Source organism: Neorhizobium petrolearium, assembly GCF_017873175.1.
Lineage (GTDB): Bacteria > Pseudomonadota > Alphaproteobacteria > Rhizobiales > Rhizobiaceae > Neorhizobium > Neorhizobium petrolearium.
In genome coordinates this window covers 563,983-621,653 of sequence record NZ_JAGGJW010000001.1, presented here as the reverse complement: position 1 = coordinate 621,653, position 57,671 = coordinate 563,983, and the positions used below count along the sequence as shown (strand labels likewise).

51 protein-coding genes and 1 riboswitch (2 of these 52 only partly in view) are annotated in these 57,671 nt (G+C 61.2%); of the genes, 26 read left to right on the top strand and 25 right to left on the bottom strand.

Features of this window, described 5'->3' with window-relative positions; translation table 11 throughout:
• The 3 genes in view from J2046_RS03130 to glgB are tightly spaced (at most 13 nt apart) and all read left to right on the top strand, a layout consistent with a single transcriptional unit that may run on beyond the window.
• Positions 1–184 carry the 3' portion of a maltotransferase domain-containing protein gene (locus tag J2046_RS03130; RefSeq protein ID WP_210049420.1) on the top strand. The gene continues 3,068 nt to the left of window position 1, outside the view, so 184 of the gene's 3,252 nt are visible here — the last part of the coding sequence; its start codon lies off the left edge, out of view; its stop codon occupies positions 182–184.
• Between the two features lie 13 nt (positions 185–197).
• A complete protein-coding gene (gene treS / locus J2046_RS03125; RefSeq protein WP_210049418.1) occupies positions 198–3,497 on the top strand; it encodes a maltose alpha-D-glucosyltransferase in 3,300 nt (1,099 codons plus the stop codon).
• The gene (gene glgB, locus J2046_RS03120) at positions 3,497–5,704 is read left to right on the top strand and encodes a 1,4-alpha-glucan branching protein GlgB (protein WP_210049416.1); all 2,208 of its coding nucleotides are present in this window, start codon (positions 3,497–3,499) and stop codon (positions 5,702–5,704) included. The genes treS and glgB overlap by 1 nt, the downstream gene beginning before the upstream one ends.
• 85 nt (positions 5,705–5,789) lie before the next feature.
• On the opposite strand, the gene J2046_RS03115 is transcribed toward glgB, so the two are convergent.
• A complete protein-coding gene (locus J2046_RS03115) occupies positions 5,790–6,983 on the bottom strand; it encodes a winged helix-turn-helix domain-containing protein (protein WP_210049415.1) in 1,194 nt (397 codons plus the stop codon).
• Positions 6,984–7,091: 108 nt separating this feature from the next.
• Between J2046_RS03115 and J2046_RS03110 the strand changes: the two genes are divergently transcribed.
• The 3 genes from J2046_RS03110 to J2046_RS03100 are packed head-to-tail and all read left to right on the top strand — an operon-like array spanning position 7,092 to position 8,962.
• Positions 7,092–7,769, top strand: a complete 678-nt coding sequence (locus tag J2046_RS03110) for an energy-coupling factor ABC transporter ATP-binding protein (RefSeq protein ID WP_210049413.1) — start codon at positions 7,092–7,094, stop codon at positions 7,767–7,769.
• Positions 7,766–8,371, top strand: a complete 606-nt coding sequence (locus J2046_RS03105; RefSeq protein ID WP_210049412.1) for a CbiQ family ECF transporter T component — start codon at positions 7,766–7,768, stop codon at positions 8,369–8,371. The genes J2046_RS03110 and J2046_RS03105 overlap by 4 nt, the downstream gene beginning before the upstream one ends.
• Positions 8,372–8,398: 27 nt before the next feature.
• Entirely contained in the window at positions 8,399–8,962 is a 564-nt protein-coding gene (locus J2046_RS03100; protein WP_210049410.1) for a biotin transporter BioY, read from the top strand.
• Here J2046_RS03100 and J2046_RS03095 read toward each other — a convergent pair whose 3' ends face one another.
• Positions 8,963–9,361 (bottom strand): acyl-CoA thioesterase, encoded by a 399-nt coding sequence (locus tag J2046_RS03095; protein ID WP_210049407.1) that lies wholly within the window; start codon positions 9,359–9,361, stop codon positions 8,963–8,965.
• 148 nt (positions 9,362–9,509) lie between these two features.
• Here J2046_RS03095 and J2046_RS03090 point away from each other — a divergent pair, with 148 nt between their 5' ends.
• From J2046_RS03090 to dxs, 7 genes are all read left to right on the top strand, one after another.
• Positions 9,510–10,442 (top strand): histone deacetylase family protein, encoded by a 933-nt coding sequence (locus tag J2046_RS03090; protein ID WP_210049405.1) that lies wholly within the window; start codon positions 9,510–9,512, stop codon positions 10,440–10,442.
• Between the two features lie 2 nt (positions 10,443–10,444).
• On the top strand, positions 10,445–10,699 hold the full coding sequence (locus J2046_RS03085; protein WP_210049403.1) for an exodeoxyribonuclease VII small subunit: 255 nt from the start codon (positions 10,445–10,447) through the stop codon (positions 10,697–10,699).
• Positions 10,700–10,824: 125 nt separating this feature from the next.
• The gene (locus J2046_RS03080) at positions 10,825–11,793 is read left to right on the top strand and encodes a TAXI family TRAP transporter solute-binding subunit (protein WP_210049401.1); all 969 of its coding nucleotides are present in this window, start codon (positions 10,825–10,827) and stop codon (positions 11,791–11,793) included.
• A 169-nt stretch (positions 11,794–11,962) separates the two neighbouring features.
• Positions 11,963–14,074 carry a TRAP transporter permease gene (locus J2046_RS03075; protein WP_210049398.1) on the top strand — a complete coding sequence of 704 codons (2,112 nt, stop codon included), beginning with the start codon at positions 11,963–11,965 and terminating at the stop codon, positions 14,072–14,074.
• Positions 14,071–14,433 carry a DUF1850 domain-containing protein gene (locus J2046_RS03070; RefSeq protein ID WP_210049396.1) on the top strand — a complete coding sequence of 121 codons (363 nt, stop codon included), beginning with the start codon at positions 14,071–14,073 and terminating at the stop codon, positions 14,431–14,433. The genes J2046_RS03075 and J2046_RS03070 overlap by 4 nt, the downstream gene beginning before the upstream one ends.
• Before the next feature lie 80 nt (positions 14,434–14,513).
• Positions 14,514–15,437 (top strand): pirin family protein, encoded by a 924-nt coding sequence (locus J2046_RS03065; protein ID WP_210049394.1) that lies wholly within the window; start codon positions 14,514–14,516, stop codon positions 15,435–15,437.
• A gap of 102 nt (positions 15,438–15,539) precedes the next feature.
• Complete coding sequence (gene dxs, locus J2046_RS03060) at positions 15,540–17,459, top strand: 1-deoxy-D-xylulose-5-phosphate synthase (protein WP_210049392.1); 1,920 nt, start codon at positions 15,540–15,542, stop codon at positions 17,457–17,459.
• 12 nt (positions 17,460–17,471) lie between these two features.
• Here the strand turns inward: dxs and J2046_RS03055 are convergent, their stop codons facing one another.
• The 4 genes from J2046_RS03055 to J2046_RS03040 all read right to left on the bottom strand — a co-directional run bounded on the left by J2046_RS03055 (position 17,472) and on the right by J2046_RS03040 (position 21,781).
• Positions 17,472–18,059: a YceI family protein gene (locus tag J2046_RS03055; RefSeq protein ID WP_210049390.1), complete on the bottom strand. Its 588-nt coding sequence runs from the start codon at positions 18,057–18,059 to the stop codon at positions 17,472–17,474.
• Positions 18,056–18,646, bottom strand: a complete 591-nt coding sequence (locus J2046_RS03050) for a cytochrome b (RefSeq protein ID WP_210049738.1) — start codon at positions 18,644–18,646, stop codon at positions 18,056–18,058. The genes J2046_RS03055 and J2046_RS03050 overlap by 4 nt, the downstream gene beginning before the upstream one ends.
• A gap of 95 nt (positions 18,647–18,741) precedes the next feature.
• Positions 18,742–19,737, bottom strand: a complete 996-nt coding sequence (locus tag J2046_RS03045) for a DUF4424 domain-containing protein (RefSeq protein ID WP_210049388.1) — start codon at positions 19,735–19,737, stop codon at positions 18,742–18,744.
• A 106-nt stretch (positions 19,738–19,843) separates the two neighbouring features.
• Entirely contained in the window at positions 19,844–21,781 is a 1,938-nt protein-coding gene (locus J2046_RS03040; protein ID WP_210049386.1) for a methyl-accepting chemotaxis protein, read from the bottom strand.
• Between the two features lie 154 nt (positions 21,782–21,935).
• Between J2046_RS03040 and J2046_RS03035 the strand changes: the two genes are divergently transcribed.
• From J2046_RS03035 to J2046_RS03025, 3 genes are read left to right on the top strand one after another with little or no spacing between them, the layout of a single operon-like run.
• Positions 21,936–22,688 (top strand): TlyA family RNA methyltransferase, encoded by a 753-nt coding sequence (locus J2046_RS03035; protein ID WP_210049384.1) that lies wholly within the window; start codon positions 21,936–21,938, stop codon positions 22,686–22,688.
• Positions 22,688–23,932, top strand: coding sequence for a class I SAM-dependent RNA methyltransferase (locus J2046_RS03030; RefSeq protein ID WP_210049382.1), 1,245 nt, complete (start codon positions 22,688–22,690; stop codon positions 23,930–23,932). The genes J2046_RS03035 and J2046_RS03030 overlap by 1 nt, the downstream gene beginning before the upstream one ends.
• Before the next feature lie 21 nt (positions 23,933–23,953).
• Positions 23,954–24,250 carry a hypothetical protein gene (locus J2046_RS03025; protein ID WP_210049380.1) on the top strand — a complete coding sequence of 99 codons (297 nt, stop codon included), beginning with the start codon at positions 23,954–23,956 and terminating at the stop codon, positions 24,248–24,250.
• A gap of 8 nt (positions 24,251–24,258) precedes the next feature.
• Here J2046_RS03025 and J2046_RS03020 read toward each other — a convergent pair whose 3' ends face one another.
• The 3 genes from J2046_RS03020 to J2046_RS03010 all read right to left on the bottom strand — a co-directional run bounded on the left by J2046_RS03020 (position 24,259) and on the right by J2046_RS03010 (position 27,220).
• Positions 24,259–24,558: a hypothetical protein gene (locus tag J2046_RS03020; RefSeq protein ID WP_210049378.1), complete on the bottom strand. Its 300-nt coding sequence runs from the start codon at positions 24,556–24,558 to the stop codon at positions 24,259–24,261.
• An 83-nt stretch (positions 24,559–24,641) separates the two neighbouring features.
• Positions 24,642–25,400 (bottom strand): crotonase/enoyl-CoA hydratase family protein, encoded by a 759-nt coding sequence (locus tag J2046_RS03015; protein ID WP_210049376.1) that lies wholly within the window; start codon positions 25,398–25,400, stop codon positions 24,642–24,644.
• 14 nt (positions 25,401–25,414) lie between these two features.
• Positions 25,415–27,220: an acyl-CoA dehydrogenase gene (locus tag J2046_RS03010; RefSeq protein WP_210049374.1), complete on the bottom strand. Its 1,806-nt coding sequence runs from the start codon at positions 27,218–27,220 to the stop codon at positions 25,415–25,417.
• Positions 27,221–27,438: 218 nt separating this feature from the next.
• Between J2046_RS03010 and J2046_RS03005 the strand changes: the two genes are divergently transcribed.
• Positions 27,439–28,434 carry a transporter gene (locus J2046_RS03005; RefSeq protein ID WP_210049736.1) on the top strand — a complete coding sequence of 332 codons (996 nt, stop codon included), beginning with the start codon at positions 27,439–27,441 and terminating at the stop codon, positions 28,432–28,434.
• 70 nt (positions 28,435–28,504) lie between these two features.
• Here the strand turns inward: J2046_RS03005 and J2046_RS03000 are convergent, their stop codons facing one another.
• The 3 genes from J2046_RS03000 to J2046_RS02990 all read right to left on the bottom strand — a co-directional run bounded on the left by J2046_RS03000 (position 28,505) and on the right by J2046_RS02990 (position 30,982).
• A complete protein-coding gene (locus tag J2046_RS03000; RefSeq protein WP_210049372.1) occupies positions 28,505–28,996 on the bottom strand; it encodes a BA14K family protein in 492 nt (163 codons plus the stop codon).
• A gap of 188 nt (positions 28,997–29,184) precedes the next feature.
• A complete protein-coding gene (locus tag J2046_RS02995) occupies positions 29,185–29,616 on the bottom strand; it encodes a BA14K family protein (RefSeq protein WP_210049370.1) in 432 nt (143 codons plus the stop codon).
• A gap of 118 nt (positions 29,617–29,734) precedes the next feature.
• Positions 29,735–30,982: an aromatic ring-hydroxylating oxygenase subunit alpha gene (locus J2046_RS02990; protein WP_210049368.1), complete on the bottom strand. Its 1,248-nt coding sequence runs from the start codon at positions 30,980–30,982 to the stop codon at positions 29,735–29,737.
• Between the two features lie 111 nt (positions 30,983–31,093).
• Positions 31,094–31,308, bottom strand: a riboswitch (cobalamin riboswitch).
• A 145-nt stretch (positions 31,309–31,453) separates the two neighbouring features.
• On the opposite strand from J2046_RS02990, the gene J2046_RS02985 reads away from it, so the two are divergent.
• The 4 genes from J2046_RS02985 to J2046_RS02970 are packed head-to-tail and all read left to right on the top strand — an operon-like array spanning position 31,454 to position 34,913.
• On the top strand, positions 31,454–32,071 hold the full coding sequence (locus tag J2046_RS02985) for a DUF6656 family protein (protein ID WP_210049366.1): 618 nt from the start codon (positions 31,454–31,456) through the stop codon (positions 32,069–32,071).
• A gap of 32 nt (positions 32,072–32,103) precedes the next feature.
• On the top strand, positions 32,104–33,081 hold the full coding sequence (locus tag J2046_RS02980; RefSeq protein ID WP_210049363.1) for an L-threonylcarbamoyladenylate synthase: 978 nt from the start codon (positions 32,104–32,106) through the stop codon (positions 33,079–33,081).
• A 12-nt stretch (positions 33,082–33,093) separates the two neighbouring features.
• The gene (locus tag J2046_RS02975; protein WP_210049361.1) at positions 33,094–34,536 is read left to right on the top strand and encodes an FAD-binding oxidoreductase; all 1,443 of its coding nucleotides are present in this window, start codon (positions 33,094–33,096) and stop codon (positions 34,534–34,536) included.
• On the top strand, positions 34,533–34,913 hold the full coding sequence (locus J2046_RS02970; RefSeq protein WP_210049359.1) for a winged helix-turn-helix domain-containing protein: 381 nt from the start codon (positions 34,533–34,535) through the stop codon (positions 34,911–34,913). The genes J2046_RS02975 and J2046_RS02970 overlap by 4 nt, the downstream gene beginning before the upstream one ends.
• 25 nt (positions 34,914–34,938) lie before the next feature.
• On the opposite strand, the gene J2046_RS02965 is transcribed toward J2046_RS02970, so the two are convergent.
• Positions 34,939–37,515: a DUF1217 domain-containing protein gene (locus J2046_RS02965; protein WP_210049357.1), complete on the bottom strand. Its 2,577-nt coding sequence runs from the start codon at positions 37,513–37,515 to the stop codon at positions 34,939–34,941.
• 298 nt (positions 37,516–37,813) lie between these two features.
• Between J2046_RS02965 and J2046_RS02960 the strand changes: the two genes are divergently transcribed.
• A complete protein-coding gene (locus tag J2046_RS02960) occupies positions 37,814–38,380 on the top strand; it encodes a DUF6101 family protein (protein ID WP_210049355.1) in 567 nt (188 codons plus the stop codon).
• An 86-nt stretch (positions 38,381–38,466) separates the two neighbouring features.
• On the opposite strand, the gene ubiA is transcribed toward J2046_RS02960, so the two are convergent.
• The 4 genes from ubiA to J2046_RS02940 all read right to left on the bottom strand — a co-directional run bounded on the left by ubiA (position 38,467) and on the right by J2046_RS02940 (position 44,369).
• Positions 38,467–39,417: a 4-hydroxybenzoate octaprenyltransferase gene (gene ubiA, locus J2046_RS02955; protein ID WP_210049353.1), complete on the bottom strand. Its 951-nt coding sequence runs from the start codon at positions 39,415–39,417 to the stop codon at positions 38,467–38,469.
• 239 nt (positions 39,418–39,656) lie between these two features.
• Entirely contained in the window at positions 39,657–40,535 is an 879-nt protein-coding gene (locus J2046_RS02950; protein WP_210049351.1) for a class I SAM-dependent methyltransferase, read from the bottom strand.
• Positions 40,536–40,634: 99 nt separating this feature from the next.
• Positions 40,635–41,888, bottom strand: coding sequence for an SAM-dependent methyltransferase (locus J2046_RS02945; RefSeq protein WP_210049349.1), 1,254 nt, complete (start codon positions 41,886–41,888; stop codon positions 40,635–40,637).
• Positions 41,889–42,059: 171 nt separating this feature from the next.
• On the bottom strand, positions 42,060–44,369 hold the full coding sequence (locus tag J2046_RS02940) for a Tex family protein (protein WP_210049346.1): 2,310 nt from the start codon (positions 44,367–44,369) through the stop codon (positions 42,060–42,062).
• 229 nt (positions 44,370–44,598) lie between these two features.
• On the opposite strand from J2046_RS02940, the gene J2046_RS02935 reads away from it, so the two are divergent.
• From J2046_RS02935 to J2046_RS02920, 4 genes are all read left to right on the top strand, one after another.
• A complete protein-coding gene (locus J2046_RS02935) occupies positions 44,599–44,808 on the top strand; it encodes a hypothetical protein (protein WP_210049320.1) in 210 nt (69 codons plus the stop codon).
• A 151-nt stretch (positions 44,809–44,959) separates the two neighbouring features.
• Entirely contained in the window at positions 44,960–46,228 is a 1,269-nt protein-coding gene (gene purD / locus J2046_RS02930) for a phosphoribosylamine--glycine ligase (protein WP_210049318.1), read from the top strand.
• 135 nt (positions 46,229–46,363) lie between these two features.
• A complete protein-coding gene (locus J2046_RS02925) occupies positions 46,364–46,864 on the top strand; it encodes a plant virulence effector HPE1-like domain-containing protein (protein WP_210049316.1) in 501 nt (166 codons plus the stop codon).
• Between the two features lie 270 nt (positions 46,865–47,134).
• Complete coding sequence (locus J2046_RS02920; RefSeq protein WP_210049314.1) at positions 47,135–48,967, top strand: methyl-accepting chemotaxis protein; 1,833 nt, start codon at positions 47,135–47,137, stop codon at positions 48,965–48,967.
• A 65-nt stretch (positions 48,968–49,032) separates the two neighbouring features.
• On the opposite strand, the gene glyS is transcribed toward J2046_RS02920, so the two are convergent.
• From glyS to J2046_RS02880, 8 genes are all read right to left on the bottom strand, one after another.
• Complete coding sequence (glyS, locus tag J2046_RS02915) at positions 49,033–51,243, bottom strand: glycine--tRNA ligase subunit beta (RefSeq protein WP_210049312.1); 2,211 nt, start codon at positions 51,241–51,243, stop codon at positions 49,033–49,035.
• 96 nt (positions 51,244–51,339) lie between these two features.
• Positions 51,340–53,262 carry a DUF2207 domain-containing protein gene (locus tag J2046_RS02910; RefSeq protein ID WP_210049311.1) on the bottom strand — a complete coding sequence of 641 codons (1,923 nt, stop codon included), beginning with the start codon at positions 53,260–53,262 and terminating at the stop codon, positions 51,340–51,342.
• Between the two features lie 46 nt (positions 53,263–53,308).
• Entirely contained in the window at positions 53,309–54,580 is a 1,272-nt protein-coding gene (locus J2046_RS02905) for a 3-phosphoshikimate 1-carboxyvinyltransferase (protein WP_210049308.1), read from the bottom strand.
• 111 nt (positions 54,581–54,691) lie between these two features.
• A complete protein-coding gene (locus J2046_RS02900; RefSeq protein WP_210049306.1) occupies positions 54,692–55,243 on the bottom strand; it encodes a LemA family protein in 552 nt (183 codons plus the stop codon).
• 102 nt (positions 55,244–55,345) lie between these two features.
• Positions 55,346–56,302: a glycine--tRNA ligase subunit alpha gene (locus J2046_RS02895; protein WP_210049304.1), complete on the bottom strand. Its 957-nt coding sequence runs from the start codon at positions 56,300–56,302 to the stop codon at positions 55,346–55,348.
• Between the two features lie 92 nt (positions 56,303–56,394).
• Complete coding sequence (locus tag J2046_RS02890; protein ID WP_037158296.1) at positions 56,395–56,589, bottom strand: hypothetical protein; 195 nt, start codon at positions 56,587–56,589, stop codon at positions 56,395–56,397.
• A 28-nt stretch (positions 56,590–56,617) separates the two neighbouring features.
• Positions 56,618–57,484 (bottom strand): S49 family peptidase, encoded by an 867-nt coding sequence (locus tag J2046_RS02885; RefSeq protein WP_210049296.1) that lies wholly within the window; start codon positions 57,482–57,484, stop codon positions 56,618–56,620.
• Positions 57,485–57,616: 132 nt separating this feature from the next.
• Positions 57,617–57,671: the end of a tRNA1(Val) (adenine(37)-N6)-methyltransferase gene (locus tag J2046_RS02880; RefSeq protein WP_210049294.1), read on the bottom strand. The gene runs 743 nt beyond the window's last position; the window shows 55 of its 798 coding nt (coding positions 744–798); its start codon lies off the right edge, out of view; the stop codon is at positions 57,617–57,619.

Below are 57,671 nucleotides of genomic sequence, written 5' to 3'. Positions count from 1 at the left end.
TCCCTACAATGCCCACGAAGCGGATGTCGAAATTCCGCTCTGGTCATGGAACCTACCCGACCATGCGGCACTTGATCTCGAAGACCTGATCACCGGGCACAGGTTCACCTTAGCCGGCAAGATGCAGAGGATCAGGCTCGATCCTCATGCAGGACCGCCCTTTGCAATCTGGCGCGTGAGATAAGGGAGGAAAGCAAATGGACATGACGACCACTCGCGGCCAGAACCAGGCTCAGCCCCACGAGGCGGGCCCGCTGTGGTACAAGGACGCAATCATCTACCAGCTCCACATCAAGTCCTTCTATGACGCCAACGGCGACGGCATCGGCGACTTCAAGGGCCTGCACGAGAAGCTCGACCACATCGCCTCGCTCGGCGCCAACGCGATCTGGCTTTTGCCTTTCTTTCCTTCCCCCCGCCGCGACGACGGATACGACATTGCCGACTACGCGAATGTCAGCCCGGATTACGGCACCCTGGACGAGTTTAAGGCCTTCGTCGATGCAGCCCACGAGCGGAGTATCAGGGTCATCATCGAACTCGTCATCAACCACACTTCCGATCAGCATCCCTGGTTCCAGAGGGCGCGGCATGCGCCGCCCGGGTCGCCGGAACGGGATTTCTACGTATGGTCGGACACGGATCACAAATTTCCGGAGACGCGGATCATCTTCCTCGACACCGAGAAATCCAACTGGACCTGGGATCCGGTCGCTGGGGCCTATTACTGGCACCGTTTCTATTCGCACCAGCCGGACCTCAACTTCGACAATCCGCTGGTGCTCGAAGAACTGCTCGGCATCATGCGCTTCTGGCTGGAGACCGGCATAGACGGCTTCCGGCTCGATGCGATCCCCTACCTCGTCGAGCGCGAGGGTACGATCAACGAGAACCTGCCGGAAACGCACGACGTCCTGAAGAAGATCCGCGCCGCGCTCGATTCCACCCATCCGGGCAGAATGCTGCTCGCCGAAGCGAACCAATGGCCGGAGGATACGAGCGAATATTTCGGCAATGGCGACGAATGCCACATGGCCTTCCACTTCCCGCTGATGCCGCGCATGTACATGGCGATCGCCAAGGAAGACCGCTTCCCGATCACCGACATAATGCGGCAGACGCCGGAAATTCCGGAGAATTGCCAGTGGGCGATCTTCCTCAGAAACCATGACGAACTGACGCTCGAAATGGTGACCGACGAGGAACGCGACTACCTCTGGAACATCTATGCCGCTGACCGCCGTGCGCGCATCAATCTCGGCATCCGTCGCCGCCTATCACCGCTGATGGAACGCGACCGCAGGCGCGTGGAGCTCATGAACGGGCTGCTTCTTTCCATGCCCGGCACGCCGGTCCTCTATTACGGGGACGAGATCGGCATGGGCGACAACATCTATCTCGGCGACCGTGATGGCGTCAGGACCCCGATGCAATGGTCGCCGGACCGCAATGGCGGCTTTTCCAAGGCCGACCCGGCGAAGCTGGTGCTGCCACCGATCATGGACCCGCTCTATGGCTACGAAGCCCTGAACGTCGAGGCCCAGAGTGCCGACGCCCATTCGCTGCTCAACTGGACGCGGCGGATGTTGGCGCTGCGCAACAAGCACCCTGCCTTCGGTCGCGGTTCGCTGAAGTTCCTGGCGCCCGGAAACAGGAAAATCCTCGCCTATCTGCGCGAATATGATGACGAGACGATCCTCTGTGTCGCCAATCTCTCACGCCTGCCGCAGGCGGTGGAACTGGACCTCGCGCAATTTGCAGGCCGGGTGCCGATCGAGCTTTCCGGCATGTCGCCCTTTCCCCCTATCGGGCAGCTCACCTATCTCCTGACCCTGCCGCCTTATGGTTTCTTCTGGTTCCAGCTCGCGGCGGAAGCGGATGGTCCAGTCTGGCGCACCGAGCCGCCGGAGCAGATGCAGGACATGGTGACGATCGTCGTGCGGCGCGACCTGCAGGAATTGATCGACGAGCCACGCCTTTCCAATACGCTTTCGAATGATGTGCTGCCACCTTACCTCGGCAAGCGCCGCTGGTTCGGCGCCAAGGGTGAAACGCTACGGGGCGCTTCGCTCGTTGCGGCAACGCCGATTCCCTTCGCCAGCAACCTCCTACTTGGCGAACTCGAGGCGGACTTAAGCGGACGCAAGGATACCTACCTGCTGCCGCTTGCCGTCTCCTGGGACGACAGCCAGCCAACGGCGCTCGCCCATCAGCTGGCTCTCGCCCGCCTTCGCCAGGGCCGCCGCGTCGGCTACCTGACCGACGGCTTCGCGATGGAGAGCCTGGCACGCGCCGTCATCCGCGGGCTCTGTGAACGGGCGGTGATCTCCGGACGTGCCGGAACGCTGGAGTTTTTAGGTGCCGACCAGCTCGACTGCATGAGCGTCGCCGACGACATGCAGGTGCGCTGGCTCTCCGCCGAGCAATCCAACAGTTCCCTGATCCTCGGCGACATGGCGATGATAAAACTCATCCGCCACATCTTCCCGGGCATCCATCCTGAAGTGGAGATGACCCGTTACCTTACCAATGTCGGATACAAGAACACGGCACAGCTGCTCGGCGAGGTGGCCCGCATCGCGCCGGACGGTAATCGATATACGCTGATCATCGTGCAGAGCGCCATCCGCAACCAAGGCGATGCCTGGAACTGGATGCTCAGCAACCTGCGCCGCTCGATCGACGAGGTGATGGTGACCGGCATCGACGGCGACATGGCGGACGAATATTTCAAGCCGCTGACCGACTTCGCCGCCACGATCGGCAAACGACTGGGTGAATTGCATATTGCACTGGCGCAACCAACAGACAACGAGGATTTCAAGCCGATCTGGGCGACCGCCGCTGATGCGGACAAATCGCGCGAAGCGGTGACGACACGGATTTCCGAAAGCTTGTCGATCCTTGCCGATAGTATCGAAGCGCTGGAGCCGGACCTGGCCGCCGAGGCAAAGTCGCTACTGGAGCGCCGCAATGATCTTCTGCGGCTCGGCGAACATCTCGCCGGAGCCATCGACGGCACGCTGATGACACGCAATCATGGCGATTTCCATCTCGGGCAGATTCTGGTGGCGGAAGGCGACGCCTATATCATCGACTTCGAAGGCGAACCGACCCGCGATCTCTCCGACCGCCGTACCAAAGCCAATCCGTTGCGTGACGTCGCCGGGCTTCTGCGGTCGCTCAGTTATCTCGCGGCCTCTGCCGATCTCGATCGGGAGGTTGTGAGCGAAGTGGATGATGTCCGCCACAACGCGCTCGTTGCCCGTTTCACCAAAATGGCCGAGCCCGCCTTTCTGCAGGCCTATTTCGACGCCACGGAAAGTTCGGACGCGTTGAAGATATCCAACGAGGTCCGCGACCGCATCCTCGACCTCTTCCTCCTTGAAAAGGCGGCCTACGAGATCGCCTATGAAGTCCGCAGTCGGCCGCACTGGCTGCCGCTTCCAATTGCCGGCTTCTCGGCGATCGCCTCGAGACTTCTGGAGAACGCCTGATGAGATATGAGCGCACCGACCTGATGATCGGCACCGTCCGTGAGGGCCTGCAAGCCCTTGTGGAAGGGCGGCACGGCGATCCTTTCTCGATCCTCGGACGCCACCAGTACGGCGACCTCACCATCGTGAGAGCCTTTCTGCCGGGGGCCCTTTCGGTGCAAGTCGTGGAGGCAGATACGAGCAAGGTGTTGGCCGAACTGGAAACCATCCATGAGGGCGGATTGTTCGCTGGCGTGACCGGCAGCACTACGCCCTATCTTTTCCGCATTCGATGGCCGGACGCAGTGCAGGAAACGGAAGACCCTTATTCCTTCGCTCCGCTGCTCGGCGATCTCGACCTGCATCTCATCGCCCAGGGCACTCATTACGAGCTTGGACGAACGCTCGGAGCGATCCCAATGGAGGTCGACGGCGTCGAGGGTGTACGGTTCGCGGTCTGGGCGCCCAATGCCCGGCGCGTCTCGGCCGTCGGCGATTTCAACTCGTGGGACGGCCGCCGCCATCCCATGCGGCTCCGTCCCCAGGCCGGCATCTGGGAGCTTTTCGTCCCCCGGCTCACCCATGGCGAACGCTACAAGTTCGAAATCATCGACGCCCATGGCAATCTGCTGCCGCAGAAGGCAGACCCCGTCGCCCGCGCCAGCGAGGCCGCACCTTCGACCGCTTCGATCGTCGCCTCCTCAAAACCCTTCCGCTGGGCCGACGAGGAATGGATGCGCGCCCGCGGCGCCGACCGCATCGGCGACGGTGCCATCTCGGTCTATGAAGTGCATCCCGGCTCCTGGGTGAGGATCGCCGAAGAGGGTAACCGGGTGCTCGACTGGGTGGAGCTCAGCCAGCGGCTCGTCCCCTATGCGGAAAGCCTCGGCTTCACCCATATCGAGCTCCTGCCGATCATGGAGCACCCCTTCGGCGGCTCATGGGGTTATCAGCCGCTCGGTCTCTTCGCGCCGACCGGCCGCTACGGCACGCCGGAGGATTTTGCGTATTTCGTCGACCGCTGCCATCAGGCGGGCATCGGCGTCATCCTCGACTGGGTGCCGGCGCATTTCCCGACCGACGTCTGGGGGCTTGCCCGCTTCGATGGCACCGCCCTTTATGAGCATGAGGACCCGCGGGAGGGATTTCACAAGGACTGGAATACGCTGATCTACAATCTCGGCCGCAACGAGGTGAAGGGTTTCCTGATCGCCAGCGCGCTCGAATGGCTGGAGCATTTCCATATCGACGGGCTGCGCGTCGATGCGGTCGCCTCCATGCTCTACCGCGACTACAGCCGCAATGAAGGCGAATGGATCCCGAATCAGTATGGCGGGCGCGAGAACCTCGAGGCGGTCGAGTTCCTAAAGCATCTGAACAGCATCATCCATGATCGCTGCCCGCATGCCTTCATGGTGGCCGAGGAATCGACCGCCTGGCCGGACGTGACGAAGAAGCCGGAAGAAGGCGGCCTCGGCTTCGATTTCAAATGGAACATGGGCTGGATGCATGACACGCTGCATTACATGCAGGACGATCCCGTCTATCGCAAATACCATCACCACGCGATGACCTTCGGCATGATCTACGCCTATTCCGAGCGCTTCATGCTGCCGCTTTCCCACGACGAGGTGGTGCACGGCAAAGGCTCGCTGCTCGGCAAGATGCCGGGCGACCATTGGCAGAAACTCGCCAACCTGCGCGCCTATTACGGCTTCATGTGGGGCCATCCCGGCAAGAAACTGCTCTTCATGGGCGGCGAGATCGCTCAAGAGACGGAATGGAGCCATGACGCCTCCGTCCACTGGGACCTGCTCGATCGGCCGGATCATGCGGGCCTCCAACGGCTGGTCGGCGACCTGAACAGGCTTTACACGCAGGAGCCTGCCCTGCAGTTCGGCGACCTACATCCTGAAGGCTTCGAATGGGCGGTGGCCGACGGCGGGGAAAATTCCGTCTACGCCATGTTGCGAAGCGCGGAGGACCGTTCCGCATACATCCTGATCGCATCCAACTTCACGCCGGTGCCGCGGCATGGCTACCGGATCGGGGTTCCTGTGGAGGGGCGCTGGGACGTGGTTCTGAACACCGACGCGGCAATCTACGGCGGCTCCAATCTCGGCCAGATGGAAGCCTGGACGCAGCGCCAGCCGGCGCATGGCAAGGCATTTTCGATATCGCTCGTCCTGCCGCCGCTTGCGACGGTGTTCTTGCGGTGGAAGCGATAGAGCCCTTATTGCCCAGAGCGCTTACCTTTACCCTTGGCAAAGGGGATGAACCCAACCAGCGGCGTATTGATCTCAGGAAGCGCGTCTATTCTCCGCGCCAGCCGTCCTGATAGGTCACCTTGTCGACGCCGGCGAAGCGCGCGATGCGCAGCAATTCAGCCTCCAGCTTTTCCAGTCGTCCGGAGGACGGACGCACACCCATTTCCAGCCAGAGCCGCTTGACGTCGAGCGTACCCGTCTTGCGATCGGCCTTCATATCTATGCGCCCGATCATCCGGTCGCCTTCAAGCAGCGGGAAGACGTAATAGCCGTATTGCCGTTTCGGCTCCGGTACGAAAACCTCGATACGGTAGAAGAAGTTGAAGAGCCGCTCGGCGCGGTCACGATCGCGCAAGAGCGGATCGAAGGGGCTGAGCACCCGCACGCGCGCCGGCGGCTCCGGAATATCGCCAAGGTTCTCGGGGAAACCGGTGAAAGCGAAGGAGGGTCGCGGTTTTCCTCCGTTGGCTGAGGCGATCAGCACCTCGGTCAGCTCGCCGCGATTGCTTTTCACCCAGTCCTTGGCCTCGTCCGGCGTCACCAGATCCCAGAAGGCGGCGATCTCGCCGGAAGTCGCAAAGCCCAGCCTCTTCAGCGCACTGCGGCAGGCCCAGTCGATGAATTCCGCATGGCTGACGTCCGGCTCATGATGGTGCGGCGGAATGACCCGTTCCATCAGGTCGTAGATCTTCTGGAAGTTGGCGCGGCCGGCGATCGCCAGCTTGCCGGTATGCCAGTAATATTCGAGCGCCGTCTTGTTCGGATGCCAGTTCCACCAGCCACCGGACTTGTGATCCTCCACCTTCATGTCGCGCGACATAATCGAACCGTTTGCCACGATATGCTGAAACGTTTCTTCGAAAGCTGCGTCGAAACCTTCGCCATGCCATTTTTTCCAGCGTTCGGCGATGATCGGTTCGCGACGGCGGAAGCGATGTTTCCAGTAACGGAAAAGACTCGCCGGAATGATCGACGCGTCGTGTGTCCAGTGCTCGAAAAGGTCCCGGTCCTTTTCCAGAAGCGCGGTCAGATGCTCGCGCTTGTAGGTCTGGTTTCGCGAGAACAGGATCATGTGATGGGCGCGCTCGACGGTCGCGATACTGTCCACCTGGACGAAGCCCAGGTCGTCGATGAGCTGAAGGAGACCTGACTTGGTGAGCGCGCGGCCAGGTGGCCCGGAAAGCCGCTGCCGTTCGAGGAAGATGTGTCTAGCCTGATCATTCGGAATGAGAATCGCCATGGGAGGTAGACTAGGATGACGCCGCCTGATATTCAATGTTCATGTTTGGTTCCGAATTCCCCTTACTCGTCATCCGGTTTATAGACCGCTGAAAAGCGAGGGTGAGGCTTGGATATCCGGTTCGAACAGGCAGAAGCGCGCTTCGAGGAACGTATCGTGCTCCATCCGCTGACGCTTTCGCTGACTGAGCGGCGCATCGGCGTGATCGGACTCAACGGTTCCGGCAAAACGACGTTCGCGCGCATGATCAACGGCCTGGTAGCACCATCCGCCGGATGCGTGGCCGTCAACGGTTTCGATACAGTAAAGCACGGCGAGAAGGTGCGAGCCGACGTCGGCTTCATCTTTCAGAACCCGCAGAACCAGATCATCCTGCCCATCCTGAAGGAGGATATCGCGCTCGGGCTCAAATCTCGTAAACTGCCGAAGCAGGCAATAGAGGCTGCCGTCAACGGCATTCTCGCCCGTTTCGGCATCGGCCATCTCGCCGAACGCCGGGCGCACGAACTCTCCGGTGGCGAATTGCAGCTCGCGGCCCTCGCCTCCGTGCTCGTCACCGAGCCCGGTATCCTCATCATGGACGAACCGACCAATCAGCTGGATTTGAAGAACCGCGACCTCGTGGAACGCACGATCCGCGGCCTCGACGAGCATATCATCGTCATCAGCCATGATCTTTCGCTGATCGCCAATTTCGACCGGGTCCTGCTGTTCCATGAGGGCCAGCTCGCGGCCGATGGACTTCCAGGAGAAATTGTTGCCCGATACCGGGAAATCGCCGCATGAAGACGCTCTATGTCGAGGGCGACACGTTGCTGCACCGGCTTTCGCCGCGGCCAAAGCTCCTCGGGCTTGCGGCGATCAGTTTCCTGCTATTCCTGATCGATGCGCCCGCTTTTCTTGCTGTTGCCGCTATCCTCGGCGCAGGCGCCTACGCCTCGCTCAGGCTCGGATGGCGGCAATCCTGGCTTCGTTTGCAGATGATCATGCTGACGATCATGGTCGTAGCGGCTTTTACCCTCTTTCTCAACAGCTCCGGGCAAGCGCTTGTTGTCCTCCTGCGACTGACTGCGCTGGCGCTTTTTGCCGCAGCCGTCACAGCGACGACGAACATCGGAGATTTCATCGATGAGATCACGCTGGCCGCCCGCCCACTGGAGCGGATCGGTCTTGTTCGGGCGGCCGATATCGGCCTTTCGATCGGCCTTGTGATCCGTTTCGTGCCGGAAATCCTGAACCGCTACCAGGCCATCCGTGACGCACACCACGCCCGTGGGTTGAGGCCGGGGCCATTGACGCTCGCGGTGCCCTTGATCATCCTGACGCTCAGAAACGCCGACGAGATCGCCGCCGCCATCGACGCCCGCGGCATCCGGGCACGAAAGTGACATCGTCACGAAGTTGAGGTGAAAACCATGAGCACTCGCGATCTCGTTCTGGCTGCGCTGTTCGCCGCCATCATCGTCGCCCTGGGACTAGTTCCACCAATCATGCTCGGCTTCATTCCGGTGCCGATCACCGCGCAGTCGCTGGGTGTCATGCTGGCGGGTGTCGTGCTGGGCGCCAAAAGGGGCGGCTTCGCGGTCCTTCTCGTCCTGCTTCTCGTCGCAATCGGCCTGCCGGTGCTTTCCGGCGGGCGTGGCGGCCTCGCCACATTCGCTTCACCGACCGCCGGTTATCTCGTCGGCTGGTTCTTCGCGGCCGTCGTCACCGGTTATCTTTCCGAGCGCTTTGTTGACCGCTCACAGAGCGGCATCGTGCAGATCGCCGGCTTTTTCCTCGCCGCGCTGATTGGGGGCGTGGTGGTCGATCATGCCTTGGGCATTCTCTATCTTGCCTACGGCACGGGCACCGGGCTTTCGACCGCCTTCATGGGCGATCTCGCCTTCATTCCGGGCGACGTCCTTAAAGCGCTGATCGCAGCTTTTGCCGGACGGGCAGTCATGGTCGGTTATCCGTTGCTGCCCCGACGGGCCTGATCAGTCCAGGAACTGGTAGAACCAATCACGCAACTCTTCGGGAAGAGCGACCGGCTCCCGGCTTTGCGGATCATGAGCCGTCAAGACGACCTCCGCTTCCGCCACGGCCTGATCTTCCCGCACCATATGCACAAGAAAACCTGCGGACTTTCCGCCGATCTTGCTGACGCCGACATGGGTATGCACAAGATCGCCAAGCTTCAGCGGCGAGTGGAAGGTGCAGGTGATCTTGCTTACCGTGAAGATCGGATCGTCCTTTCGGAGTTTGCGGCGTCGCCAGAACTCCGTGACGGCATCCTCTGCCCGCACGACATAGGCCGACCGGAACATTTCCCCGTGCATGTCCACATCGCGGAAGGGCACGCGGAATTCCTGCGATTTGACCGTATCCTTGACCACTATACCCTCTAAGTTGAGAACTTAGCCATGTAAGACCATTCCTTCAATCTAAACAAGCACCGGAACGAACGCAGGCGGCTTGAAAAAAAGCGGCATATGCGCCATGTCCAGATCGTCCGCCCCGGATTGCACCTCAAGAGGCCGCCCCATGACCACGCGCCTTTACGAACACAAAATCTTCCTCGAACATCGCACTCCGGAAGGCCATCCCGAACGTGCCGATCGGCTGCGATCCCTGGCGATCGCGCTTCAGCATCCGAATTTCGACAGGCTTGACCACAGGGAGGCCCCGCAGGCCAACGAGGACGCGGTTCTGCTCGCCCATCCGGAAGAACACCTTCACGCCGTCATGCGGGAAATCCCCGAAGAAGACATCATTCGCCAGATTGAGGCGGACACCTATGTCGGTCCGAAAAGCCTGCAGGCGGCGCTGACCGCCATCGGCGGGGCAATGGCCGCCGTCGACGACGTCATGTCGGGGAAAGTGGACAATGCCTTCGTCGCCGCGCGTCCGCCGGGCCATCACGCCGAAAAAGACAAGGCGATGGGCTTCTGCCTGTTCAACAACGCCGCCATCGCCGCCCGCCACGCACAGCGAGCACACGGGGTCGAGCGGGTCGCAATCGTGGACTGGGACGTGCATCACGGCAACGGTACGCAGGACATCTTCTGGAGCGATCCCTCCGTGCTGTTCTGCTCCACGCATCAGATGCCGCTTTACCCCGGCACTGGCGCCGTGGACGAAACCGGCGAGAAGAACAACGTGGTCAATGCGCCCCTCTCACCCAACAACGGGAGCGAGCATTTTCGTGACGCCTTCAAGAGCCGCGTGCTTCCGGCGCTCGAAAACTTCCGGCCGGACTTCATCATTATCTCGGCCGGCTTCGATGCCCATCACCGTGACCCGCTGGCGCAGATCAACCTTGTCGGCGATGATTTCGACTGGGCAACCGGACGCGTCATGGAGATTGCAGGCAAATATGCCAACAACCGGGTCGTCAGCCTGCTCGAGGGCGGATATGATCTTGAAGGTTTGGCCGAATCGGCCGGCATGCACATCATGAGACTGATGAGAGGATAGGAATGACCGAGAACAACGAACCCATCGATGTGAGCGGTTATTCCTTCGAGAAGGCCGTCGCCGAACTGGAAAGCATCGTCGCACGGCTGGAACGCGGTGACGTGGCGCTCGACGAATCCATCGCCATCTACGAGCGCGGTGAAGCGCTGAAGAAGCATTGCGAGGCCCTTTTGACCGCCGCCGAGAACCGCATCGAGAAAATCCGCCTCGACCGCGCCGGCAAGCCGCAGGGCGTCGAACCGCTCGACGGCGAGTAGTCTGCGTTTACCACGAAAGTCGTACGACCCTCGCCATGATCAGGTCACAAAGCGATTGACGCACCGTGACCACCTCCCCATGATAGCTGCCATTCGAATGGTTGCCTTGGGAGGAACAAATCGTGATGTTTGGCGTGAAATCCAGCAAAATCAATCTCATGTTCGCTGCGGCACTGGCCGTCTCGACGGCCTTTTCGGCGGTCGGCGCGAACGCTGCAGAATTCATCAACGTGCTGACCGGCGGAACGTCCGGTGTTTACTATCCGCTCGGCGTGGCGCTTTCGGAGATCTATGGCCAGGGTATCAAGGACGCCCGCACGCAGGTGCAGGCCACCAAGGCGTCCGTCGAGAATCTCAACCTGCTGCAGGCAGGCCGTGGCGAAATCGCCTTCTCGCTCGGCGACTCCGTCCAGGCAGCATGGGAGGGGAATACCGAGGCCGGTTTCCCCGGCAAGCTGGACAAGCTGCGCGGCATCGCCGCCATCTATCCCAACTATATCCAGGTCGTGGCGAGCGCCGATTCCGGCGTGAAGACGCTGGCCGACCTCAAAGGCAAGAGCCTGTCCGTGGGCGCTCCGAAATCCGGCACCGAGCTCAATGCACGCGCCATTTTCGAGGCCGCCGGCATGTCCTACAAGGACCTCGGCAAGACCGAATATCTGCCGTTCGCCGAATCCGTGGAACTCATCAAGAACCGCCAGTTGGATGCGACGCTTCAATCCGCCGGCCTCGGCGTGGCCTCGATCCGCGACCTCGCCACATCACTGAAAATCAATGTCGTGGCCATCCCGAAGGCGGAAGTCGAGAAGATCGGCGCTCCCTATATTCCGGCCGTCATTCCCGCCGGCACCTATGAGGGCCAGACCGCCGAGGTGGAAACCGCGGCCGTCGGCAACTTCCTCATCACCCATTCAGGCGTATCGGACGAAACCGTCTACCAGATGACGAAGCTGCTCTTTGAAAACCTGCCGAAGCTGACCGCCGCGCATGCCGCCGCCAAGGCGATCGACCCGAAGAAGGCCCTCGACGGGATGCCCGTGCCGCTGCATCCCGGCGCCGAGCGCTATTACAAGGAAATCGGCCTCATGAAGTGATCCCGGCTTGAGGGGCCATCGCCCCTCATCCGGTTGTCACCACCTTCTCCCCGCCTGCGGGGAGAAGGACTTATGCCGCAGCGTATCCACCTCTCTCGATGGCCCTGGGCACGTCTCGTCCCCCGCGAGCGGGGAGAGGGTGAGGGGCAACGGAAACTCCGGAGTAACGATGTCCGAATCCACAATACCGCAGCACCAGAACGGGCCGCATTCGGCTGAAGAAGCAATCGAGGGCTTGCCCGCCGGTTTCGGCGAAGGGATCACTGGACGCCTTGCCTTCTGGATCGCATTTGCCTTCACCCTCTTCCAGCTCTGGACCGCGGCTTATGGTACACTTGCAAGTCAGATCGTGCGCGCCATGCATGTGGGTTTCCTGCTTCTCCTGGGTTTCGCGCTGTTCGGCAATCTCGTCGCCAAGACCGCAGCCGGGAAAATCTGGTTCTGGACGCTCGGTATTCTCGGCTTCCTTACTGGTGTCTACAACTGGGTGTTCTATGAGGATCTGATCCAGAGAAGCGGATTTCTCACCACCCCGGACCTGATCGTCGGCACCGTGCTGATCGTGCTCGTCTTTGAAGGCGCGCGACGCCTTATGGGCCTGCCGCTGACGATCATCGCCGCCATTTTCCTGGCCTATTGTTTCTTCGGCCAGTACATGCCCGGCCCCTTCGTGCATCGCGGCTACGATTTCGAGCAGATCATCGAGAATTTCGCCTACGGTACCGAAGGCATATACGGCACGCCGATCTACGTTTCGGCCGCCTATATCTTCATCTTCGTCGTATTTGCCGCCTTCCTGGAAAAGGCGGGCATGCTCAACCTGTTCAACGATTTCGCGCTCGGCCTCGTGGGTACGTGGCGCGGCGGACCTGCCCAGGTCTGCGTCATGTCGTCTGCGCTGATGGGCACGATCTCCGGCTCCGGTGTCGCCAACGTCGTTGCGTCAGGCCAGTTCACCATCCCACTGATGAAGCGCTTCGGTTTCCGCTCGGCCTTTGCCGGCGGCGTGGAGGCGACCTCTTCCATGGGCGGACAGATCATGCCGCCCGTCATGGGCGCGGTCGCCTTCATCATGGCCGAAACGCTGAACGTCTCCTATGCGGAGATCGTCAAGGCGGCGGTTATCCCGGCGATCCTTTATTTCGGCGCCTGTTTCTGGATGGTTTTCCTCGAAGCCGGCAAAGCCGGCCTCAAAGGCATGAACAGGGCCGAGTTGCCGAACCCTTGGGCGGCCGTGAAGGAACACTGGCCGCTCATCCTGCCGCTCGCCGCGCTCGTCTATCTTCTCTTCGCCGGCTATACGCCGATCTTCGCCGGCACCATGGGGTTGGCACTGGTTGCGGTTCTCGTCCTCGGCATGCCGCTGGCGGCAAGCATCGGGCCGTTCGCCTTCCGCCTCGTCTTCTGGGTCCTGCTCGGTCTCGCAGCGGCGTCATTCCTGCGCTACGGGGTGAATTTCCTGGCAATCGTCATCCTGGCGCTCATCGCGGGCTGCGTTTTCGTAAAGGGCGGTCGGGAGACGCTTGCCCTATGCCGCGACGCCATGGCCGAAGGCGCCAAGAATGCACTTCCAGTTGGGATTGCCTGCGCCATCGTCGGAATCGTCATCGGCACGCTGACATTGACCGGCATCGCATCGACCTTCATCGGCGCCATCATCCGCATCGGCGAACAGCATCTCTTTCTGTCGCTGGTGCTGACGATGATCACCTGCCTCATCCTCGGCATGGGTATCCCGACCATTCCGAACTACATCATCACGTCGTCGCTTGCAGGCCCCGCCCTGCTCGAACTCGGCGTGCCGCTGATCGTCAGCCACATGTTCGTCTTCTATTTCGGCATCATGGCGGACCTCACCCCGCCTGTGGCGCTCGCCTGTTTCGCGGCCGCGCCGATGGCCAAGACATCCGGCCTCAAGATATCCATCGAGGCCTCGAAACTGGCAACGTCCGGCTTCGTCGTACCCTTCATGGCCGTCTACACGCCGGCGCTGATGCTCCAGGATCCCGGCGCGATCGCTGTCGCCTGGGGATATCCGGTCGAGGTGGCTTACCTCTTCCTGAAAGCCTGCTTCGGCATCGCACTTTGGGGAACGGCCGTCGTCGGCTTCCTTTTCGCCCGCATGGCGATCTGGGAGAGGCTACTTGCCTTTGTCGCCGGCGCTAGCCTCGTGATGGCGCTTCCCTGGACCGACGAACTCGGATGGGCGATCGGCATCGTCCTCGTCGCACAGCACTGGTGGCGGAACCGCAACGCCCCCGCGGCTCCTGCGTTGTCATGAGCCTCTGCATCCTGGCGGGCGGCAAAGTAATGGCGCTGGCCGTGTCGCTCTTTTCGCTCTCCTGGACGCATTCGGTGCAGAAAACCGAATGGCGCGAGATCTGGGCCGTGACGGACAAGGGGCTCGAAATCCGCGAGGCTGCCATCAAGGGTTCTGGCGCCGGCATGGAGCCCGGCCCGGATGCGGTCCGGCGCGGCGGCTGGTGGATCTGGCACCCAACCCTGCCACCACAAGAGCGGCTTTCTCTTGCGGCCTCCGGCATGACACCGAGCGCATGGCGGCTCTGCCACAACGGCGGATGCATGGAACTGGGGGCAAAGGCGGGGGATGAGGTGGTGCTGAGCGGATGCCGGCAGTGAACACTGTATATCCCTTTCAAGCCTGTTAAAGATGGGTCGGCCAGACTACCCTTCGTCCTCATCCGAAACGGAGAAAGCCTATGTCCTTCTTTCCCGGAAAAGACCCGGTCGCAGGTGATGCTTTCGCCTGCGATGCGATCGAGAACCTGATCATCCCGCGTACCAGCGATATCGGCGGATTTGCCGTACGGCGCGCACTGCCGAGCCGTCAGCGGAGGCTGGTCGGGCCGTTCATCTTCTTCGACCGGATGGGACCAGCACTGCTTCGCGCTGACGAGGCGCTGGATGTCAAGCCGCATCCGCATATCGGGCTTTCCACCGTCACGTATCTCTTCGACGGCGAAATCAAGCATCGCGACAGTCTCGGCACGGAACTCGTCATCCGCCCGGGCGACATCAACCTGATGACCGCCGGCCGCGGCATCGTGCACTCGGAGCGCACCCCGGAAAACCTGCGCGGCCATCCGCAGTCGGTCTCCGGCCTGCAGACCTGGCTGGCGCTGCCAGATAACAGGGAAGAGATCGACCCGACGTTTGACCACACCGGCAAAGAGATGATGCCACTGATCGATGTGGACGGCATAAGAGGCCGCGTGGTGATCGGCGCCTTCGAAGGCCTCGCCTCCCCGGTCTCGACCTTTACCGATACGCTCTATGTCGATCTGCGGCTTGATGCCGGCATACGCTTTCCCTTCGCGGCCGCGCATGAGGAACGGGCGGTCTATATCCTCTCGGGCGAGCTCGTCGTCGCAGGCGACCGTTTCGCGGCCGACCAGCTTCTCGTCTTCCGGCCGGGTGACGCGATCACGCTGGAAGCGGGACTTCAGGGCTGTCACCTGATGCTGTTCGGCGGAGCAGCGCTCAATTCCAAGCGCTATATCTGGTGGAACTTCGTCTCCTCCTCGAAAGAGAGGATCGAAAAGGCGAAGGAGGAATGGCGCACGGGCCGCTTTGACATCGTACCGGGCGACGAGGAAGAGTTTGTCCCCTTGCCCGCAGCCTAAAATCGATTAGAAACCTGTGATAGGACAACTTGAAAAAGCCTGTTTTCTTCTCATCTTGTGGAAGGACAGACTTCCGGAAAAGAGCAGAAAAGGCCACAATCCGTGACATCAATGCCCTCCACGCCGTTGCTCGACAAGGTCAATCTTCCTTCCGACCTTCGTGCAATCGATGACCGCGACCTGACGCAGCTTGCACGCGAAGTGCGCGACGAGATGATCGATGCCGTATCGCGCACCGGCGGGCATCTGGGCGCGGGTCTCGGCGTGGTGGAACTGACGATCGCCATCCACAAGGTGTTCAATACGCCGGACGATCGGCTGATCTTCGACGTCGGGCATCAGTGCTACCCGCACAAGATCCTGACCGGCCGGCGCGACCGCATCCGCACCTTGCGGCAGGAAAACGGGCTTTCCGGCTTCACGCGGAGGGCTGAAAGCGAATACGACCCGTTCGGCGCAGCGCATTCCTCCACCTCGATCTCGGCTGGCCTCGGCATGGCGGTGGCCGCCGATCTTTCCGGCTCGAAGCGCAATGTGATCGCCGTCATCGGCGACGGCGCTATGTCCGCCGGCATGGCCTATGAGGCGCTCAACAATGCCGGCGCGCTCGATGCCCGGCTGATCGTCATCCTCAACGACAACGACATGTCGATCGCCCCCCCGACGGGTGCGATGAGCGCCTATCTGGCGCGGCTTGCCTCCGGCCGGACCTATATGGGTTTCCGCGAGCTCGGCAAGAAGCTGACCGCCTATCTCGGCCATGGCATAGACAAGGCGATCACCCGGGCCGTCGAGCATGCCCGCGGCTACGTGACCGGCGGCACCATGTTCGAGGAAATGGGTTTCTACCATATCGGCCCGATCGACGGACATTCCTTCGACCATCTTCTGCCGGTGCTGCGCAACGTGCGCGACAATGCCCGCGGCCCGGTGCTGATCCATGTCGTCACGCAAAAGGGCAAGGGTTATGCGCCGGCGGAAGCGGCCGCCGACAAGTATCACGGCGTCAACAAGTTCGACGTCATCACCGGCGCCCAGGCGAAATCGAAGCCGAACGCACCAAGCTACACCAGTGTTTTCGCCGAGGCCCTGGTGCAGGAGGCGGGCTTCGACGATAAGATCGTCGGGATTACCGCCGCCATGCCCAACGGCACCGGCATCGACAAGCTGGCGGAGGCCTTTCCCACCCGCACCTTCGACGTCGGCATTGCTGAACAGCATGCCGTCACTTTCGCGGCCGGCCTTGCGGCGGAAGGTTTCAAGCCGTTCTGCGCTCTCTATTCCACCTTCCTGCAGCGGGGTTACGACCAGGTCGTCCACGACGTGGCGATCCAGGGACTGCCTGTGCGTTTTCCCATCGATCGTGCCGGTTTCGTCGGCGCGGATGGGCCGACCCATGCGGGCTCGTTCGACACGACGTTCCTTGCGACACTGCCGGGCATGGTGGTGATGGCGGCGGCCGACGAGGCAGAGCTCAAACACATGGTACGCACCGCCGCCGCCTATGACGAAGGCCCGATTTCTTTCCGCTATCCGCGTGGCGAAGGTGTCGGCGTCGAGCTGCCGGAGCGTGGCCAGATTCTTGAGATCGGCAAGGGCCGGATCATGAAACAGGGTGCGAAGGTAGCGCTGCTCTCCTTCGGCACCCGGCTCAAGGACTGTCTGCTGGCAGCCGAGGACCTGGATGCCGCTGGACTCTCCACGACGGTCGCGGATGCGCGTTTTGCAAAGCCTCTGGATCGCGACCTGATCCGCCAGCTCGCCCGCCACCATGAAGTGCTGATCACGATCGAGGAAGGTTCAGTCGGCGGCTTCGGCAGCCACACGCTGCAGTTTCTCGCCACCGAGGGTCTACTCGACAGCGGGCTGAAAATCCGCTCCTTGGCTCTGCCGGACATCTGGATGCAGCAGGCAAGCCCGGATGTTATGTATGCGAAGGCAGGCCTCGATCGCGCCGGAATCGTCTCGACCGTGTTCCAGGCGCTCGGCCAGACCCGGATCGGCGTCGGCTTCGCAGGCTGATGTCGCCTGTCCTCAGTTCCGCTCGCCCTTGATCATCATGTCGAACTGCACGACGTTGGAGTAGATCGGCGTGCCGACATCCATGGCATAGCGCGAACGAAAGATCCTGCCGCTGACGTTGAAGGCGATCATGCGGCCGCTCCATGCCGTCAACGTCACATCGAAACTCTCCGACATGCTGCGTCCCTTGGCGGTCAGCGTGCCGGTAATGCGGGCGCTATCCGGCCCCGTCTGCTCCACGTGTTCGGAGCGGAACGAGATCGTTTCGAATTGACTGGAATCGAAAACCGCCCCCGAGCGCAGGAAGGCATCGATACGATCCTGGCCGGTCATGACGCTTTCGGGCTTCAGCTCGAAACTCACCATGGAATGAGCAAGATCGCCGGCCTTCAGATTGAAGGTGCCGGAAAATTTGCCGAACTTACCCTTGATGCCGCCGCCGCCAACCTGACCGACGCTGAAAGCGATGCTCGAACCGGGCGTAATGGCATAACGACCGGCAACCTCGGCAAGGCTCGGAACTTCGACGGCCGACTGGCCGGCCTGTGGAAACGACACAGCGAAAAGCAATGCGGTGAACAAGGCTGTCTTGCGGGTCATGACCGCCACTCCCTGATGGATGTTTTAACTGGATGACGCCGGCCTCCGAATATACGGGTCAGCACGTCGTCGTGCCGGCGATAATGGTGGTAGAGCGCCGCACCTGAGTGCAGGAACACAAGCGCCAGCATGGAATAGGCAAGCACGGCATGGGCCATCGTCCACCAGGCTTCAGCCGCATCCGATTTCGGCACCGGCAGATGCGGGACGACGACTAGGTTGAAGGCGAATGTCGGAATTTCCAGTGGCGAGACCGAAGCGACCATCCAGCCAGCCAGAGGAACTCCGACCGCGAGCACCAACAGCGCATGGTGCATCATCTTTGCGGCGCGGTGTTCGAGCGGACTCATGCCGGCTGCCGGCCTCACCCGAACCAGCGCGAGTGAATGGATGAAGCGGATTGCGGCAAGCAACAGCGCCAGGATGCCGAATGACTTGTGCCACTGGAAAAGCGAGAATTGCAGGCTCGGATCGATGGACGGCCGGGTCATAACGAAACCAAGCACGATCAGGCCGAGAATGATAAGGGCGATCAGCCAATGCAGGATGATCGTAAGGGGATTATAATAATCGGCAGGATGACGCATGACCGGCTTTCCGGAAATTTCATGCTTCAATCATCCTCCTCAACGAGCGCCCCAGCAAATCGCGAACGATCACGCCGCTTCAACAGTCGCTGAGATTATCGGTCTGCCGCCGCCAGGAAGAGGATGTGCAGGTCTTTTTCCGGAGAGAAATCCTCGGCCTTCATCTCGAAGGTGGTCGGACCGGTTTTCTTGACCCCGCTGCCGCAAAAGCTGACGTAGTCCTGCGGCTGGCCCTTGTCGATCGTCAGCTTGAACTTGCCGATCGGGCCGCTCCAGTTGGCGCCGGTCGTCAGGATATAGGAGACCCATTGCTCGGTATAATTCGGTCCCGACCTGCTGGCCGCAGACTCGAGCTTCGCCGCCGTCTTCATGAAGGCGCTGTCGATGCAATAGCGTTCGACATACTCCTTGTAAGTCGTGCCCGGCTTTCCTTGGTCGATGAAACTCATCGCCACCGTGCCGCCAACGCTCGGCTTGTAACGGTGGCTGACGCGCACCGGCTTGCCGGCAGGAAACATCGTCTTCCACCAATATACAGAGCGAAGGGTCCAGGCAGGCCGCAAATCCTCCTGCCACCCCTTGCCCGCATCGTAGCGATCCACGTAGATGAGACCTTCGGCGGTCCACTGGGCCTTCACGTCCTCCGGCAGGCTCTTGAGCACAGCGAACGTCTTTTCGCTGTAGGGGAGAAGCGGAATGTTGCGGGCCAGAAGTTCATCGGTGCGATCGATGCCAGCCGCGATCACCCGCTGCTGCAGTTCCGGCTCGATCTGCCTGCTATCCTGCACGACCGAAAAACCGAGGAAATTGTCACTTTCGACGTCGTCAAGGGCGATGTCGCTTTCCAGACTGCCGACGATATCCGGCATCGGGAAGGCGACGACGCTTTCAATATCCTTGTCGCCGGTGTTCCTGAAGACGTAGTCGACCAGCACCTCCTCGCGGGAGATGTAAAGGTTTTCCTCCTCCATCGCGACATCGGAGGTCTGGACGTAGATCAGCCCACCTGTCCCCAACTCTGCCATCGAGTCATTGGCGAGTGCATGGGGTGCCGATAGTAACAACCCGCCGATCAGCAAAGTCCAGCGCATATGATCCCCTCCTGTCTCCTGTGCTGGAAGATAGACCGGATTCCCCAAAAGAGAAGGCAGACCGGATAGTTCTCCGGCCTGCCTTGAAAGATCGGTCGAAGGAGGATCAGAATTCAGACCACTCTTCCTTCACGGCAGCGACGCTTGCCGCCTTGCCGGAAAAAGCTCTTGCGACGGTGGAGTGTAGCGCATTGGCCGGAGATGCGGCCGGCCGGGCTTCCGCCGATACGGCGACAGGACGCGCTGCAACGGAAGACGAACCGCCGACGTTGAACTGCCGAAGCAGTGCATCAAGAGCCTGGGCTTCCTGGGCAAGCTTGTGGCTTGCTGCAGTCTGCTGTTCCACCATGGCGGCATTCTGCTGAGTGCCCTGATCCATGGTATTGACCGAAGTATTGATCTCCTGCAGTCCGGTGGACTGCTCGCGGGTGGATATGACGATTGCGTGCAGGTGCTCGTTGATCTGCTGCACCTCCCCTACAATGGCCGCCAATGCTTCCCCGGTCTCGCCAACCAGAGCCACGCCGGCATCCACCTGCTGGCTGGATGTCGTAATGAGCGACTTGATCTCCTTTGCCGCATTGGCAGAGCGCTGCGCAAGTTCGCGGACCTCCTGAGCGACAACGGCAAAACCCTTGCCTGCATCGCCTGCGCGGGCTGCCTCGACGCCGGCATTCAGGGCAAGCAAGTTGGTCTGGAAGGCAATATCGTCGATGACGCTGATGATGTTGATGATCTCGCCGGAAGATTTCGAGATCTGCTCCATCGCCGAGACCGCGCGACGAACCACCTCACCCGATTTCTCGGCGCCGATACGGGCACGTTCGACACGCTGGCCAACGTCTTCGGCACGGCGGGCGGATTCCCTTACAGTCGTCGTCACCTCTTCAAGCGCTGCCGCCGTCTCTTCGACGGAAGCGGCCTGCTGCTCCGTGCGGCGGCCGAGATCATCGGCGGCGGCGCGGATTTCAGCGGAACCGGCGCTGATGGCAGACGCATTTTCGCCGACCGCCCGAAGGGCTGCCTGCAGCTTGTCGAGCGCCTGGTTGAAATCGGTGCGAAGCCGGTCCAGGCGGCTCGCGAAGGGCTTCTCGAGGCGATAGGCGACATCGCCGTTGGCGAGGTTCGCGAGGCCGGTCGCAAGCGAGTCCATGGCGAACTCGATCTCGGCAGCTTCGCGAGCCTTTTGAGCATCATTGGCAAGACGATCCCGCTCGGCAGTTTCCCGCAAAGCGTCCGTATCGCGAGCAAGACGCAGTTTTTCGATAGCCGCATCCTTGAAGACGGCGACGGCCTTGGCCATGCGGCCGACCTCGTCGCCGCGGTCCAGAGCCGGTACGTCGATATCGTTGTTGCCGCCGGCAAGCTGGGTCATGGCCTCGGTCATGCCGACGATCGGCGTGACGATGGCGCGGGAGAGAGCCCAGACAAGTCCGGCAGCGATGAGGCCGGCAAGCCCGCCGCCGATCAGCAGCGTGAGGAGCAGATCACGATGCGCGCCGGCCTGGGCGTCCTGCAAACCGGTCGTCAGTTCCAGTGCCTGCTTCTTGATCTTGGCGGCCGCATCGCGGAAGCCGTCAAGCTGGCCTTTGGCCTGATTGCGGCCGATCTCGATCACTTCATCGATCGGCTTGTCGGTGTTCTTGCGCGCATCCAATTGCGGTACGGTGAGCTGGGTATGGAAAACATCCGCAGCCGTCCGCATCTCGTCCAGCGAAGCAATCAAGTCGGGCATACCGGCAGCCGCCGTCCTGGCGGCATCGATCGCGGCGATCATCCTGTCACGATTGTTGAAGACGTCATTATAGGTGCTGTCGCTCCTGAAGAGCAGGAAGCCTCGCTGGTTCACGGCCTGCTCCAGCATGGCCTCCAGCGCATTCTCCACCTGGGTCAGGATGGTCTGCGAGGCGACCTGCTGCGCCGAAGCACGGCTGGATTTCAAGGCCTGCCAATAAACACCGGCTGAAGCCAGGAGGCAGACGGACATCAAAGCTACGAAGGTGGTGATCAGCTTTTTATTGAGGGAAAGATTCTTAAGTGACATGACTACTTTCGCTTTTCTCGGATGACACGGCTCGAGCGTCTCCTCCGGGTGCCAGAAAAGCTCAAGTCGATTAAAATTGCGTTGAACATGCCGCTTAAGTTTTCACCCGCGACATACTTGCCAGGGACAGCAGAGCCGGGCATTGACTGCCAGTATGTCCAACACTTCTGAAAATCAGCGCCTCGACCAGCTTTTGGTATCATCGGGACTCTTCGAAAGCCGGTCGCGGGCGCGCGACGCGATTACCCGAGGCACTGTTACCGTCAATGGCCAGGTCATCACCAAGGCCGGGCAGACCTTTCCGGGGGATGCCACAATCACCGTAGACGATCCGGCCAAGGCTTATGTCTCCCGCGCTGCACTGAAGCTGGTCTCGGCGCTCGACCACTTCGAGCTCGATCCGGAGGGCAAGACCTGCCTCGACATCGGTGCATCGACCGGCGGATTCACCGAGATCCTGCTGCAACGGGGAGCCGCACATGTCACCGCGATCGACGTCGGGCACGGCCAGATGCATGAGCGGATCGCCGGCGACCTGCGTGTCACCAATATCGAAGGGCTGAACTCCCGCAACCTTACCGCGGACGACCTTGGCGGCAAGGTGATCGATTTCATCGTTTCGGACGTTTCGTTCATCTCGCTGAAGCTGGCACTGCCTCCGGCATTGAACCTTGCCCAGCACGGCGCCATATGCGTGCTTCTCGTCAAGCCACAGTTCGAGGCCGGCCGCGAAGCAATCGGCAAGGGCGGCCTTCTGCGGGATCCGGACACCGCTCCCACAGTGGCGGCAGAACTTGAACGCTGGCTGGTGGAAGACATGGGCTGGACGAGCCTCGGCCTCATCCCCTCCCCCATTGCCGGCGGCGACGGCAACCAGGAATTCCTGCTCGCAGGGCGGAAACCATAATGAGCACAGAAACGGCTAAGATCACACGCCTCGGCACGCAGGGCCACGGCATCGCAGAGGGCGCACAGGGACCGATCTACGTACCCTATGCGCTGCCGGGCGAGACGGTGGCGATTGCCCGCAACGGCGGCCACGGCACGCTGATGTCGATCGCGGAAGCCTCGCCGGACCGCATCGCGCCCCTCTGTCGGCATTTCGATCCGGATCGCGACGCCTGCGGCGGCTGTTCGCTGCAGCATCTGGCGGATGCGCCCTATCGCGTCTTCAAGCGTGATCTGGTCATCGAGGCGCTGAGATCCAGGGGGCTGACGCCGGAAATCGGTGCACTCATCGCCGCTCATCCCGGCGAACGTCGGCGCGTCGTCTTCTCCGCCCGGAAAACGGAGAAGGATTTCCTGCTCGGCTTCAACCGCGCCGAAACGCATCACATCGTCTCGATCAAAGAATGTCCGATCGCCTCGCAAGGAATCATGGTGCGGCTCGGAGCAATCCGGGCGATCGGGCAAGTCCTTGCGACCGGTTCCGATACCTTCCGCATCACGGTGCTCGAAACGCTTTCCGGCCTCGACCTTGCCGCCGACGGCCTGAAGCCACTTTCCGACAAGCAGCGCCGCGCCGTGACTGAGACCGTGCTCAGCCTCAAGGGGATCGCCCGTGTCTCGGTGAACGGCGAGGTGGTCATCGAGCCGCAGAAGCCGCTGATCGATTTCGGTGGCGTGAAGGTCGCGCCGCCGCCGGGCGCCTTCACCCAGGCGACGAAACCGGCTGAGGACGCGATGGCCGAACTGGTGCTTTCCCATGTCGGCAAGGCTAAGCGCGTGCTGGACCTTTTCGCGGGTTCGGGCACGTTCGCGCTGCGACTGGCCCGGATTGCCAGGGTACATGCCGTCGAAAGCGAGGAAAAGCCGCTGAAGGCGCTGGAGCATGCCGCCCGCAACACGCAGGGCCTGAAGCCCGTCACGATCGAGAAACGCGATCTCTTCCGCCGGCCGATAACGGTCCAGGAGTTGAAGAATTACGACGCCGTCGTCTTCGATCCGCCGCGTGCCGGCGCGGAGGCACAGATGAAGGAGCTTGCCCGCTCCACCGTGAAAACCGTCGCAGCAGTGAGCTGCAATCCGCTCACGCTCGCCCGCGATCTCGGAATTCTCTCCGATGGCGGCTATTGCATCAAATCGGTCACTCCGATCGACCAGTTCCTCTGGTCGCCGCATGTGGAAGCGGTGGCGCTGCTGGAGAGATAATTCTCAAATTGGAGGAAGCCGGTGCTTTATGATTTCAACCTGCTTGAGAAGACAGCGTCGGATTTCATAGCTGACGGAAGGACTGCGGACGCCATCAAGATCTATCTGTTCATGGCTGATGGTGATCCCTCGCTGGACGCCGGCTACCTTGGAATGAAACTGGGCGAATGCTACGAACGGATTGGCGATCTACATGCTGCAAAATATTGGCATGGTCGGGCAGTTGAGGAAAATCCTGAAGTACGCCTCAGTTCGGCGGAGGCTGTGAAGCGCCTCGCCGGTGTCACGATCGACCATTTGCTGCCGTTGATCAGGTAGCCGTGCAGCTAATAATCCAGGTCCAACCGGCCGGTGCCGACGACGTTGGGGCAGCGGCAGGTCCCGCCGACACGGCCAGCGCTCGCCCTGCAGACATAAGGCCGCGTGCGGTCGTCACTCTGGCGCGGCGGCACGACGCAGAGATAACGTTGCGGCCGCGGCGGACGATCGTCGGTGCGTGATTGGGTATTCCCCTGATACTGGATCAGCGACATGGCAGCCCCGCCGCCCGCCGTCGAAACCTCGCCGGCACCGGCGGCGGAGCATGATAGCAGCAGGATCGTCAGGCCGACCAAGATTTTGCGCATGGGATTTTCCTCTTTTCAGGAGAAATCTAACTCTGCTCATGCGCCAAAAGAAGACGGCGGCCCGACTTTCCCGAGCGGCAGCGTTAACGTCGCATGAAGGCCTCGAAGGCTGCGCGCGCCTCGGCACTCCTGAGCTGTGCGGTGAAATGCACCAGTTCATCGTCCATCCGGGCCAGAAGGGCGTCGCCGTTGCCCTTCATCAGGTTGCGGGTGATCTTCAGCGCATGCGGCGGCTTCTTGGCGAGGCTGTCGGCCAGAGCCAGGGTCTCCTTCTCCACGGCTTCCGGCTCCACCACCTTCCAGATCAGGCCTGCGGCACATGCGGCTTCGGCCGAGATACTTTCGCCGGCCACCAGCATGGCGAAGGCGCGCTGATGCCCCATCACCCGCGGCATGAGCAGGCTGGACCCGGCTTCAGGAACGAGTGCCAGATCGACGAACGGGGTTCTGAACAGGCTGCGCGAGGAGGCAACCGTCATGTCGCAATGCAGGTTAAGCGTCGTGCCGATGCCGATCGCCAGCCCGTCGACGCCTGAAACCAGCGGCTTCTCGATTGTCGCCAGCGCCTGGAGAAACTCGAACGCCGCCGGGGGCCCGCCGCCTTCCTTCAGCGCAAAATTCAGGAAGTCGCTCAGATCGTTGCCCGCGGAAAAGCAGCCTTCAGTGCCAAGAAAGGCAACGACGCGAACGGCTTGATGATTGGCGGCCTCGTGCAGGGCCTGCGTCATCCGCACATACATGGCCGTGGTGATGGCGTTCTTCTTTTCCGGCCGGTTGAACCGGATCACCATGACGCTCGGATGGGTTTCGGGATGCTCTACAAGGATATGGTCGTCGCTCACGGGCAGGCTTCCTCTCAGGCAAGAATGGCGCGGGCGGCTTCAAGGCTCGCCGAGCCGGAGATAACACGATCCTTGAGCGCCGAGGTCTCGGCGAGCAGGTTTTCCGCCATGAAGCGGCAGAGCGCGACGCGCTTTTCCATGCCGCCGTCACCGATGTCCACCAGGGCACCTTTCGCAAGGTAGCAGCCGGTGAGTGTCAAGCCGAACAAGCGCTGATAGGGTGTCGCCCCGGCAAGCGCATCCGCGCTTCTTCCGTCAGCCTGCGCCTCCAGGAGCCAGTTGGTAGCAGCCTCCAGTGCGAAGACTGCGGCGCGCAGCCGGTCGCCGCTTTCACCGAAAGCCGTATCGTTCGAGGCGGCGACGCTCTCGGCGATCTCCTTCAGTTCGCCAATGAAACCGCGTACCTGTTCACCGGACGACAACGGCAGTTTCCGGGTGACCAGATCGATCGCCTGGATACCGTTGGTGCCCTCGTAGATCGGCGCGATGCGGGCGTCGCGCAGATAACGGGCTGCACCCGTTTCCTCGATGAAGCCCATGCCGCCATGCACCTGGATGCCCAGCGAGGCGACCTCGACCCCGATATCTGTCGCGAAGGATTTGGCAACAGGCGTCAGAAGTGCGGCCCGCTCGGACCAGTGGCGAGCTTCGTCGCCTTCGGCGTGATGCGACATGTCGATTGCGTAGGCGCAGGCATAGCAGATGGCGCGTGCCCCCTGAGTCAGCGCCTTCATGGTGATCAGTGTGCCGGCAATATCGGGATGTTCGATGATCGGGCTCATATCCCCCCGCTGGCCCTCGCCAGTCCAGCCAGGCGCCCTGCCCTGCGTCCGCTCATGGGCATAGGCGACTGCCTTCTGGGTCGCTGCCTCGGCGATTGCAACGCCTTGCATGCCGACCGCAAGGCGAGCGTTGTTCATCATGGTGAACATGCAGGCAAGCCCCTTGTTCTCCTCGCCGATCAGCCAGCCAATCGCGCCCTTCTCTTCGCCGTTTTCCGGGTGGAACCTGCCGTCGCCATAGATCATCGTGCAGGTCGGTGCGCCATGAATGCCGAGCTTGTGCTCGATCGAATGACAGAAGACGTCGTTGCGGGCGCCGAGCGAGCCATCGTCATCGACCAGGAATTTCGGCACGAGGAACAGCGAAATGCCGCGCGTACCAGCCGGCGCATCGGGTAGCCGCGCCAGAACGAGATGGATGATGTTGTCGGCGGCGTCATGCTCGCCCCAGGTGATGAAGATCTTCTGGCCGAAGATGCGATAGGTGCCGTCACCGCGACGCTCGGCACGGGTCTTCAGGACGCCCAGGTCGGAGCCGGCATGCGGCTCGGTGAGGTTCATGGTGCCGGTCCATTCGCCGGACACCATTTTTTCGAGATATTTCTCCTTGAGCACTTCGCTGCCGTGAGCGGCGATGGCCTCGATCGCGCCCATGGTGAGCGTCGGCGCCAGCGCGAAAGCCATGGACGCGGAATTCCACATTTCCAGAGCAGCAACGTTCAGCATATGCGGCAGATGCTGGCCGCCGAAGGCTTCCGGCGCGGTCAGCCCGTTCCAGCCGCCCTCCCGCCAGTGGCGATAGAGTTCGGGCCAGCCGTCCGGTGTCTTCACCTCACCGTCGATGAGCCGGGCGCCCTGGTTGTCGCCAATTTCGCCGAGCGGCGCTATCTCATTGGTGGCGAACCGTCCCGCTTCGTCCAGAATCGCATTGACCAAGTCGGAACTGAGGTCGCCGAACCGGCCGATCTCCACGGCATCCGCAAGGCCTGCCACATGGTTCAGCGTAAAGGCGATTTCCTCGATCGGTGCCTTATACATGATGCTCCTCCTCGTCGGCGCATTGACGCCTGCCGCGCTCAGCCAACATCAACGCCAGCGCGGATTCATCTACTTTTTACGTAAACGTAAATGCCGTTGTCAATGTTCAGCCGCGGGCCGCTTCCTAATTCCAATGTTTGCCCTTTAGAGAATCTTGTTGAAACCAGCGTTACACAAGGGGCTTAAGGAGATGCCTCATGCTGCCGGATTCATCACCCATGTCGCTCGTTGCTCCTGCCATTCCCGGCCTGGTCTGGGCCTATCACTTTCGTCCTGGCTCAGCCCCCTGCACCCGCCTGCCGATCGATGTGACTCGCAGCGACCTCGATGTCAGCGAAGGCTTTCTCTGGCTGCATCTCAATCTCGCCGACACGCGCGTCAATGCATTCCTGGAGAACTTTCCGGGCCTGACGCCGCCGGCCTTCACAGCACTTACCACACATGACACGCATGCGGCGATCACGCTCGACGAGCAGCTCGTCTACGGCACGCTGGTCGATTTCCAGCGGGAATTCGACAGCGAGACCCGCGATATCGGCTGGCTGCACTTCTTCGTCTCCGACAGGGTGATCATCACGACGCGCCTGCAGCCGCTCCGGTCCGTCGATCGGATGCGAGCGGCGATCGAAAAGAATGCCTCTCGCTACAGACGTCCGATCGACGTGTTTGAAACTCTGGTCGCCGAATTCCAGCGCACGCTGATCAGCCTGGTAATGGAGCTCACCGAAGAACTGAACCTCATCGAAGATTTCGTCTACGACAACACGCCGCGCGACGAGCGCCGCCGGCTCGCCCCTGTGCGGCGCACCGTGGTTCGGCTGCACCGGCACCTCAGAACCGTGCTGACGCTGATGCGGCGCGCGGCGGCGGCCGACGACGACGAGATGCCGCCCGGTTTCGACGACGTGGCTTCGCGGCTGGTCGGCCGACTGGAGGCGGTGGATCACGATGTTTACGCACTGCAGGAACGCGCCCGGCTGCTGCATGAGGAAATTGACTCGAAGCTCTCCTCCGAGACGAACCGGCACCTCTACATTCTGTCGCTGATGACGGCATTCCTGCTGCCGCCAACGCTCGTCACCGGCTTCTTCGGGATGAACACCTCGTCCCTTCCTTTCGCAGAAGGCACGAACGGCACTGGCTACGCCCTTAGCCTTATAGGCGTGTCGGTGCTTGCTGCCTGGTGGCTGCTGAGGCGCATCGGTATTCTCTGAACCGGTCAAACGGAAAGCCCGCCCGGCTTTTGCCGGACGGGCTTGCAAACGCAAAACCTGACGATTGGCCTTAGTAATAAGGCGAATAGCAGGGCTGGCGCGGGCCGTTATAGGGCTGGAACGTGTTGGAATAGGAGTCGTACGACCGATAGCGAGCAGAACACCATTCATAGTGACGCGGATTGAGGCCACCGCTATAGGAGGGCGCCGGGGCCACATAACGCGGCTGCGAGGCAATGGCACCGCCGATGATTGCGCCGGCGCCAAACGCAGCCAGCGGGAACCAATAGCCGTTGTAGTAACGATGGTGTGGCCGGCGGTCGCGATAGCCGCGATAGCCATTGTAATAACCGTCTCGGTAACCATTCCTATACGCGTCGCGGCGCCAGTGACGGCGCTCCCACCGATCGCCACGGTCCCAGTATTGTACCTGGGTCACGTCCGATCTTTCCGTAACTGCGGCCGGAGCCGCGGGAAGCGGCATAGCCTGAGCCGGCATCAGGGAGCCAGCCAGAACGGCGACCGAAATACCAGCGGCGGCGATCTTCCTGAACAGCGTCATATCAAGTCTCCATACCCTGTTGTCTTATCTTTCAATTCTCTGAGCCATGCAGCGTCTCTTATATCAGACGGCTGAATTTCATGGCGACCCTAGGGAATTCATCCTGAATGCGCGATTAACGCTTTAGACAGAAAACCCGGCCCGGGCCGCATGCCCGAACCGGGTTCCATATCCAGCCCCGGAAAGCTTCACCGATATGGCGAGACGCATTGTGCGCGCACGCCAACGCGCGGCACGTAGGTATTGTCGTACGCACGATAGGTGCGATAGCGGCTCTCGCACCAGGCAACATGCCGGCTGGAGTAACCGGCGCGATCGTTTGCAATCGCTCCGCCGATGATCGCCCCCGTGGCGAAGGCTGCCAGCGGGAACCAGAAGCCGTTGTGATAGCGATAACCCGGTCGGCGGTCGCGATAACCGCGATGGCCGTTGTACCAGCCGTACCGTGCGCGGTCACGGCGCCAATCGCGACGATCCCGATATTGGACTTGCGTTATGGCGGTCGAGGTCGAAATGCCGGGGATCGGCTGCATCTGGAAGGCCTGTGCGGGCGTAAGGCTCGTGAGCGCCACGGCAAAGGCTGCCGCAACAGTGGTCAAACGCAAACGAATGGCATTCATGCTTGTGTTTCCCTGTCTTAATTTCACGTGGGAACAACGCGGATGTGGAAGCTTGGTTCCTCGGGAACCCGGACCCGCGCCGATCACGAACGAGCGATCTGCCTCGTCGGCACGAATGTCACGCCACGATCGAAAGCTTCGCCTGCTCATCCCCCTGCAGGCGGTTGACCATGAAATTCGAATACCATTCGACGAACTGCATGACACCACCCTCATGGACCGCCGAATAGGGGCCTGGCTCATAGGCTGGCGAGCGAATACCGAAGGCGTTCTCCTCGACGATCTGGCGATCCTGGTCGTTGGTCATGTTCCACACATGCGTCAACTCTTCGATATCGTAATCGACGCCCTCAACCGCATCCTTGTGGACCAGCCATTTGGTGGTCACCGCCGTTTCCTCCGGCCCGAGCGGCGTGACGCGGAAGGAGACCGCGTGGTCGCCCAGCATATGGTTCCAGGTGGTCGGATAGTGAAAAAACAACATGGTGCCGATGCCATCGATCGTCACGTCGTCGGAGAGCTGGCGGACGACGGCCTTTCCCCCCGACATGGTGTAGCTTTCAGCGCCTTCGATCAACGGCATGCGAGCGACGCGGAACTGGCCATCCGGCGAGATCCTGAACTCGCTCGGCAGATTGGCCGCTTCACAACGCCGCCAGTGTTCGGTGATGACCGGATCATCGATGGCGCCGGCCACGCCGCTGACGGTCGGGGCCTCCGGGAAAGTGCGGCAGAGCTCCGGGTGATTGCCGGGGCAATGATAGCATTCGCGGTTGTTTTCCCAGACGAGCTTCCAGTTGCCCTTTTCGATGATCGTCGATTGGTGGGCGACCTTGGCTTCCGAGAGGCGATGCGGCGCCATATAGGGCTCGATTGCCACGCGGACGGGCGTGAAGTCCGGCGCCTCGTTGGCGAGGCAAATGAAAATATAGCCGGCGACGCTTTCGCAATGGACCTTCTTCAAACCGAACTGGCTCTTGTCGAAGTCCTGCCCCATCTGGCGGGCGGCCATCAGCGAGCCGTCGAGCTCGTAGGTCCACTGGTGGTAAGGACAGACGAGGCGGACTGCCGAACCGCTCTCCTTGGTGCAGACCCGGCTGCCGCGATGGCGGCAGGTATTGTGAAGTGCCCGGATCCGGCCGTCACGGCCGCGCACGATGACGACCGGATAGTCTCCGATCTGCAGCGTGAAATAGCTTCCCGCCTTCGGCAGTTCGCAATCGTGGCCGACGAACAGCCAGTCACGGTACCAGATCATTTCGAGGTCGAGCTTGTAATAGTCCGGGTCGATATAGAAGGCCTGTTCGAGGCTGAAGCCTTCACGGCGGTTCTTCAATTGCCGCAGGACCTGACTGCGAATTTCCATCTTGCCTTCCTCGTCAATGCTACCTTCAAGCGGCCTGCGGAAAGGACATGGAAAAGCCAGCCGGCGTCAGCCTGCCAGTCTCCTTGTCCGAACGCCCGCCGCGATCGGTCAAAATCTCGTTCACTTCAGGCTGGTTTCCGGGCTCAGGAACTGCCCCTTGCGGGACCGGCCTGGCGCCTTCCCGGGCAGCCTTTACGGCTCTTTCCCAGTGGCTTCCGCCAGGCCTTCGAGCTCCACCACCGTTGCGGGGGCAGCGCCGGGCTTCGACCGGCTTCCCAATTCTCCGCCTTCCCTAGCGAGGCGGCACCTTGAGCTTGAGGCGGATATAATCATCCTCCAAACTTGTCGCATAGATGACATTGCGACATCGGCAACCGCATTGACGACGGCCTTTCTCAAGCCTCGCGAAAGGGAAACGCGTCATTAAGACCTGAGTCCTAAAATCCCGGTATCAATGGGAGCGGCGCCGTCGTGCAGGCAAAGGCAAAGATCCGCTACTTCGAAGCTCCTCCGCCGGCTCCTCCTGTCCCGGCGGCGACCAAAACGACCGTGCATTCGGAATTTCTGCGGACCGGGCGCATCACCCGCAACAAGCCAATCTGGGTGCCGGAGGAACGCCGTTATCTCAGTTACGCCGAGGTCGCGGAACGCACAGGCAAGCGATTGGAGGCCGCAGGCGAAAAAAGCCACGAGCGGATCAACGCCTTCCACCGCTCGATCCAGTTCCCCAAGGTCATCTTCCATCGCACGCTCGATGACCGTCCGCATCTCGGCTATTGCCACGTGACGGCCGCCCGGACTCTCCTCGCTTCTCGCTTGCCGGTGCGCTGGTCTTTCTACATCGCCAATTTCTTCTCCGAGATCGGTGAGGAGGAAGAGAAATTCTTCGAGCGCATCAGCCATATGAATGCGCGTATGTATTTCGCGGTCGCGATCGAAAGCGAGCCCGGCCAGCCTTTCCGGATCAACCGCTCGATCCGCAGGAACGGGCTCCTGTTCAGGACCCACGATCCGATGGAAGCGATCAAGAACGTGCTGATGCTCGGTGCTTCAAGCGAAGCGCTTCGCGAAATCATCAAAAAGCTTTGACGGCGGACGAGTCCGCGTTATTGACGGCGAACATGACAGCCGAAATCATAGACATCACGACGGATCGCGAAAAGGCGCTCGAGCGCGCCTGTGCCGTCCTGGCAAACGGTTTTCCTGTCGCGATTCCGACCGAGACGGTTTACGGACTTGCGGCAGACGCCACCAATCCCGCCGCCATTACCCGAATCTACGAGACCAAGGGTCGGCCGCGTTTCAACCCGCTGATCTGCCACATGGCAGACCTCGCCATGGCCGAACGATATGCAGTCTTCGACCCCGTCTCGAGAAAGCTTGCCGAGACCTTCTGGCCCGGACCGCTGACGCTGATCCTGCCATTGAGGTCCGAAAGCGGCATCCACTCGCTGGCGACGGCCGGGCTCGACACGGTCGGCATCCGCTTGCCGAGGGGTTTTGCCGCCGACCTCATCCGCGCCTATGGCAAACCGCTCGCCGCCCCCAGCGCCAACACGTCCGGCGGAGTGAGTCCGACGAGCGCCCGGCATGTGGCGGACGACCTGGGCGACAAATTGAAGCTCGTCATCGACGGCGGCGCAGCACCGGTCGGCGTTGAATCGACCATCCTTCGCGTCGAAGGTGGCGCAATCCGGCTGCTGCGGCCCGGCGGGGTTGCCGCAGCGGAAATAGAAACGGCAACAGGGCTGACCGTCATCCGGCCTGAAGGTCCCGCAGCGATCATCGAGGCGCCCGGCATGCTTGCCTCCCACTATGCGCCGGGTGCGAGCGTGCGGCTCAACGCCGATCATGTCGAGCCGGGCGAGGTGTTGATCCGCCTCGGCGCGGTTCCGGTGAAGGGAATCGAACAGGCCGCTGCAATTTTCGACCTCAGTCCCTCCGGCGATCTTGCCGAGGCGGCCGCAAATCTGTTCGATTACCTGAAGCGCGCCGATGCGACCGGTGCCACCCGTATCGCCGTCACACCCATTCCGGGTCACGGTCTCGGCGAGGCGATCAACGACCGGCTGGCCCGCGCCGCAGCGCCGCGGAAATAAGAGGAGATGCCGATGGACATTTCGGGACCCAAACCAGAGCTTCTCGACCGCTTTGCGGCGATCGTCGGCGAAAACCATGTGCTGCGCGACCAGCAAGACCTCGCGCCGCATCTCATCGAGGGCCGTGGACTTTATCAAGGCTCCTCGCCAATGCTGCTCAAGCCGGGCTCCACGCAGGAGGTTTCGGCAATCCTCAAGCTTGCAAGCGAAACCGGCACGCCGATCGTGCCGCAGACAGGCAACACCGGCCTTGTCGGCGGCCAGACCCCGCGCACCGGCGGCAATGACCTGATCGTCTCGCTTGAACGCATGAACCGCATCCGCGATGTGGATCCGGTCGCCAATGTGCTTGTTGCCGATGGCGGCGCAATTCTTGCCGATGTGCAAAAGGCGGCAGAAGCGGTCAACCGGCTGTTCCCCTTGTCGCTCGGCTCCGAAGGCTCCTGCCGTATCGGCGGCAACCTTTCCACCAATGCCGGCGGTACGGCCGTGCTCGCCTACGGCAACATGCGCCAGCTTTGCCTCGGCCTCGAGGTGGTGCTCCCGACGGGGGAGATCTGGGACGGCCTGCGACGGCTCAAGAAGGACAATACCGGTTACGACCTGCGTGACATGTTCATTGGCGCTGAGGGAACTCTCGGCATCATCACCGGCGCTGTGCTGAAGCTTTTTCCGCAGCCGGTCGGCCATCAGGTGGCGCTCGCGGGCCTCAATTCGCCCGAGGATGCTCTCAAACTCTTCGAACGGGCCTCGAACCTCTGCGGCACGGCGCTGACCGGCTTCGAAATGATGCCGCGCATCGGCATCGAGTTTACCACCCGCCATATCGAAGGCGTGCGCGACCCTCTTTCGGATCCGCATCCCTGGTACGCCCTGATCGACATCTCCACTTCCGATTCCGCCGAGACGGCGCAGACGATGGTTCAGGCGCTGCTCGAACAGGGATTCGAGGCAGGTCTCATACGCGACGCGGTGATTGCCTCCTCAGTTGCCCAGCAGAAGGCACTCTGGCACATGCGGGAAAGCATGTCGGACGCCCAGAAGCCGGAGGGCGGCTCGATCAAGCACGACGTTTCCGTGCCGGTCTCGAAAATCCCGTCCTTCATGGCGGAGGCGGACAAGGCGGTGATGACGGCCGTTCCCGGCGCCCGCATCTGCGCCTTCGGCCATCTCGGCGACGGCAACATCCACTACAACATCTCCCAGCCTCTCAGTGCGGACATGAAGGCCGACAAGGCCGCCTTCATCGCCCGCTGGCGGGAAGTCAACGAGATCGTGCATGGTATCGTGCTCGCTGCCGGCGGCTCCATCTCCGCCGAACACGGGATAGGTCAGTTGAAGCGCGACGAACTCGCCCATATCCGATCGCCGATCGAAATGGACCTGATGCGACGCATCAAGAGGGCTTTTGATCCGGCCGGCATCATGAATCCCGGCAAGGTGCTCGTTCCATGAGCCGGGCGCCGAAGACGACGATCCGCATCGACCTCGACAATGGCGTGCGACTCGGCCCGGGCAAGGCGCAGCTTCTCGAACTCATCGCCGAGCATGGTTCGATCCGGGCAGCCGGCGCGGCAATCGGCATGTCCTACCGGCGTGCCTGGCTGCTCGGCGACGAAATCAACCGGATGTTCCGGGAGCCGTCGATTTCCACCCGCCACGGAGGAAAAAGCGGCGGAGGGGCCGGTCTCACCGAATTCGGTCGGGAACTGCTCTCCCGTTACCGGCGCATGGAAGAGGCGAGCCGCAACGCGATGCGCACCGATCTCGACTGGTTGGCGGCCAATACAGATCCGAATTTCGAATCGTCAGACAAGAGCGACGAAGCCTGAGGCGCTGACCGAACCAGAACCGCCCTCAGCCCATCCTGATCTGAGACAGTGCCCAGAGAGTGTCCGCGCTGATACCGGCCGAACTGCCGCTGAGAATATTGGCCGCCGACGCGGTCGTCGTGGCGTTGCTCTCGATATCGTACATGACGGTGAACCGCCTGATCAGCTTGTCGAGCTTTTCCGGGTCGGACAAATCCTCGAGATCGAGTTTCTTCTCGACCAGCTTCGCCTGCTGATCGACGTCCATATTGCCGATCTCCTCCGGCAGGCTGAAGGTGATACGGAAGAACTCCATCAGCGCCTCATCGCCGAGGATGACATAGGGATCGGTGATGGTGTCGGCCATGCGCTGGAAATAGAGCGCAAGGCGGACACCTGCATTTTCCTCACCCTCCTGAGTTTCAAGTAGCTGCCGCACATAGTTGCTCTCGGTCGCCGCGATCTCGCCGCCGTTCTGGGCCTTGCCGGCAGCGCTTCGGTCGATATCGCCCTTGGCATCGAAGTTGAAGGTGCCGACGATCTGGGCAAATCTCTTGTCCGCCTGCGCGTTGACGAAACTGTTAGGGTCATTCAGGTCGGAAGCGAAGGCCTGTTTCAGGAAGTCGTTCGTCACCGTCGAAGGGTCTATGCCTTTCGAGGTCAGGAGGATATCGAGCAGCTTGCGGTCTGCCAGCAGTTCATTGCGGCTGTCGATGCGCTGCATGGTTTCGGTATAGTATTTCGTTTCTTCCTCGGCCTTCTTCTTGGCAGCTTCCAGCTCGTCGCCCTCAAGGAAGCGGGTCTTGCGCAGGATATAGTCCCTGGCGACATTGGTGATCGCCGAATTCGACTGGGCAAGCACCGGCGCAGTCACATCGCCGTCCTTACTGAAGTTGAACAGCTTCGCGAGCGTGATGAAGCGCTCGTCCTTCAGCTTGTAGATATAGCTGTCCGGATCGGAGAGGTCGCTCTTCAATGCGTATTTGATCGTCAATTTCGAGACGGAAGAGGGGTCGAGGCCGACTGCTTCCAGGGCGAACTCATAACTGGTCTGCGCGTCGCTGCTCAGGAAATCGTCAAGCGTTTCGATGGCCGCAAGATCCAGCTTGTAGAACCTGATCGTCTTTGCAAGATCCTCTTCCTGCTTGTCATCCCAGCGGCTGAAATAGTTGCTGCTGGTCTTGCTGGTCTGCTGGGCGGTCTGGGCTTCACCGGCCGCAACCGTCCCGTCCGTATTGAAATTGAAGGCTTTCGCCAGCTCCAGGTATTGCGGCCGGTCCTTGCCGTAGACATTGGCGTAGCTGTCGGGATCGTCGAGATCGCTGGTCAGAATCTGGTCGATCGTCGATTTAACGATATAGCTCTCGTTCAGATCGAAGGCCGATTTTATGTACTGCAGGATCCGCGGATCGTCTATCAGATCGGTGACGTTCGTCGCCGTTGCGATCTTCTGCTCGAAGAGTTCCTGATTGAACATCGCTTCAGCATGCGTCACCTGCGTCTGCTTGTTGAAATAGCCGCCCACGATTTCCTGCAGCTTTTCCGCCGTTACGGCGCCGTCGGCCGGGACGGTACCGTCAGCATTGAACTGGAAGTCCTCAGCGAGGGATTTCATCACTTCCAGGTAGGCGGCATCAGACTTTGTGCCGTTGATGATCTTCGCCAGTTCGGCGCGCCGCTGGGCCGACTGCTCGACGGGAACCAGCTTGGCATTCAATTCAGCGAGGCGGGGCTGCTGCTCTTCGAAACTGGCCTGATCCTTTGCGATCAGCGCCTCCGTCTCGGTCAGTTGCGTCTGCAAAGCGTCGATCTCAGGCTGCAGAACATCGGGATCACCACCATTGTCCAACTCCTCCTGCTTGGCGGCGATCTGGGCCTCAAGATCGGCCTTCAACTGCTCCCCCAACGCAATCGAGTCCTGGAGTTCGAGAATCCCTTCCCGTTCCGCCAATTCGCTGTCTTCGGTTTTGGCGGCAGTGTACTGTTCCAGCCGGTTGCCGTAGGCGGTATTGTAGTAGCTGTTCGGATCGTCGGGATCGCTGGTCAGCACGCCGCGGATGGCAGTGTAATTGTAGTATTTCCCATCGATGCCATAGGCCGTGAACATATATTCGCGCAGCCGGTCATTCCTCAGGAATTCATCGACATTCTTGACGTTGCCGGTCGTCCCGAGCATCACCTGGAAATATCGCGTGTCTTCCTCGATCTTGTCCGACTGCGAGGCGATCGTCTGATCATAGGTATCGAAGAGCTCTTCCATCTGGCCGTCGGATTGGGCGACAGCGACATCCGAGTCGGACGAACCGAAGTTGAATGCAGCGGCGAAATTCTTGTACCGATCGTCGGTGAGGCGGTTGGCGAAGCTGTTATCGTCGCTGAGATCACTTTCCAGGACCTGCTTCATGAAGGCCTTGGCATAGATCATCTCATCCAGACCGTAGGCGGTCATGGCGTAGGAATAGAGCCGATAGTTGTCTAGGAATTCATCGACCGTTTTTATCTTGCCGATGTTTTCCTGGTAGTATTTCGTATCGTTGGCCACGGTGGTCTGGTTGGCAACCTGCTTCAGGCTTTTCTGGAGATCGCGATTGACGAGATCGAAAGTCAGATAGGTCGATACCATGGACAGGCCCCGCGAGTCGGAATGATGCTGCCGCAAGCATTGCAGGATAGCCTTGCCCGTGGCTTTTCAAGCTTCCGCCCGACAATCTCTTCTGTCCCGCGCCTGTACAATTTCTGCGATTCACTTTCCGGAAACCCAAAGGGGTGCGCTTTCGCTAACCATTCAGGCAGGCAAAGTTTCCTTAACCGCGATTTTTAAGCAGTCTCGAACATGCCCGCCCTATGCTCCGACTGCAGAGGACAAAAGTCCCGCAGAGAAACCGGCAACGGCTCTCAGGTAAAACAAGGGTAGCATACCGATGACCAACACTGTTCTGAAGCCCATCTGGGCAGGGTCGACATTGAGGCTCGATCCGTCTCGTTTCCCGCAGCAGGTTACCTATGCGCTGCGCGAGACATCAGGAGATGTCACTATCACCATCGACGAGCGCGGCGCCGTGCTGCGCAAGATCCTGCCGTCGAGCGGCCTGCCGCTCTCCTTCGCTCTCCCCGCCCGCGCGTTCAAGGGTGTCGCCGCGCGTGCCATCGACCACGGTGACGGCGAAGTGACCGTCACACTGGAACTCCATCACGAAGATCAGGATCTCTGCATCCCGCTTCTGGTCGCCCACGACCTCTGCGACATCGCCGCCGACTGGCGGAGCTGGTCGGATGCTTTCCGCATCCCGATGCTGATGGTGGAAGCCGACGGCATTGCCCGCCCGCTCGAAAACCATATCGGCGACGTGCGCTCGAACGGCACGGCTGCGCGCCGCCGCCATTCCTATTTTGCCGGCCGCAGGCCCCGTTTCCTGGTCCGCCGGACCACCGGAAGCCTGGGTGTGACGATGAAGATCGAAGGCAAGGAGATCATTGCGCGCCGCTGAGGCCTTGTTTGTCCCTTTGGCCTCCGCCGCTCGCGATAAGAAAGAAGCCTGACCCTCAGCCGGTCGGGCTTCTTTCCTCTTGAAGATTAAACGGCAAGCGACAGGACAAGGCCCAGGAACAGGGTCGTGCCGACGTGGTGGTTGAACTTGAAAAGTCTCAGGCACTGTTCGGCATTGTCGATGTCGAGAATCAGCACCTGCCAGGCGAACATGATCGCCGCGGCGAGAAGGCCGAGATAGGCGAAGAACCCGACGCCGGCTGCGGCGAAGGCAAAGATCAGGAAGAGCAGCGTGAAGCCGTAAAGGCCGATGAGCCAGCGCTTGGTATCCTCGCCGAAGAGGCGTGCCGTCGAGCGTACGCCGATCAGCGCATCGTCCTCCTTGTCCTGATGGGCATAGATCGTATCATAGCCGATCGTCCAGGAGATGGCGGCAAGATAAAGCCAGAGAGGCGCCCAGGAGAGACTGCCGAAGACGCCGGCCCAGCCCATCAGCGCGCCCCAGGAAAAGGCAAGCCCCAGGAAGAATTGCGGCCAGTCGGTGAAGCGCTTGGCGAAGGGATAGACCGCCACCACGGCGAGCGACAGGATGCCAAGCACGATCGTAAAGGCGTTGAACTGAATCAGCACCAGAAGACCGACAAGTGCCTGCACTGCCAGAAACACCTTGGCCTCAAAACGAGACACACGGCCAGACGGCAGAGGGCGCGATCGGGTACGCGCCACCTCCATATCGATATTGTGATCGACAAGATCGTTATAGGTGCAGCCGGCACCGCGCATGGCGACTGCGCCAATAAAGAACAGGATCAGGTGGAAAATAAAAAGCCCGAGGGAAAACATCCCCTCGTCCTTCGCGGCATTGGCCGCGAGCGCCGCCGACCAGAAGCACGGCCACATGAGGAGCTGCCAGCCGATCGGCCGGTCCCAACGGGCAAGCTGCGCATAAGGCCAGGCCGGTCGTGGCAGAACCCGGTAGACCCAGTTGTCGGAAGGGGCGTCTGCCACGCGGCCCGCAAAATCGTCGGCATTCGTCATGCCGAGGTTCTAGCGCCCGCCGGAGCCGGTGGTCAAGCGGGGCCGAAACGCCCCGCTTCCCGACCATTCAAACCGCGACCCTGTCGAGCGGCACGCGGCGCTGTTCGAAGGCCTTCAGCTCCGCCTCGCGCTCGTAGATATAGTTCCAATTGTCGGGAACGGCGGTGCGCTTCTTGACGATCTGCACCTGGAAGATGAAGAAGCTTTCGTGGGTGAAGGCCGTTTCCGAACCGGTGAGATCACGCGCGGGTGGCGATGACGACGCCGTTCAGCATCGCCATATCCATGTCAGACCGATCGAACGGCCTAGCAAGGCCGCTCAGCGACGGACCGATCAGGTTCTCCGCGATGGAGACCGCGGGCACGACCCGCACATTCGTCCAGCCGTTCGCCTCAAAGGCGCGCTTATAGTCGGCGGGGCGCTTGCGGTTCGGTTGACCGGGGAAGGACAGCAGTCTGTAAAGCCGCTCGGGAAACCGGTAGATATTGTTCGGATCGCTATCACGAATCCAGCGCGAATGGGTCTGGAAATCGACGATATGAAGGCTGACGCAGCCAGGCCGGGCAACCTTGCTGATGTCGGCTATGGTCCGGTCGATATCGTCAAAATGCTCGAACGCCGCGCAGCTGAGGATCAGGTCGAATTTCCTACCGCCGGCAAGCTTAGGAATATCGAAACCGGCCTCCACCTGGTAATCGAACTGGTTTGACCGCCTCGCCGTCAAAGCCTTGGCGCGCTCTACGTCCTCATCCGTCAAATCGCCCGGAAACCGATCGATCGCGTCGGCGAAAAAGGCCGCATGCTCATTGCCCGTGAGACGAAAAGCATCGACCGCCAGATAGGACTGTGCGCCATGCGCCAGCAAGAGCGCTCCCGTTCCAAGCGAGGAGCCGGGTCCCAGCTCCAGGATGTCACGCCCCTTAAACCCTACGCCATCCGGCATGAAGCGGCTCCAGGACTCCACCACATCCTGTACATAGGCGTGGCGGCCTTCCCAGTTCTCGTCGGCGACGGTGTTCGGCTTGGTGTAGCCCTGAAGCCGGTGTTTGATCCAGACAAGCGTCAGAACGCCAAAACCCAGGGTCTGCATCAATGTGTTGCGCAATACGTACTGCATCGGCTCGTTCCCAGCGGTCATCGCTGAGATCGAAATATCACAACCTCGCCCTTCCCGGCGCGCGAGTTGCGCAGAGGGTTAACGCACGCGGCTCGCCTGTCAGACCGCGATCCTGTCGAGCGGCACGCGGCGCTGTTCGAAAGCCTTCAATTCCGCCTCGCGCTCGTAGATATAGTTGCGGTTGTCGGGAACGGAGGTGCGCTTCTTGACGATCTGCATCTGGAAGATGAAGAAGTTTTCGTGGGTGAAGGCCATTTCCGAACCGGCGAGATAGAACTCCCACATGCGCACGAATCGCTCGTCGTAGATGGCGGCCGCCTTCTCCTTGTTCGCCATGAAACGCTCACGCCAGTGGCGCAGCGTATAGGCATAGTGCATCGGCAAGATTTCGATGTCGGAGACGAGCAGGCCCGCCCTTTCGACAGCCGGCATCATCTCGGCTATCGAGGGAATGTAACCGCCCGGGAAGATGTATTTCTCGATCCAGGGATTGTTGTAGATCGCCGGATAGGGCTGGCCGATCGAATGCAGCACCATGACTCCGTCGTCGGCCAGCACATCGTTCACCTTGTTGAAGAACTTGCGATAGTTCAGCCGGCCCACATGTTCGAACATGCCGACGGAGACGATGCGGTCGTATTTGCGCGGCGGCAGATAGTAGTAGTCCTGCAATTCGAAGCGGACGCTGTTGGCAAGTCCGCGCTTGGCGGCGCGCTCGCGGGAGATCTTGAGCTGTTCCGTCGACAGCGTGATGCCGGTGACATCGACGCCTGATGATTCGGCGAGGTACATGGCCATGCCACCCCAGCCCGAACCGATTTCCAGCGCCCGTTGGCCGGGCTCGGCAAGCAGTTTCGCAACGATATGGCGCTTCTTGGCTATCTGCGCCTCATCCAGCGAAACACCCGGCGGATTGAAATAGGCACAGGAATACTGCCAGTCCTCGTCCAGAAACAGCGAGAACAGCCTTTCGTCCAGATCATAATGATGAGCGACGTTCCGCCGGTTGTGGTTGACCGGCACGCGGTTGCGGAACTGCGATGCCACCATCCGCGCAACGCCACGCAGGATCATCCCGAAGGTCAGGCCCTCGCGCAACGTATTGTCCTTGATGAGCGCGAGGAACTCGTAGATATCGCCCTCTTCGACGCGTAGCCGGCCATCCATATAGAGTTCGCCGAGCTTGAGTTGCGGATCGTTCACAAGTTCCCGTTCCGCCGCTTCGTCCACAAAGCGGATGGTTACTGCCCTGCCTCCTCCTCCGCCGTAGCGCTGCTCGCCACCCGACCCGCGAACGGTCAGGGTGCCGGTCTTGATGATTTTGTTGAGGAGATTGTGAAGGGACGAGGCCATGGACCCACCTCCATAGATACTAAGGCTGCCTTACTAAATCGAAAATCTAATAATTTCTCTGTGACTTTCAAGCACATTCCCGCCATGAAAATGACACAAAAAAACAGGCCGTCAAACCCATGTCTGACAACCTGCATCTTATGGTGGAAATTTTTAAAAAGCAGCCGAAAATTACCTGCGTTTCAAAGCTTCCGCGAGTGCGGCGCCGAACGCGCCCTGTGAGGATGGCTTTTCCGTCTTCGCAAACTTCTGGCTGAGCGGCCTGCTGCGGTCTTCACCGCGCGGCGCTGACGCCGCCTCGCCGCCGTCCTTGCGCATGGTCAATCCGATTCGCTTGCGCTTCACGTCGACTTCCACGACCCGGACCTTCACCACGTCGCCGGCCTTGACCACTTCATGCGGGTCCTTGACGAACCTGTCCGCGAGTTGGGAGACGTGCACCAGCCCGTCCTGGTGAACGCCGATATCCACGAAGGCGCCGAAAGCGGCCACGTTGGTCACGGTACCTTCCAGCATCATGCCAGGCCGAAGGTCCCCGATCTCGTTGACCCCTTCCGCGAAGGTGGCCGTCTTGAAGCTCGGGCGCGGGTCCCGGCCCGGCTTTTCGAGCTCGGCAATGATGTCCTTCACCGTCGGCAGACCGAACTGCTCGTCAATGAACCTGCGCGGGTCGAGCCCTTTCAACGTCGCGCTGTCGCCCATCAGCGAACGCAGGTCGCGGCCGCAGGCGGCCACGATCTTCTTGGCGACGCCATAGGCTTCCGGATGGACGGCAGAGGCATCGAGTGGCTCCTTGCCGTTCGGGATGCGCAGGAAGCCCGCCGCCTGCTGGAAGGTGCGGTTCCCGAGGCGGGCGACCTTCAGCAGGTCCTTGCGGCTTCCGAACGGTCCGTTCTGATCACGGTGCACGACGATCGATTCTGCAATCGAGCGACTAAGACCGGAAACGCGCGCAAGCAGCGGCGCGGACGCTGTGTTCAAGTCTACGCCGACGGCGTTCACCGCGTCTTCGACCACCGCGTCCAGTGAGCGCGACAGCTTCGTCTGGTCGACATCGTGCTGGTACTGGCCGACGCCGATCGATTTCGGTTCGATCTTGACGAGTTCGGCGAGCGGATCCTGAAGGCGGCGGGCGATGGAGACGGCACCGCGCAGGGAAACATCGAGCTGCGGGAATTCCGCGGCGGCTGTCTCGGATGCCGAATAGACCGAAGCGCCAGCTTCCGAGACGATCACCTTGGTCGGCCTGGTTCCCGAGGGAGACGCCGGCAGGTTCGCCAGCATGTCGGTCACCAGTTTTTCCGTCTCGCGGCTGCCGGTGCCGTTGCCGATAGCGATCAGTTCGACATTGTGCTTGCGGATGAGTGCCGCGAGTTCCGCCTGGGTGCCGCGGACATCGTTCTTCGGCGGGAAGGGATAAACAGTCGTCGTGTCGAGCAGTTTGCCGGTGCCGTCGACGATCGCAACCTTGACGCCCGTGCGGATGCCCGGATCGAGGCCCATCGTGGCGCGAGAGCCAGCGGGGGCGGCAAGCAACAGGTCCTTGAGGTTTCGGGCGAAGACGTGGATCGCCTCCTCCTCGGCGCGCTCGCGCAGTTCCCGCATCAGGTCCAGCGACAGCGAGACCGAAAGCTTGACGCGCCAGGTCCAGCCTGCAACATCCATCAGCCAGCGATCCGCTGCCCCCCTTTCACGGATGTCGAAGGCAGCAGCCACGATGCGCTGCGCAGGCTTCACCGGTGACGAGTCGTCCTGATCCACCTCGATCGTCAGCGTCAGCACTTCCTCGTTCCAGCCACGCAGCATGGCGAGCGCCCGGTGCCCCGGCACCGTCGCCCAGCGTTCGGAATGGTCGAAATAGTCTGCGAACTTGGCTCCGGCCTCCTGCTTTCCGTCGACCACCTTTGCCTTGAGCACCGCACCGGCACGCATATGCTGGCGCAGCTTGCCGAGCAGGTCGGCATTTTCGGAAATCGTCTCGGCGACGATGTCGCGGGCGCCATCCAGCGCCGTCTTTACATCGGTTACCTCGCCCGTGACATAGGCATCCGCCAGCCTGGTCGGCTCGGCGGTACGATCGGCCCAGATCGCGTCGGCGAGCGGCCCAAGCCCGCGCTCACGAGCGATCTCTGCGCGCGTGCGGCGCTTCGGCTTGTAGGGAAGATAGAGGTCTTCCAGTTCCGCCTTGGTCGTGGTCCGGGCGATTTTCGCAGCAAGCTCGTCCGTCATCTTGCCCTGGCCGTTGATCGACTCGACGATCGACGTCCGGCGGGCTTCCAGCTCGCGGAGATAGACCAGCCGCTCGGAGAGGAGTCGAAGCTGCGTGTCGTCCAGTCCGCCTGTAACCTCTTTGCGATAACGCGCGATGAAAGGAACCGTGGCACCCTCGTCGATCAGGCCGATCGCCGCGGCCGCCTGTTCCGGGCGGGCATTGATTTCCGTGGCGATCGCGGCGGCAAGGTTTCGGATATCGGCGGCCATGACTGTTCCCTTTCGAAATCGGAGGCGCGACCATAGTGAAAGTTTGTGGCAAGGCAACACGAGACGCGGCAGGGTCCACAGCTTGCCGGCGAGCCATGTGCCGGAACGGGACGGACTTGAATATCTGCTAACCAAGGCTCTGTGGATAAGAAATGATGGCTCTCACCTCCCGCCGATGGGCATTTAGATTCTGATTCGCCGCATGATGCGGCCAAGAATGGAGGTATGAATGCCCAAGGAAGCAGCGAGGATTTTGGCGTCCGATACGACGGTTACGACTGAAGAACTGGAGGCCATCATCTGCTATCTCAATCAAAAGCTGGACGGCGCGTGCTCAAGGAATGAACCAGTGCCTTTTCTGGCCTACCGGAACAGGACACTCTTCCAGGCCGTGCTGAATATCCGACGAAGTGAAAGCGCCCGCCGGAACGAAGTGTAGAATCCTTGTCGCATTACGATGGCGCTCTTGTATGACCTGGCAGCCGACCGGCAGACAAGAGCACCATTATCGGCTGTGGCCCTTGACCTTTCCCCTCCCTCCCCTTAACCGCCCGGATGCATACTTCTCCAGGCAGAGACGAGGATGAGGCATGAAGGTTCTCTTGATCGGTTCGGGCGGACGCGAGCATGCGCTCGCATGGAAGCTTGCCCAGTCGCCGAAACTCGGCAAGCTCTATGCGGCACCCGGCAATCCCGGCATTGCCGAACATGCCGAACTCGTGGGCCTCAACATCGATGACCACCAGGCGGTCGCCGCTTTCTGTCTCGACAAGGCGATCGACCTCGTCGTCGTCGGACCGGAAGCGCCGCTGGTTGCCGGCATTGCCGATGATTTGCGCGCAAGGAACATCGCCGTTTTCGGGCCTTCCGCTGCGGCAGCTCAGCTCGAAGGTTCCAAGGGCTTCACCAAGGATCTCTGCGCCCGCTACGATATCCCGACCGGTGCCTATCGCCGCTTTTCGAACGCGGCGGAAGCCAGGGCCTATGTGAAGGAACGGGGTGCGCCGATCGTGGTGAAGGCGGACGGCCTGGCGGCAGGCAAGGGCGTCACCGTCGCCATGACGCTCGAAGAGGCGCTTGCCGCGGTCGACGACTGTTTCGACGGCGCTTTCGGCACAGCCGGTGCGGAAGTGGTGGTGGAAGCCTATCTCGACGGCGAGGAGGCAAGCTTCTTCTGTCTGTCCGACGGCAAGACCGCATTGGCGCTCGCCACCGCCCAGGACCACAAGCGGGTCGGCGACGGCGATACCGGGCCGAATACCGGCGGCATGGGCGCCTATTCGCCGGCGCCGGTGATGACGCCCGACATGGTCTCCCGCACCATGAAGGAGATCATCGAGCCGACCATCCGCGGCATGTCGGACAGCGGCTATCCCTTCACCGGCGTCTTCTTTGCCGGACTGATGATCACCGCCAAGGGGCCGGAGCTCATCGAATACAACGTCCGCTTCGGCGACCCGGAATGCCAGGTGCTGATGATGCGGCTGAAGAGCGATCTGCTCGACCTGCTTCACGCCGCCGCGACCGGAACGCTCGACCAGATTTCGGCCGAATGGAGCGACGACGTGGCGCTGACTGTAGTGATGGCCTCGAAGGGCTATCCCGGCTCCTACGACAAGGGCACGCCGATCGCGCTCCTGCCGGAAACATCGGTTGGCGAGAAGATCTTCCATGCGGGCACTGCGATGAAGGATGGCGCACTCGTGGCAACCGGCGGCCGCGTGCTCAACGTGACGGCCACCGGAAAAACGGTCGCGGAGGCGAAGACCCGGGCCTATGCGCTCATCGACAACGTGAAATGGGAAAACGGCTTCTGCCGCCGCGACATTGGCTGGCGCGCCGTTGCGCGCGAGAACTAAGGGGGCTGGCGCGCCATCGAGCGCAAACAGAACCAGGCGCTGCGCCCTCCGATTCATTCAAAATTTACCGACTATCCTGACGAGATGGAAACGAAACGACGCTACCTTTTCCGGACCTAGAAAAGGGTTCCGGTTATGCGTCTCGTTCTGACTACGGCTCTTGTGCTTGCAAGCGGTGCGGCCTTCGCGTCTTCCATCACGACAATCAGCGGAGCAAATCCCTCCGGCGCCAGCATTGTCGAAAAACGGTGCACCGACTGCCCGGTCCCCAAGCCGAGAGCGAACGAATCCACCTACAAGGTGCCGGAACTGGCCAATGGCATCCAGAAAACGGAAATCATCGACATCAACGGTGAGAAAAAGCTCGTCCGTACCGAAGCGTGGTTCGGCGGCTCGCCCGTCATCTACATCAGCAAGCTGCCCGACTGGATGGCCACAGACAGTGCCATTGCCGAACTTCATCCGACGACGGACGGCTCGACAGAGACGGGGATAGCAACGCTCGATGGCATCGATCTCGATGCCACCACAAGCGCTGTCGCAACCGACGGGACTACTGAACAGGTTCAAGCCTCCGCCGTATCCGTGGCGGCTGCCTTCAATGAACTGGAACTGCGGCTGCGGCCGATCGAATAAGCATCCGATAATATTTACAATCTGCGTAACATGCGAAGAGTTACAATTCGCGATTAACGCGAATTTAATGCCTCACTGAAACCGATTTGGCTAATTTATTATCATTCTAAGCTGTCAAGCTTCCCATAATTAAATTTTTATTCAAATTTTCGGCATCACTGTCTTTCCGAGCAGTGCATGCAGCACGTTACGGCGCAGGACGCGCCCTCCCCAAAGTCAACCTCATTTTGCCGGCTCCACCGGGAGATTTCGGCTGCCAAAGAGTGGAACATGAAGAACCTCAAGATATCCCAGCAGCTTTTGCTGCTGATAGTGGCGATCATGGTCGCGTTCGCGGCCGTGACTTATTATCAGGTGCGCACGTCGATCGCATCGATCTACGCGGAGCGCTACGACATGCTTCGCACGCAGGTGGAATCGGCAACCTCGATCCTGCAATCCTATTACGAGCAGGAAAAAGCCGGCAAGCTGACGCATGAAGAGGCACAGCGCCTGGCTTATGCAACCGCAGCAGGAATCAAGTTCGAGCCCGCAGGCTACATCTTCGGCATGAACTACGACACGGTTACGCAGTTTCACTACAACCCGAAACTGGTCGGCGTGAACCAGAAAGGCCAGCCGGACAAGATGGGCAATCTCTTCCGTGAGGAGATCGTCGCCCATGGCCGCGCCGGTGGCGGTATCACCACCTATTATTGGGAAAAACCCGGCAAGCCGGCCAATGAGGTTTACAAGAAGGCCGTCTATTCCAAGGCTTTCGAGCCGTGGCAGATCGTCGTTGCGACGGGTGTCTACATCGACGATCTCGACGCGAAGATCAACAAGGCGATCGCCGAAGTTGCCGTCGCGGGGCTTGTCGCCGTCATCATTGCGATGATCCTAGCATTCTTCGTCATCCGCAACATCACTCGCCCGCTGGGCGCGGTTCACACAGCGCTCGAAGCCGTTGCCGACGAGGACGTCGCCATCAAGGTTCCGCATACGGACATGGCGAATGAAGTCGGCATGATGGCCAAGGCGACGCAGGAGCTTCAGGAGAAGATCCGTGAGCGCCATGCCATGGCCGCGCGCGAGGAGCAGCAAAAGCAGGAACTCGATCGCGAGCGCCAGCAAAACCTCGACATGCAGCAGCAGGAAGCCGTGATGCAGGCCCGCGTCGTCTCCACCATCGGCGAAGCGCTGGAATCGCTTGCCACCGGCGACCTCACCATCCGCTGCGGCGATCTCGGCCCGCGATATGAAACGCTTCGCCACAACTTCAACGAGGCGATCCTGCATCTCGAAGCCGCCATGGCCAAGGTCAATGCCAAGGGCATCGATATCGGCGGATCAAAGGAGGAAATCCGCCGCGCTTCCAACGAACTCTCGCAGCGCACCGAACGCCAGGCAGCCAACCTGGAGGAAACCTCGGCCGCACTCGACGAGCTTGCCGTCGCCGTCCGCCAGACCGCCGAAGGCGCCCACGAGGCCGCCCAGCGGGTGACCTCGGTCAGCTCGGAAGCCAACCGTTCCGACCAGATCGTCGCCGAGGCGATCGACGCCATGGGCGGCATCGAGCACTCGTCGGAAGAGATCTCCAAGATCATCGGCGTGATCGACGACATCGCCTTCCAGACCAACCTGCTGGCGCTGAACGCCGGTGTCGAGGCCGCTCGCGCCGGCGATTCCGGCAAGGGGTTTGCCGTCGTCGCCCAGGAAGTGCGCGAACTGGCGCAGCGTTCCGCCGCCGCCGCCAAGGAGATCAAGGACCAGATCTCCCGCTCGTCCGGCCAGGTGCAGAACGGCGTCCGCCTGGTAGGCGAGGCTGGCGAAGCCTTGAAGCGCATCTCCAGCCAGGTGAAGGCCGCCAGCGACATCGTCGGCAAGATCGCCCATTCGGCATCCGAACAGGACACGACGCTGCGCTCGATCTCCTCCTCACTGAACCAGCTCGACGCTGCGACCCAGCACAATGCCGCCATGGCGGAGGAAACCACGGCTTCGGCAGAAGCGCTGGCCACCGACACGGACGAGCTGCTCAATCTAATCCGCGGCTTCCGCGTCGGGAATGACGGCAGCAGCAGCCTGCACCACACCGCGCAGAAGATGCGCAAGGCAGGCTGAGCGATAGCTGTAATCAGGAAACAGAAAAACGCCGGGTAAACGCCCGGCGTTTTTCTTTTATGGAACTACGATACGATTTTCGAGAAGTCGGCGACCGTACCGGTCGCCTCGCGGATCGCCTTCAGAAGCGCCAGACGATTGGCGCGGATTGCGGCATCCTCGTCGTTGACGAGAACTTCCTCGAAGAAGGTGTCGACCGGTGCGCGAAGCTTCGAAAGAGCTTCCATGGCCGAGAGGAAGTCCTCCCCGGCGATCGCATCCGCTGCATCTTTCGAAGCGACCTTTATCGCCGCCCAGAGCGCCTTTTCCGCATCGAGCCGCAAAAGCTCGTCAGCGACGCCATCGGCGATGACCGTGCCCTTCTTCTCCTCGGCAGCGAGAAGCTGGACGGCGCGCTTGGTGCCGGCGAGCAGGTTCCTGCCATCCTCCGACGTGACGAAAGCCGTCAGCGCTTCAGCGCGGCGCGCGACCAGCAAGAGATCGTCGGCGTCCGGCGTCAGCACCGCATCGATGATGTCATGCCGCGCGCCCATGTCACGCAGATAGACTTTCAGGCGGTCGTGGAAGAAGGAGAGGAGGTCGAAGAGGACTTCCTCATTGACATCCAGTTCCAACTTACCGAGTAGCGCGGCATCGATATTGGCCTCAAGCAGCGCCTTGTATATCGGCAATCTTACCTTCCGCTCCAAAAGTATACGCACCACACCCAGCGCTGCGCGGCGCAGCGCGTAAGGATCCTTGGAGCCGGTCGGCTTTTCGTCGATCGCCCAGAAGCCGACAAGAGTGTCGAGCTTGTCGGCCAAAGCCACGGCGATTGCCACCTTGTCGTCCGGCACCCGATCGGTCGGGCCCTGCGGCTTGTAGTGGTCTTCGATCGCGGCGGCGACAGAGGGATTCTCCCCCTGCAGCGCTGCGTATTTGCGGCCCATCAGGCCCTGGAGCTCCGGGAACTCGCCAACAGCCTCGGTGCGTAGATCGGCCTTCACCAGCACTGCGGCGCGATCGACCAGGGCGGCATCGGCGCCGACGATTGGAGCAAGCTGTGCGGCAAGATCTCGGATGCGAGCAACGCGCTGCCCTTGAGTGCCGAGCTTGGCATGGAAGGTGACGTTCAGCGCGTCGAGCTTCGCCATCCGCTGGTCGAGAGGCTTCTTGAGATCCAGGTCGAATTTCCTGGCCGATTCCACCAGCGTATCTAGGTCTGGCATGTCGCCCTGGTCGCGTGTCCAGAAATGCCTTGCGTCCGAAAGACGGGCGCGCACCACCTTGCCGTTGCCATGGATGATTTCCCTGCCGCCGTCCTTCGCCTCGATGTTGGATACGAGGATGAAACGGTTCGACAGGCTCTCACCACCCTGCGGGCGGGTGACGAAACACTTCTGGTTCGTCTTGATGGTGAGCCGGATGATCTCCGAGGGGATTTCGAGGTATTCGGGCTCGAACTCGCCCATCAGCACATGCGGCCATTCGACGAGACCGGAAACCTCTTCCAGCAGGCCCTCGTCCTCGACCAGTTCCAGGCCGTTGGCAAAGGCGAGATCGCGCGCATCGTGCAGGATCACGTCCTTGCGGCGCTCGGCATCGAGCATGACCTTCGCTTTTTCGAGGCTCGAAACATAATCCTGGAATCGGCGGACGGTAATCGCTTCCGGCGCATGGAAGCGATGGCCATAGGTGACGTTGCCGGCGACAATCCCGTCGATTTCGAAGGGGATGACCTGCGTTTCCTCATGCTCCGGGCCGAAGACGCAGACGATCGACTGCAGCGGGCGCACCCAGCGCAGGCTTTCCGAACCCTTCCCCTCGATGCCCGCGTAACGCATGCCCTTCGGCATGGAGGCAGCGCCCCAGCGCATCGACTTCGGCCAGGGGAAATCGCGGATGATGCCGGGCATGACATCGGCGATGATTCTTTCCGCCGGACGGCCCGGCTTGGAGATCACAGCCACATAGAAATCGCCCTTCTTCGGGTCGCTGGCGACCTGGGCTTCCGAGACGGACGACAGGCCGGCGCCGCGCAAAAATCCTTCGATCGCCTTTTCCGGCGCGTCGGTGCGCGGGCCCTTGCGTTCCTCGCGCTGGTCGGCGGAACGGGCCGTCAGGCCGCGGATATCCAGTGTCAGGCGGCGCGGCGTCCAGTATTCGCGCGCGCCCTCATAGGTCAGACCCGCCTCCACCAGCGCATCGGTGACAAGCTTTTTCAAGTCTCCCGCAGCCTTCCGCTGCATGCGGGCAGGAATTTCTTCGGATCTGAGCTCAAGAAGAAGATCGGGCATGGGTTTTCAACTTTGTTGCAAAATTTCACACAAGAAGTGCAATTCGGGAGCCTCTAGCAAGCTCCTCGCCAAAAGTCACCCGCAAACGAGGGCAAGCTACCACCCTCCTCCGCCTCCACCACCCCCGCCTCCGCCTGAGGAGCCGCCCGAAAAGCCGGATGACGAGGACGAAGATTTCGGGGCGGGAATGGTCGAAGCAATGGTCGACGCCATCGAGGATGAGAAGCCGCCGATGCGGTCGCCAAAGCTCGAATAGGAATCGCCGCTGTACCACCCCGGCGCATAAGAGGCTGCAGCAACCCCCGCCGCCGTGGCAAGCCAGGCCTCAAAAGCACGACTCCAGGGCTTTTCGACGCCGAGCGCGACTGCATAGGGAAGCAATGTCTCGAAATGCTGCGGCGACATGGTCGGCGCACCCGCCATGTTCATCCGGTCCTTTTCGGCGAGCGTCAGATAGGTACGCAGGCCTTCGATGCCATCCATCAGCTTGCTGCCGAGCGGCGTCGGCGCACCCATCAGGAAGAAGAAGATGACATTGGCAAGCACGATGCCGCCGACCGCCACCATGACCGGCCAATGGTCGCTGCCGGTCATTTCCGAAACGATTGCCACCAGGATTGCCGAGCCGGCCGACAGCGCGACAAAGCCGATGAACCCGAGAACGATGATCGATACGATTTTCGACATGAGCGAGGAGCCCCGGCGCAGACCCTTGCCGAAGCTGACGGCAAACCCGCCGATGAAGACCGCGAAGAAGGCAGGAACAATCAGCATGACGATCATGTCCGGCTCCAGATTGCCGAAGATGACCAGCGCCAGGATGGAGAGCACGCTCAGCGCCACGCCACCCATCACATAGCCGGTATTGGCCTTGTAATACTTGCCGCGGTGTTCCTTTTCCATCGCGTTTCGAAAACTCGCGCCCACGGACTGCACTGTCGTACCGTGCGCCTCGTCGATGACGAGGCTTCGCCCCGGCGCGCCAATCGAGCCCAGGATGGAGGCCTGGCCGATCGGCAAGGTCCTCGGCGCGGCCTTGTCGGTCCGCCGGATGGTAATCTTCTGCCCAAGATCCTCCAGTACGACATATCCCTTCACCGCCAGATCGAGTGTGCTGGCGGAAAAGGCGGTCCAGCCGCCGCCGGAAAATCCCTTGTTGTCGATATAGTTGACAAGGGCCGGCGAAATGCCGTCAGGGGCATCCCAGCGCGGCACGACGACGCCACGTGCGGGGTCGCGGCCGACGCGTTTCCAGAAGACCACGTAATAGCCAACGACAAGAATGAGCCCGCCGACGCCCAGGAAAAGATTGAGGTTGTCGCGGAACCACCAGCTGCGCTCCTGATCCGCCGAGGGCGGCGCGACCACGCCTTTTGGAAAGCCGGCAACGATGGTGAGACCTTCCTCTTCGCCCAACGGACGGGTCGTTACGAAATCCGCCTCGTTGCCATTCGCCTGCATGCGAGCATTTCGTGCTGTCGAGCCGAGCGGACCGGTATAAGCTGCCGTTTGCGTCACCTGTCCATCCGGAAGCATCACACGGGCGGATGCCTCAGCGATGCGAAATTGCCAGCCGTTTCCGGTGACGTTCCAGTAAAGCTCGTCATGGTCGTCGAAATAGCGGATCTGGCGATCCGTCCGATAAGTGAAAACATAGGTGTGCTCGCCATTGCGAAGGAGCACGTCTTCCGATCCCGCATAGATGCGGATGCCTCCGGTCACCGATTCTGTATGATAGGGTTCATCCTGTCCGTCCCGGGTGACGGACAGGACGTCGAAGCCCACCCGCAGCGTACGGCCGTTCGCATCCACCATGGTCAGCGGAAAATCGCGGAAAATCCCGCGCCTGATCCGGTTGCCCTCGGCATTGACGGTGATCGTCTCGGAAACGGTCAGGTCGCCATTTCGAGCAACCTGAATATCGGAATGGTAGGAACGGATATATTCCTCCGCCCGGGCGGGCAGCGCCGCCAGCGCCAGCAGAAGCACCAGCCAGAAACCGGAGAACCACCGCATCACGACATCCCTCCCCTTCGGCGCCCTGGGCCCGTTCCTCTTGCCCCGCCTATTCGATATCCGTGTATGCGACACCGAGCGAGGCCAGCACATCCCAATAATCCGGAAAGGTCTTGGCGACGCAATCCGGGTCGAGAATGGTGATGCCGCCGATCTTCAAGCCCGCCAGCGCAAAGCTCATGGCGATGCGGTGATCGGCGAAGGTGTTGATCGCCGCCGGCAGCGTCTGGCCGGCGAGCGACGGATCGGATGCGACAATCAGATCATCGCCTTCTTCCGTCGCCAGACCTTCGCGGATGTTGTTGAGGCCGAGCGAGAGCGCCCTCACCCGGTCGCATTCCTTGACGCGCAGGTTGGCAATGCCGATAAAGCGCACCGGCGTCTCGTTGAAGGCGGCGAGCACGGCAAGCGTCGGCACCGCATCCTGCATCTGCGAGCCGTCGATCTCGGCGGGCAGGTGCGGGAATTTCGAAATGACGTCGTAGGCCTTGGCATCCGGCTGGGTGAAGGCCCCGTTCGGTACGCCGAGATCGATCGCGCCGCCGGTCAGCACTTCCGCGGCCCAGAGATAAGTTGCGGCCGAAGCATCCGGTTCGATGACGAAGTCCGCAGCCCGATAACCGGTCGGCTCGACTTTCCAGCTTGCTGCGTCGATCTGCTCCACCTTGGCGCCGAATGCCTGCATGGCGGCGAGCGTCAGGTCGACATAACCGCGGGCGCCGATTTCCGCACCGGCAAGCGCCACGGTGACCGGCGCATTGGCGCCTTTCGGAGCGAGCGGCGCCGCCATCAACAGGGCGGAAACGTATTGGCTCGACAGGCCTGCATCGATCTCGACACGGCCTGACGCGAAATGGCCGATGCCGCGCACGGTAACCGGCGGGCAGCCGGTCGGCGCCTCGACGTCGATGCCGAGGGATTTCAGGGCCGCCACCAGCGGTGCGATCGGCCGCTTGCGCATGTGCTCGTCGCCATCGACCACGACGGTCCCATCGACCGAAGCAACTGCGGCCGTCAGGAATCGGGTCGCGGTGCCGGCATTGCCGAGGAAAAGCGGTGCGGGAGGCGGCAGGAGCTTGCCCATGCCGGTGACGACGAAGGTCGTCTCGTCCGGCTCGTCGATTGTCACCCCCATTGCCCGCAGGGCATCCGCCATATAACGCGTGTCGTCGCTCCTTAGCGCACCCGTCAACCGGCTCGTTCCCCTGGCGAGGCCCGCCAGGAGCAAAGCGCGGTTGGTGATCGACTTGGAGCCCGGCGGCACGGCGCGGCCGACAAGCGGCTTGCCCGGCGGCACTATGGTGAGTTTCACTCTGCCCATGATGATCGTCTCTTCCGTCACTCGCGGCGCTGCCCGCAAGGCACGCCATAACTTTTCAACCTTCGACGGCGCTCTTAGAGCGTTTCCGTGCAAAGGTCCAATGACGGTTTCCTAGAATTTGACAGCTGGAACCGCGCGATCCGCGTCGTTGGTGATTTCGAAATATTCGCGCTTGGAAAAGCCGAACTGACCGGCGACCAAGTTGGACGGGAAGCTTTCGACCTTGACGTTCAGATCACGCGCCGCGCCGTTGTAATAGCGCCGCGACATCTGAATCTCGCTTTCGATCGTTTCCAGCGAGGCCTGCAGTTCGGAAAAGTTCTGGTTCGCCTTGAGGTCCGGATAGGCTTCCGCGAGCGCAAAGAGCTTACCAAGCGCCTGGGACAGCAGCCCCTCCGCCTGGGCGCGGGCGGCGACATCGCCGGCCGGCACGGCCTGGGCCTGGTTACGCAGCTTCACCACTTCTTCGAGCGTGCCCTTCTCGTGTGCTGCGTAGCACTTCACTGTCTCGATAAGGTTCGGGATGAGATCGGCACGGCGCTTCAATTGGACGTCGATGCCGGACCAGGCCTCCTCCGCCATCTGACGGGATCTGACAAGCCCGTTATAAATCATGATGCCGTACAGGACGACGAGAGCTACTATGCCGATCAGGATATACATCAGACGAATCCCCCACAGACGCGTAAATCCGAAGCGGAGACTAGGCACACTTCCTGGAAGGCGTCAAACGCACCGCGCGAAAGTCTTTGATAAGGCGGCTGTTTATGCCGCCTCCTTGCCGAAGTTGACGCCACCGGCTTCGGTCAGCAGGAAGGCCTCACCGCAGGCCTTCGCCAGCGTGCGGACGCGCAGAATATAGCTCTGGCGTTCGGTGACGGAGATCACGCCGCGCGCGTCGAGCAGGTTGAAGACGTGCGATGCCTTGATGCACTGGTCATAGGCCGGAAAGACGCATTTGTGCAGCATCTGGTTGGCGTTGCCCCCCGGAGCACCTGCCGCGAGCAGCGCCTGGCATTCCTTTTCGGCGTCGATGAAGTGCCGGTGCAGCATCGCAGTATCGGCGAATTCGAAATTATGGCGGGAATATTCCTGCTCGGCCTGCAGGAAAACGTCGCCATAGGTGATCTTCTCCTCGCCTTCACGACCATTGAAGTTGAGATCATAGATGGAATCCACACCCTGCAGATAAGTCGCGAGACGCTCGAGGCCATAGGTGAGCTCACCCGCGACCGGCGCGCATTCGATGCCGCAAACCTGCTGGAAATAGGTGAACTGCGAGACCTCCATGCCGTCGCACCAGCATTCCCAGCCGAGGCCCCAGGCGCCGAGCGTCGGGCTTTCCCAATCATCTTCCACGAAGCGCACGTCATGCAGCAGCGGATCGAGGCCGATCGCCTTCAGCGAACCGAGGTAAAGTTCCTGCAGGTTCGACGGGTTCGGCTTCAGAATGACCTGATACTGGTAATAGTGTTGCAGGCGGTTTGGGTTTTCGCCGTAACGGCCATCGGACGGACGGCGGGAAGGCTGCACATAGGCGGCCCTCCACGGCCTCGGGCCAAGCGCACGCAGCGTCGTGGCGGGATGGAACGTGCCTGCGCCGACCTCCATGTCATAGGGCTGCAGGATGGCACAGCCCTTGTCCGCCCAGTAGTTCTGGAGCGCCAGGATCAGCCCCTGAAAGGAGCGGGTCGGAGACATGTGGGCGGGCAGATCGGTCATGGCGATAAAACGGTTGTTTATTGAGGATGCGGACGAGTGCCACGCATCGGGGGCACGGGTCAAGGATTTATAGGCCGGCAAACGGTTTCCGGTCACTCCTCCTCATCCCGCTTCACGCGATACTCTCCCGTCACGGGGTCCTTGACGAGCGTGCCCATGGCGCCGGTCTGGCGCTCCTTTTCCCGCTCCTTCGAGCGCTGGGTGAGCTTTTCGGCATCCTTGATGAACTTCTTGTAAAGCATCCAGCCGCCGCCAATCACGATGATCAGAAATATGAGCTGGGCCATCTCCCCCTCGCATGCTCCTCTCGACCTTTCAGAGGCCGTACCTCGCCCACAATGCCCTTTCCTCCAGGCTTGCGGCAAGCCCCGTGGCTGCCCCTGCGGCGATTTCGGCGGATTTGCCCTCGCCGAATACGACGCCCGGCACGCGGCGACCGAAGAGCGTGCGGGCGCTGCCGATCAGTTCCAGCTTCGCATCCTTGCCATAGCGACGCTTGACGACCTCGCGCACTTCGCCCAAACCGTCGATCAGACCGAGGTCGAGGCCGCGCAGACCGCTCCAGAAGAGACCTGAAAAAATGGTCGCATCATCGGCGAGCCGCTCGCCGCGGCGCATCTTCACCATATCAATGAAGACCTTGTGGATTTCGAGCTGCAGCGATTTCAGATATTCGATATCGCCTTCCTTTTCCGGCTGGAAAGGATCCAGGATCATCTTATTTTCGCCAGCGGTATAAACACGACGCTCGACGCCGATCTTGCGGAGCAGTTCCGGAAAACCGAAACCGCCGGAAACGACGCCGATCGAGCCCACGATCGAGGTCGGGTCGGCAAAGATCTCGTCGCCTGCAAGCGCGATCATATAGCCGCCGGAAGCCGCGACATCCTCGATGAACATCAGCACCTTCTTATCCTTCTCCTCGGCAAGCGCCCGGATGCGCTGGAAGATCAGGCGCGACTGCACCGGCGAACCGCCCGGAGAATTGATGGCGATCGCGACGACCGGCGCCTCCTTGTGTGCAAACGCCTTGTCCAGCATGGGCGCGACGGTGGCCAGATTGAGGGTCTGCTTGAACTGGCTGCCGCCGGCCATGATCGCGCCGTGGAGCCGGACGACGGGAATCGTCACGCCCTTCTTGCGGAACCGCTTCGGCACCAGCCTCTTCCAAAACCCGGCCATTTCTCTTCCTTTTGTTTATTGTGTTGAGCCTGTCACAGCATGTATGCGCTGGATTTTCAAACACAATGGCCCTGCCTGTGAAAGCGGCATTTTAGCGTCCGCACGAACGCCGTCGTCTCAACCTCCCTAGCGTCAGCCTGTCGGTGGGTTTCGCCGGGCACCAAGCCGGGGATAGGCAGCGCGCCCG

What these genes read in the sequence shown, in the direction of transcription:
- J2046_RS03075 (WP_210049398.1), top strand. Translation starts at nt 11,963, where the DNA reads ATGTCCGAATCCACAATACCGCAGCACCAGAACGGGCCGCATTCGGCT.
- J2046_RS03045 (WP_210049388.1), bottom strand. Translation starts at nt 19,737, where the DNA reads ATGCGCTGGACTTTGCTGATCGGCGGGTTGTTACTATCGGCACCCCAT.
- J2046_RS03020 (WP_210049378.1), bottom strand. Translation starts at nt 24,558, where the DNA reads ATGCGCAAAATCTTGGTCGGCCTGACGATCCTGCTGCTATCATGCTCC.
- J2046_RS02975 (WP_210049361.1), top strand. Translation starts at nt 33,094, where the DNA reads ATGGACATTTCGGGACCCAAACCAGAGCTTCTCGACCGCTTTGCGGCG.
- J2046_RS03080 (WP_210049401.1), top strand. Translation starts at nt 10,825, where the DNA reads ATGTTTGGCGTGAAATCCAGCAAAATCAATCTCATGTTCGCTGCGGCA.
- J2046_RS03040 (WP_210049386.1), bottom strand. Translation starts at nt 21,781, where the DNA reads ATGTCACTTAAGAATCTTTCCCTCAATAAAAAGCTGATCACCACCTTC.
- J2046_RS03100 (WP_210049410.1), top strand. Translation starts at nt 8,399, where the DNA reads ATGAGCACTCGCGATCTCGTTCTGGCTGCGCTGTTCGCCGCCATCATC.
- J2046_RS02990 (WP_210049368.1), bottom strand. Translation starts at nt 30,982, where the DNA reads ATGGAAATTCGCAGTCAGGTCCTGCGGCAATTGAAGAACCGCCGTGAA.
- J2046_RS02900 (WP_210049306.1), bottom strand. Translation starts at nt 55,243, where the DNA reads ATGTATATCCTGATCGGCATAGTAGCTCTCGTCGTCCTGTACGGCATC.
- J2046_RS03000 (WP_210049372.1), bottom strand. Translation starts at nt 28,996, where the DNA reads ATGACGCTGTTCAGGAAGATCGCCGCCGCTGGTATTTCGGTCGCCGTT.
- J2046_RS03005 (WP_210049736.1), top strand. Translation starts at nt 27,439, where the DNA reads ATGTCGCTCGTTGCTCCTGCCATTCCCGGCCTGGTCTGGGCCTATCAC.
- J2046_RS02970 (WP_210049359.1), top strand. Translation starts at nt 34,533, where the DNA reads ATGAGCCGGGCGCCGAAGACGACGATCCGCATCGACCTCGACAATGGC.
- J2046_RS02885 (WP_210049296.1), bottom strand. Translation starts at nt 57,484, where the DNA reads ATGGCCGGGTTTTGGAAGAGGCTGGTGCCGAAGCGGTTCCGCAAGAAG.
- purD (WP_210049318.1), top strand. Translation starts at nt 44,960, where the DNA reads ATGAAGGTTCTCTTGATCGGTTCGGGCGGACGCGAGCATGCGCTCGCA.
- glyS (WP_210049312.1), bottom strand. Translation starts at nt 51,243, where the DNA reads ATGCCCGATCTTCTTCTTGAGCTCAGATCCGAAGAAATTCCTGCCCGC.
- J2046_RS02950 (WP_210049351.1), bottom strand. Translation starts at nt 40,535, where the DNA reads ATGCAGTACGTATTGCGCAACACATTGATGCAGACCCTGGGTTTTGGC.
- J2046_RS02890 (WP_037158296.1), bottom strand. Translation starts at nt 56,589, where the DNA reads ATGGCCCAGCTCATATTTCTGATCATCGTGATTGGCGGCGGCTGGATG.
- J2046_RS03115 (WP_210049415.1), bottom strand. Translation starts at nt 6,983, where the DNA reads ATGGCGATTCTCATTCCGAATGATCAGGCTAGACACATCTTCCTCGAA.
- J2046_RS02965 (WP_210049357.1), bottom strand. Translation starts at nt 37,515, where the DNA reads ATGGTATCGACCTATCTGACTTTCGATCTCGTCAATCGCGATCTCCAG.
- J2046_RS03010 (WP_210049374.1), bottom strand. Translation starts at nt 27,220, where the DNA reads ATGTATAAGGCACCGATCGAGGAAATCGCCTTTACGCTGAACCATGTG.
- J2046_RS03055 (WP_210049390.1), bottom strand. Translation starts at nt 18,059, where the DNA reads ATGACCCGCAAGACAGCCTTGTTCACCGCATTGCTTTTCGCTGTGTCG.
- J2046_RS02980 (WP_210049363.1), top strand. Translation starts at nt 32,104, where the DNA reads ATGACAGCCGAAATCATAGACATCACGACGGATCGCGAAAAGGCGCTC.
- J2046_RS03050 (WP_210049738.1), bottom strand. Translation starts at nt 18,646, where the DNA reads ATGCGTCATCCTGCCGATTATTATAATCCCCTTACGATCATCCTGCAT.
- J2046_RS02895 (WP_210049304.1), bottom strand. Translation starts at nt 56,302, where the DNA reads ATGACCGATCTGCCCGCCCACATGTCTCCGACCCGCTCCTTTCAGGGG.
- glgB (WP_210049416.1), top strand. Translation starts at nt 3,497, where the DNA reads ATGAGATATGAGCGCACCGACCTGATGATCGGCACCGTCCGTGAGGGC.
- J2046_RS03105 (WP_210049412.1), top strand. Translation starts at nt 7,766, where the DNA reads ATGAAGACGCTCTATGTCGAGGGCGACACGTTGCTGCACCGGCTTTCG.
- ubiA (WP_210049353.1), bottom strand. Translation starts at nt 39,417, where the DNA reads ATGACGAATGCCGACGATTTTGCGGGCCGCGTGGCAGACGCCCCTTCC.
- treS (WP_210049418.1), top strand. Translation starts at nt 198, where the DNA reads ATGGACATGACGACCACTCGCGGCCAGAACCAGGCTCAGCCCCACGAG.
- J2046_RS02905 (WP_210049308.1), bottom strand. Translation starts at nt 54,580, where the DNA reads ATGGGCAGAGTGAAACTCACCATAGTGCCGCCGGGCAAGCCGCTTGTC.
- J2046_RS02940 (WP_210049346.1), bottom strand. Translation starts at nt 44,369, where the DNA reads ATGGCCGCCGATATCCGAAACCTTGCCGCCGCGATCGCCACGGAAATC.
- J2046_RS03065 (WP_210049394.1), top strand. Translation starts at nt 14,514, where the DNA reads ATGTCCTTCTTTCCCGGAAAAGACCCGGTCGCAGGTGATGCTTTCGCC.
- J2046_RS02995 (WP_210049370.1), bottom strand. Translation starts at nt 29,616, where the DNA reads ATGAATGCCATTCGTTTGCGTTTGACCACTGTTGCGGCAGCCTTTGCC.
- J2046_RS03035 (WP_210049384.1), top strand. Translation starts at nt 21,936, where the DNA reads ATGTCCAACACTTCTGAAAATCAGCGCCTCGACCAGCTTTTGGTATCA.
- J2046_RS03030 (WP_210049382.1), top strand. Translation starts at nt 22,688, where the DNA reads ATGAGCACAGAAACGGCTAAGATCACACGCCTCGGCACGCAGGGCCAC.
- J2046_RS03085 (WP_210049403.1), top strand. Translation starts at nt 10,445, where the DNA reads ATGACCGAGAACAACGAACCCATCGATGTGAGCGGTTATTCCTTCGAG.
- J2046_RS02920 (WP_210049314.1), top strand. Translation starts at nt 47,135, where the DNA reads ATGAAGAACCTCAAGATATCCCAGCAGCTTTTGCTGCTGATAGTGGCG.
- J2046_RS02935 (WP_210049320.1), top strand. Translation starts at nt 44,599, where the DNA reads ATGCCCAAGGAAGCAGCGAGGATTTTGGCGTCCGATACGACGGTTACG.
- J2046_RS02945 (WP_210049349.1), bottom strand. Translation starts at nt 41,888, where the DNA reads ATGGCCTCGTCCCTTCACAATCTCCTCAACAAAATCATCAAGACCGGC.
- J2046_RS02960 (WP_210049355.1), top strand. Translation starts at nt 37,814, where the DNA reads ATGACCAACACTGTTCTGAAGCCCATCTGGGCAGGGTCGACATTGAGG.
- J2046_RS02925 (WP_210049316.1), top strand. Translation starts at nt 46,364, where the DNA reads ATGCGTCTCGTTCTGACTACGGCTCTTGTGCTTGCAAGCGGTGCGGCC.
- J2046_RS03090 (WP_210049405.1), top strand. Translation starts at nt 9,510, where the DNA reads ATGACCACGCGCCTTTACGAACACAAAATCTTCCTCGAACATCGCACT.
- J2046_RS03070 (WP_210049396.1), top strand. Translation starts at nt 14,071, where the DNA reads ATGAGCCTCTGCATCCTGGCGGGCGGCAAAGTAATGGCGCTGGCCGTG.